This is a genomic window from Serratia sp. CY38905 (genome assembly GCF_052168875.1).
Classification (GTDB): domain Bacteria; phylum Pseudomonadota; class Gammaproteobacteria; order Enterobacterales; family Enterobacteriaceae; genus Serratia; species Serratia sarumanii.
Window position 1 is genome coordinate 111,239 of the sequence record NZ_JBJNLV010000006.1, and the last position, 56,359, is coordinate 167,597.

General features: G+C 60.3%; 54 protein-coding genes (2 of these 54 cut by a window edge). 42 read left to right on the top strand and 12 right to left on the bottom strand.

The genetic code is table 11. From position 1 onward, the window contains the following. The 4 genes from ACJ8MK_RS14980 to ACJ8MK_RS14995 all read left to right on the top strand — a co-directional run. Positions 1-33 carry the 3' end of an ABC transporter permease gene (locus ACJ8MK_RS14980; protein WP_442517857.1) on the top strand. 774 nt of this gene lie to the left of the window's left edge, so only the last 33 of its 807 coding nucleotides appear in the window; the start codon falls outside the window, past its left edge; its stop codon occupies positions 31-33. 35 nt (positions 34-68) lie between these two features. Further along, positions 69-1,493, top strand: coding sequence for an aminobutyraldehyde dehydrogenase (gene patD / locus ACJ8MK_RS14985; protein WP_103830222.1), 1,425 nt, complete (start codon positions 69-71; stop codon positions 1,491-1,493). 80 nt (positions 1,494-1,573) lie between these two features. Continuing rightward, entirely contained in the window at positions 1,574-3,484 is a 1,911-nt protein-coding gene (locus tag ACJ8MK_RS14990; RefSeq protein ID WP_103830221.1) for an NAD(P)-binding protein, read from the top strand. Next, positions 3,481-4,665 carry a c-type cytochrome gene (locus tag ACJ8MK_RS14995; protein WP_103830220.1) on the top strand — a complete coding sequence of 395 codons (1,185 nt, stop codon included), beginning with the start codon at positions 3,481-3,483 and terminating at the stop codon, positions 4,663-4,665. Before ACJ8MK_RS14990 ends, ACJ8MK_RS14995 begins: the two co-directional genes overlap by 4 nt. 37 nt (positions 4,666-4,702) lie before the next feature. Here the strand turns inward: ACJ8MK_RS14995 and hmpA are convergent, their stop codons facing one another. Next, a complete protein-coding gene (hmpA, locus tag ACJ8MK_RS15000; RefSeq protein WP_033648924.1) occupies positions 4,703-5,893 on the bottom strand; it encodes an NO-inducible flavohemoprotein in 1,191 nt (396 codons plus the stop codon). A 357-nt stretch (positions 5,894-6,250) separates the two neighbouring features. Here hmpA and glyA point away from each other — a divergent pair, with 357 nt between their 5' ends. Together glyA and ACJ8MK_RS15010 are read left to right on the top strand one after the other, a co-directional pair. Next, positions 6,251-7,504 carry a serine hydroxymethyltransferase gene (glyA, locus tag ACJ8MK_RS15005; RefSeq protein ID WP_004941389.1) on the top strand — a complete coding sequence of 418 codons (1,254 nt, stop codon included), beginning with the start codon at positions 6,251-6,253 and terminating at the stop codon, positions 7,502-7,504. A gap of 156 nt (positions 7,505-7,660) precedes the next feature. Then, a complete protein-coding gene (locus tag ACJ8MK_RS15010) occupies positions 7,661-8,806 on the top strand; it encodes a 3-phenylpropionate MFS transporter (protein ID WP_033648923.1) in 1,146 nt (381 codons plus the stop codon). Here ACJ8MK_RS15010 and csiE read toward each other — a convergent pair whose 3' ends face one another. Continuing rightward, the gene (csiE, locus tag ACJ8MK_RS15015) at positions 8,807-10,072 is read right to left on the bottom strand and encodes a stationary phase inducible protein CsiE (protein ID WP_103830219.1); all 1,266 of its coding nucleotides are present in this window, start codon (positions 10,070-10,072) and stop codon (positions 8,807-8,809) included. It abuts the gene before it with no gap. A gap of 182 nt (positions 10,073-10,254) precedes the next feature. On the opposite strand from csiE, the gene ACJ8MK_RS15020 reads away from it, so the two are divergent. Continuing rightward, a complete protein-coding gene (locus ACJ8MK_RS15020; RefSeq protein ID WP_033651572.1) occupies positions 10,255-10,890 on the top strand; it encodes a DUF1007 family protein in 636 nt (211 codons plus the stop codon). After that, positions 10,881-11,903, top strand: a complete 1,023-nt coding sequence (locus ACJ8MK_RS15025) for a nickel/cobalt transporter (protein ID WP_074027036.1) — start codon at positions 10,881-10,883, stop codon at positions 11,901-11,903. The genes ACJ8MK_RS15020 and ACJ8MK_RS15025 overlap by 10 nt, the downstream gene beginning before the upstream one ends. A 55-nt stretch (positions 11,904-11,958) precedes the next feature. Here the strand turns inward: ACJ8MK_RS15025 and suhB are convergent, their stop codons facing one another. Next, on the bottom strand, positions 11,959-12,762 hold the full coding sequence (suhB, locus tag ACJ8MK_RS15030) for an inositol-1-monophosphatase (protein ID WP_004941400.1): 804 nt from the start codon (positions 12,760-12,762) through the stop codon (positions 11,959-11,961). 119 nt (positions 12,763-12,881) lie between these two features. Between suhB and trmJ the strand changes: the two genes are divergently transcribed. The 22 genes from trmJ (at position 12,882) to ACJ8MK_RS15140 (ending at position 33,072) form a co-directional block, all read left to right on the top strand. Next, positions 12,882-13,616 (top strand): tRNA (cytosine(32)/uridine(32)-2'-O)-methyltransferase TrmJ, encoded by a 735-nt coding sequence (trmJ, locus tag ACJ8MK_RS15035; protein ID WP_025303916.1) that lies wholly within the window; start codon positions 12,882-12,884, stop codon positions 13,614-13,616. Positions 13,617-13,809: 193 nt separating this feature from the next. After that, entirely contained in the window at positions 13,810-14,304 is a 495-nt protein-coding gene (iscR, locus tag ACJ8MK_RS15040; RefSeq protein ID WP_004941404.1) for a Fe-S cluster assembly transcriptional regulator IscR, read from the top strand. 54 nt (positions 14,305-14,358) lie between these two features. Then, positions 14,359-15,573, top strand: coding sequence for a cysteine desulfurase (gene iscS, locus ACJ8MK_RS15045; protein ID WP_033654284.1), 1,215 nt, complete (start codon positions 14,359-14,361; stop codon positions 15,571-15,573). A 24-nt stretch (positions 15,574-15,597) separates the two neighbouring features. Further along, positions 15,598-15,984, top strand: coding sequence for a Fe-S cluster assembly scaffold IscU (iscU, locus tag ACJ8MK_RS15050; RefSeq protein WP_033635600.1), 387 nt, complete (start codon positions 15,598-15,600; stop codon positions 15,982-15,984). A gap of 54 nt (positions 15,985-16,038) precedes the next feature. Continuing rightward, positions 16,039-16,362 carry an iron-sulfur cluster assembly protein IscA gene (gene iscA / locus ACJ8MK_RS15055; RefSeq protein ID WP_004941410.1) on the top strand — a complete coding sequence of 108 codons (324 nt, stop codon included), beginning with the start codon at positions 16,039-16,041 and terminating at the stop codon, positions 16,360-16,362. A 62-nt stretch (positions 16,363-16,424) separates the two neighbouring features. Continuing rightward, on the top strand, positions 16,425-16,946 hold the full coding sequence (gene hscB, locus ACJ8MK_RS15060; RefSeq protein WP_086580322.1) for a co-chaperone HscB: 522 nt from the start codon (positions 16,425-16,427) through the stop codon (positions 16,944-16,946). A 32-nt stretch (positions 16,947-16,978) separates the two neighbouring features. Further along, positions 16,979-18,829: a Fe-S protein assembly chaperone HscA gene (gene hscA, locus ACJ8MK_RS15065; RefSeq protein ID WP_033654281.1), complete on the top strand. Its 1,851-nt coding sequence runs from the start codon at positions 16,979-16,981 to the stop codon at positions 18,827-18,829. A 2-nt stretch (positions 18,830-18,831) separates the two neighbouring features. Continuing rightward, the gene (fdx, locus tag ACJ8MK_RS15070; RefSeq protein ID WP_004941417.1) at positions 18,832-19,167 is read left to right on the top strand and encodes an ISC system 2Fe-2S type ferredoxin; all 336 of its coding nucleotides are present in this window, start codon (positions 18,832-18,834) and stop codon (positions 19,165-19,167) included. Between the two features lie 32 nt (positions 19,168-19,199). Continuing rightward, on the top strand, positions 19,200-19,400 hold the full coding sequence (gene iscX, locus ACJ8MK_RS15075; protein WP_006327336.1) for a Fe-S cluster assembly protein IscX: 201 nt from the start codon (positions 19,200-19,202) through the stop codon (positions 19,398-19,400). A gap of 300 nt (positions 19,401-19,700) precedes the next feature. Then, entirely contained in the window at positions 19,701-20,996 is a 1,296-nt protein-coding gene (gene pepB / locus ACJ8MK_RS15080; RefSeq protein WP_060431308.1) for an aminopeptidase PepB, read from the top strand. Positions 20,997-21,085: 89 nt separating this feature from the next. After that, positions 21,086-21,916 carry an enhanced serine sensitivity protein SseB gene (gene sseB / locus ACJ8MK_RS15085; protein ID WP_033635596.1) on the top strand — a complete coding sequence of 277 codons (831 nt, stop codon included), beginning with the start codon at positions 21,086-21,088 and terminating at the stop codon, positions 21,914-21,916. Between the two features lie 162 nt (positions 21,917-22,078). After that, positions 22,079-22,504 carry a nucleoside-diphosphate kinase gene (gene ndk, locus ACJ8MK_RS15090; RefSeq protein WP_004941424.1) on the top strand — a complete coding sequence of 142 codons (426 nt, stop codon included), beginning with the start codon at positions 22,079-22,081 and terminating at the stop codon, positions 22,502-22,504. Positions 22,505-22,741: 237 nt separating this feature from the next. Continuing rightward, positions 22,742-23,938, top strand: coding sequence for a bifunctional tRNA (adenosine(37)-C2)-methyltransferase TrmG/ribosomal RNA large subunit methyltransferase RlmN (locus ACJ8MK_RS15095; RefSeq protein WP_004941426.1), 1,197 nt, complete (start codon positions 22,742-22,744; stop codon positions 23,936-23,938). A gap of 98 nt (positions 23,939-24,036) precedes the next feature. After that, on the top strand, positions 24,037-24,786 hold the full coding sequence (pilW, locus tag ACJ8MK_RS15100; RefSeq protein ID WP_039568691.1) for a type IV pilus biogenesis/stability protein PilW: 750 nt from the start codon (positions 24,037-24,039) through the stop codon (positions 24,784-24,786). Continuing rightward, positions 24,776-25,750, top strand: coding sequence for a cytoskeleton protein RodZ (gene rodZ / locus ACJ8MK_RS15105; RefSeq protein ID WP_060428974.1), 975 nt, complete (start codon positions 24,776-24,778; stop codon positions 25,748-25,750). The genes pilW and rodZ overlap by 11 nt, the downstream gene beginning before the upstream one ends. Before the next feature lie 47 nt (positions 25,751-25,797). Next, positions 25,798-26,919: a flavodoxin-dependent (E)-4-hydroxy-3-methylbut-2-enyl-diphosphate synthase gene (gene ispG / locus ACJ8MK_RS15110; RefSeq protein WP_103799201.1), complete on the top strand. Its 1,122-nt coding sequence runs from the start codon at positions 25,798-25,800 to the stop codon at positions 26,917-26,919. A gap of 139 nt (positions 26,920-27,058) precedes the next feature. After that, the gene (gene hisS, locus ACJ8MK_RS15115) at positions 27,059-28,333 is read left to right on the top strand and encodes a histidine--tRNA ligase (RefSeq protein WP_033635593.1); all 1,275 of its coding nucleotides are present in this window, start codon (positions 27,059-27,061) and stop codon (positions 28,331-28,333) included. Positions 28,334-28,346: 13 nt separating this feature from the next. Further along, positions 28,347-28,967 (top strand): YfgM family protein, encoded by a 621-nt coding sequence (locus ACJ8MK_RS15120; protein ID WP_033635592.1) that lies wholly within the window; start codon positions 28,347-28,349, stop codon positions 28,965-28,967. Between the two features lie 11 nt (positions 28,968-28,978). Then, positions 28,979-30,160, top strand: coding sequence for an outer membrane protein assembly factor BamB (bamB, locus tag ACJ8MK_RS15125; RefSeq protein WP_033648914.1), 1,182 nt, complete (start codon positions 28,979-28,981; stop codon positions 30,158-30,160). Between the two features lie 131 nt (positions 30,161-30,291). Continuing rightward, the gene (gene der, locus ACJ8MK_RS15130) at positions 30,292-31,782 is read left to right on the top strand and encodes a ribosome biogenesis GTPase Der (protein WP_004941442.1); all 1,491 of its coding nucleotides are present in this window, start codon (positions 30,292-30,294) and stop codon (positions 31,780-31,782) included. A 99-nt stretch (positions 31,783-31,881) separates the two neighbouring features. Continuing rightward, positions 31,882-32,838, top strand: coding sequence for an AEC family transporter (locus ACJ8MK_RS15135; protein ID WP_047730075.1), 957 nt, complete (start codon positions 31,882-31,884; stop codon positions 32,836-32,838). 12 nt (positions 32,839-32,850) lie between these two features. Next, complete coding sequence (locus ACJ8MK_RS15140; protein ID WP_442517858.1) at positions 32,851-33,072, top strand: zinc ribbon domain-containing protein; 222 nt, start codon at positions 32,851-32,853, stop codon at positions 33,070-33,072. Between the two features lie 4 nt (positions 33,073-33,076). On the opposite strand, the gene ACJ8MK_RS15145 is transcribed toward ACJ8MK_RS15140, so the two are convergent. From ACJ8MK_RS15145 to ACJ8MK_RS15155, 3 genes are all read right to left on the bottom strand, one after another. Continuing rightward, complete coding sequence (locus ACJ8MK_RS15145) at positions 33,077-33,418, bottom strand: protealysin inhibitor emfourin (protein WP_033635587.1); 342 nt, start codon at positions 33,416-33,418, stop codon at positions 33,077-33,079. Next, positions 33,418-34,443 carry a M4 family metallopeptidase gene (locus tag ACJ8MK_RS15150; RefSeq protein WP_442517859.1) on the bottom strand — a complete coding sequence of 342 codons (1,026 nt, stop codon included), beginning with the start codon at positions 34,441-34,443 and terminating at the stop codon, positions 33,418-33,420. Before ACJ8MK_RS15150 ends, ACJ8MK_RS15145 begins: the two co-directional genes overlap by 1 nt. A 62-nt stretch (positions 34,444-34,505) precedes the next feature. Beyond that, positions 34,506-35,588 (bottom strand): LacI family DNA-binding transcriptional regulator, encoded by a 1,083-nt coding sequence (locus ACJ8MK_RS15155; RefSeq protein ID WP_442517860.1) that lies wholly within the window; start codon positions 35,586-35,588, stop codon positions 34,506-34,508. A gap of 358 nt (positions 35,589-35,946) precedes the next feature. On the opposite strand from ACJ8MK_RS15155, the gene ACJ8MK_RS15160 reads away from it, so the two are divergent. After that, positions 35,947-37,257, top strand: a complete 1,311-nt coding sequence (locus tag ACJ8MK_RS15160; protein WP_442517861.1) for an MFS transporter — start codon at positions 35,947-35,949, stop codon at positions 37,255-37,257. A gap of 11 nt (positions 37,258-37,268) precedes the next feature. Continuing rightward, on the top strand, positions 37,269-39,635 hold the full coding sequence (locus tag ACJ8MK_RS15165) for a glycoside hydrolase family 31 protein (protein WP_442517862.1): 2,367 nt from the start codon (positions 37,269-37,271) through the stop codon (positions 39,633-39,635). 3 nt (positions 39,636-39,638) lie between these two features. Here the strand turns inward: ACJ8MK_RS15165 and xseA are convergent, their stop codons facing one another. Further along, the gene (xseA, locus tag ACJ8MK_RS15170; RefSeq protein ID WP_031299944.1) at positions 39,639-41,015 is read right to left on the bottom strand and encodes an exodeoxyribonuclease VII large subunit; all 1,377 of its coding nucleotides are present in this window, start codon (positions 41,013-41,015) and stop codon (positions 39,639-39,641) included. Between the two features lie 170 nt (positions 41,016-41,185). Between xseA and guaB the strand changes: the two genes are divergently transcribed. Further along, on the top strand, positions 41,186-42,649 hold the full coding sequence (gene guaB, locus ACJ8MK_RS15175; RefSeq protein ID WP_033635581.1) for an IMP dehydrogenase: 1,464 nt from the start codon (positions 41,186-41,188) through the stop codon (positions 42,647-42,649). 102 nt (positions 42,650-42,751) lie between these two features. After that, the gene (gene guaA / locus ACJ8MK_RS15180) at positions 42,752-44,329 is read left to right on the top strand and encodes a glutamine-hydrolyzing GMP synthase (protein WP_016929743.1); all 1,578 of its coding nucleotides are present in this window, start codon (positions 42,752-42,754) and stop codon (positions 44,327-44,329) included. A 271-nt stretch (positions 44,330-44,600) separates the two neighbouring features. Here the strand turns inward: guaA and ACJ8MK_RS15185 are convergent, their stop codons facing one another. Then, on the bottom strand, positions 44,601-44,963 hold the full coding sequence (locus tag ACJ8MK_RS15185) for a winged helix-turn-helix transcriptional regulator (RefSeq protein WP_442517863.1): 363 nt from the start codon (positions 44,961-44,963) through the stop codon (positions 44,601-44,603). A gap of 122 nt (positions 44,964-45,085) precedes the next feature. Here ACJ8MK_RS15185 and ACJ8MK_RS15190 point away from each other — a divergent pair, with 122 nt between their 5' ends. Next, complete coding sequence (locus tag ACJ8MK_RS15190; protein ID WP_442517864.1) at positions 45,086-45,919, top strand: enoyl-CoA hydratase/isomerase family protein; 834 nt, start codon at positions 45,086-45,088, stop codon at positions 45,917-45,919. A gap of 14 nt (positions 45,920-45,933) precedes the next feature. Here the strand turns inward: ACJ8MK_RS15190 and ACJ8MK_RS15195 are convergent, their stop codons facing one another. After that, complete coding sequence (locus tag ACJ8MK_RS15195) at positions 45,934-47,715, bottom strand: hybrid sensor histidine kinase/response regulator (RefSeq protein WP_060423167.1); 1,782 nt, start codon at positions 47,713-47,715, stop codon at positions 45,934-45,936. Beyond that, the gene (locus ACJ8MK_RS15200; protein WP_442517865.1) at positions 47,712-48,344 is read right to left on the bottom strand and encodes a LuxR C-terminal-related transcriptional regulator; all 633 of its coding nucleotides are present in this window, start codon (positions 48,342-48,344) and stop codon (positions 47,712-47,714) included. The genes ACJ8MK_RS15195 and ACJ8MK_RS15200 overlap by 4 nt, the downstream gene beginning before the upstream one ends. A 175-nt stretch (positions 48,345-48,519) precedes the next feature. On the opposite strand from ACJ8MK_RS15200, the gene ACJ8MK_RS15205 reads away from it, so the two are divergent. The 4 genes from ACJ8MK_RS15205 to ACJ8MK_RS15220 all read left to right on the top strand — a co-directional run bounded on the left by ACJ8MK_RS15205 (position 48,520) and on the right by ACJ8MK_RS15220 (position 53,522). Next, positions 48,520-48,834 (top strand): hypothetical protein, encoded by a 315-nt coding sequence (locus tag ACJ8MK_RS15205; protein ID WP_041036313.1) that lies wholly within the window; start codon positions 48,520-48,522, stop codon positions 48,832-48,834. A 195-nt stretch (positions 48,835-49,029) separates the two neighbouring features. Continuing rightward, complete coding sequence (locus tag ACJ8MK_RS15210; RefSeq protein WP_103825856.1) at positions 49,030-52,092, top strand: autotransporter outer membrane beta-barrel domain-containing protein; 3,063 nt, start codon at positions 49,030-49,032, stop codon at positions 52,090-52,092. A 181-nt stretch (positions 52,093-52,273) separates the two neighbouring features. Continuing rightward, the gene (locus ACJ8MK_RS15215; protein ID WP_101427229.1) at positions 52,274-53,077 is read left to right on the top strand and encodes a DUF3289 family protein; all 804 of its coding nucleotides are present in this window, start codon (positions 52,274-52,276) and stop codon (positions 53,075-53,077) included. Beyond that, positions 53,070-53,522 carry a DUF943 family protein gene (locus ACJ8MK_RS15220; protein ID WP_442517866.1) on the top strand — a complete coding sequence of 151 codons (453 nt, stop codon included), beginning with the start codon at positions 53,070-53,072 and terminating at the stop codon, positions 53,520-53,522. Before ACJ8MK_RS15215 ends, ACJ8MK_RS15220 begins: the two co-directional genes overlap by 8 nt. A gap of 116 nt (positions 53,523-53,638) precedes the next feature. Here the strand turns inward: ACJ8MK_RS15220 and rluF are convergent, their stop codons facing one another. Then, positions 53,639-54,508, bottom strand: a complete 870-nt coding sequence (gene rluF, locus ACJ8MK_RS15225; protein ID WP_039568501.1) for a 23S rRNA pseudouridine(2604) synthase RluF — start codon at positions 54,506-54,508, stop codon at positions 53,639-53,641. Positions 54,509-54,691: 183 nt separating this feature from the next. Between rluF and ACJ8MK_RS15230 the strand changes: the two genes are divergently transcribed. After that, the gene (locus ACJ8MK_RS15230; RefSeq protein WP_442517867.1) at positions 54,692-55,246 is read left to right on the top strand and encodes a DUF2778 domain-containing protein; all 555 of its coding nucleotides are present in this window, start codon (positions 54,692-54,694) and stop codon (positions 55,244-55,246) included. After that, positions 55,218-55,478 (top strand): DUF1158 family protein, encoded by a 261-nt coding sequence (locus ACJ8MK_RS15235; RefSeq protein ID WP_033655345.1) that lies wholly within the window; start codon positions 55,218-55,220, stop codon positions 55,476-55,478. Before ACJ8MK_RS15230 ends, ACJ8MK_RS15235 begins: the two co-directional genes overlap by 29 nt. A 6-nt stretch (positions 55,479-55,484) precedes the next feature. On the opposite strand, the gene ACJ8MK_RS15240 is transcribed toward ACJ8MK_RS15235, so the two are convergent. Continuing rightward, positions 55,485-55,934, bottom strand: coding sequence for a winged helix-turn-helix transcriptional regulator (locus tag ACJ8MK_RS15240; RefSeq protein ID WP_033648951.1), 450 nt, complete (start codon positions 55,932-55,934; stop codon positions 55,485-55,487). 95 nt (positions 55,935-56,029) lie between these two features. On the opposite strand from ACJ8MK_RS15240, the gene ACJ8MK_RS15245 reads away from it, so the two are divergent. Continuing rightward, positions 56,030-56,359 carry the 5' portion of an MFS transporter gene (locus ACJ8MK_RS15245; RefSeq protein ID WP_442517868.1) on the top strand. 900 nt of this gene lie beyond the right edge of the window, so only the first 330 of its 1,230 coding nucleotides appear in the window; its start codon is at positions 56,030-56,032; its stop codon lies off the right edge, out of view.

The following is a 56,359-nucleotide window of genomic DNA, read 5'->3' on the forward strand; positions in this document are numbered from 1 at the left end:
GGTGGGGAAAGCGTCGCCGGCAGCGGCAAATAATTTCCTTACCTGACCTCTGATAAAAGGATAACCCTATGCAAAGCCAACTGTTGATTGACGGCCAACTGGTGAACGGCCAGGGCGCGACCCAGCCGGTGTATAACCCGGCGACCGGCGAAGTGATCGCGCAGGTGGCGGAGGCCAGCCCGGAGCAGGTCGATCGCGCGGTGCTGGCGGCGGACGCCGCGTTCGCCGCCTGGGGGCAAACCACGCCGAAAGAGCGCGCCGAGCATCTGCTCAAGCTGGCGGATCTGATCGATGCGCATGCCGAGACCTTCGCCAGGCTGGAGTCGCTCAACTGCGGCAAGCCTTATCACTGCGTGTTGAACGACGAACTGCCGGCGGTGGCCGACGTGTTTCGCTTCTTCGCCGGGGCCAGCCGCTGCCTGACCGGCATGGCGGCCGGCGAGTATCTGGCCGGGCATACCTCGATGATCCGCCGCGATCCGCTCGGCGTGGTGGCTTCGATCGCGCCGTGGAACTACCCGCTGATGATGGCGGCCTGGAAACTGGCGCCGGCGTTGGCGGCGGGCAACTGCGTGGTGATCAAGCCGTCGGAGCAGACGCCGCTGACCACCTTTAAACTGGCCGAACTGGCCGCCGGGCTGTTCCCGCCGGGCGTGCTCAACGTGCTGTTCGGCCGCGGCGCCAGCGTCGGCGATCGGGTGACCGGGCATGACAAGGTGCGCATGGTGTCGCTGACCGGCTCGATCGCCACCGGCGAACACATCATCGCCCACACCGCCGCCGGCATTAAGCGCACCCATATGGAACTGGGCGGCAAGGCGCCGGTGCTGGTGTTCGACGACGCCGATCTGCAGCAGGTGGTGGACGGCATTCGCGGCTTCGGTTTCTACAACGCCGGGCAGGATTGCACCGCCGCCTGCCGCATCTACGCGCAGAAAAGCATTTATCCCGAGCTGGTGAAGCGGCTGGGCGAGGCGGTGGCCAGCCTGAAGATCGGCGCGCCGGACGACGAGAGCACCGAGCTGGGGCCATTGATTACCGCCCAGCATCTGGAGCGGGTCGCCGGTTTTGTCGAGCGAGCCAAAGCGTTGCCACACGTGCAGGTGGTGACCGGCGGCGAGAAGGTGAAGGGGCCGGGTTACTACTTCCAGCCGACGCTGCTGGCCGGCGCGCGCCAGGAGGATGAGATCGTGCAGCGCGAGGTGTTCGGCCCGGTAGTGACGGTGACGCCGTTCGACGACGAAGAACAGGTGCTGGCCTGGGCGAACGAATCCAACTACGGGCTGGCGTCTTCCGTGTGGACTCGCGACGTGGGCCGCGCGCATCGCTTAAGCGCCCGCCTGCAATACGGCTGCACCTGGGTGAACACCCACTTCATGCTGGTGAGCGAAATGCCGCACGGCGGCCAGAAACTGTCCGGCTACGGCAAGGATATGTCGATGTACGGGCTGGAGGATTACACCGCCATTCGTCATGTGATGTTCAAACATTGATTTTACAATAATTATCCGCACAATAGCGCGGCCTTCGGGCCGGCCCCGGCCGGCCGATGATAATAAAAAAGGAAGCCTATATGGGTATCACCCGACGCGATTTTCTCAACGGGGTGGCGATCACCATCGCCGCCGGGTTGACGCCGCTGCAAATCTTGCGCGCGTCGCCGCAAACCGCCAATCAAACCCTGTACTACCCGCCGGCGCTGACCGGGCTGCGGGGTAACCATCCGGGCTCGTTCGAGCATGCGCACCAGTTGGGGCGCGACGGCAAAACCTTTGATTTCGGCAGCGTGCCCGCCGTTGAAGAGTTCGATCTGGTGGTGGTCGGCGCCGGCATCAGCGGGTTGGCGGCCGCCTGTTTCTGGCAGCAGCTGAAAGGTGAGCAGCAGCGCATTTTGCTGATCGACAACCATGACGACTTCGGCGGCCACGCCAAGCGCAACGAATTCAACACCGACGATGGCATGCTGCTCGGCTACGGCGGCAGCGAATCGCTGCAGTCGCCGCGCTCCAACTTCAGCCCGGTGGCGATGGGGCTGCTGCGCAATCTCGGCGTCGATATCGATCGGCTGGAGCAGGCGTTTGACACCACCTTCTACCCGGATCTGAACCTGAGCCGCGGGGTTTACTTCGATCGCAAGAACTTCGGCGTCGACAAGGTGGTGAGCGGCGATCCGGGCCGCACGGTGGCGGACGACATTCCGCGCGATCGTCTCAACGGCCGCTCTTATGAAGCGTTCATCGGCGATTTCCCGCTGCCGGAAAGCGATCGCCAGGCGTTGATCGCGCTGCATACGGTGAAGAAAGATTATCTGCCGGAGATGACGCTGGAGCAGAAGGTCGAGTGGCTCGATACCCACAGCTACACCCAGTTCCTGCGCGAGAAGGTGGGCCTGAGTGAGCTGGCGATCCGTTATTTCCAGCAGACCACCAACGATTTCCAGGCGGTGGGCATCGACGGCACGTCGTGCAGCGATGCGCGCATCTGCGATCTGCCGGGCCTTGACGGCATGAATCTGCCGCCGCTGGACGAAGAGTCGCAGGCGGATCTCGACGATCCTTACGTGTTCCACTTCCCGGATGGCAACGCCACGCTGGCGCGCCTGATGGTGCGCAAATTGATCCCGGCGGTGGCGCCGGCCGGCAAAGACATGAACGACGTGGTGCTGGCCAAATTCGACTACGGCCAGCTCGATCGGCCGGAATCGCCGGTGAAGCTGCGTTTGAACAGCACCGGGCTGCACGTGGCCAACGTTGGCGACAAGGTGGAAGTCACCTACATGACCGGCGAGAAGATGACCAAGGTGCGCGCCGGGCAGGTGGTGATGGCCGGCTACAACATGATGATCCCGTACCTGGTGCCGGAGATGTCGCACGAGCAGCAGGAGGCGCTGAAACAGAACGTCAAGTCGCCGCTGGTGTACAGCAAGGTGGTGATCCGCAACTGGCAACCGTTCATCAAGCTGGGCGTGCACGAGATCTATTCGCCGGCCGCGCCGTACAGCCGCGTGAAGCTGGATTACCCGGTGAGCATGGGCGGGTATCAGCACCCGCGCGATCCGGATCGGCCGATCGGCCTGCATATGGTGTACGTGCCGACGCTGCCGGGCAGCGGCCTCAGCCCGCGTGAGCAGTCGCGCAAAGGGCGCGCGCTGCTGCTGGGCACGCCGTTCGAGGTGCACGAGCAGATGATCCGCGAACAGCTGCAGGGCATGCTGGGCGAGGCCGGTTTCGACCATCAGCGCGACATTCAGGCGATCACCGTCAACCGCTGGTCGCACGGTTACTCCTACTTCCTCAACGGGCTGTTTGACGACGAAGACGAGGCCACGAAAATCATCGAAACGGCGCGGCAGCCGATCGGCAAGATCGTTATCGCCAACTCCGATGCCGACTGGAGCCCGTACGCCAACTCGGCGATCGATCAGGCGTGGCGCGCGGTGAATGAACTGGCCTACGGCAAGGTTGCCGCCAAGGAGGGAGCATGAGTCTGCGTTCGCTGTACCTGTTGAGCCTGCTGGCGGCAGGCGGCTCGGCCCAGGCGATGTCGGCCGGGGAATACGTCGCCAAAGCCGGTGACTGCACCGCCTGCCACACCGCGCCGGGCGGCGCCGAATTGGCGGGTGGCATGAAGTTCCCGACGCCGCTCGGGGCTATCTACGCCACCAACATCACGCCGGACAAGCTGCACGGCATCGGCGCCTATTCGTTCGAAGAGTTCGATCGCGCCATGCGCCAGGGGGTAGCCAAAGACGGCCACCGGCTCTACCCGGCGATGCCGTACACCTCGTACGCCAAAATGAGCGCGGAAGACATGCGCGCGCTGTATGACTATTTGATGAAAGAGGTGCCGGCGCAGAACGTGGCCAACCGCGCCAGCGACATCAGCTGGCCGCTGTCGATGCGCTGGCCGCTGGCGGTGTGGAACCAGCTGTTCCACGACGACCAGCCGTATCAGGCGGATCCGCAACAAAGCGCCGAGTGGAACCGCGGCGCCTACCTGGTGCAGGGCGCGGGCCATTGCGGCAGCTGCCACACGCCGCGCGGCTGGGCGATGCAGGAGAAGGGGCTGGACGGCAAGGAGCCGGTGTTCCTGAGCGGCGCCGAGCTGGACGGCTGGTACGCCTCCAATCTGCGCGGCCTGCCGCCGGAAGAGGTGACGGCACTGCTGAAAACCGGCCGCAGCCGCCATGCGGCGGTCGCCGGGCCGATGAGCGAGGTGGTGACCCACAGCACGCAGTACCTCAGCGACGGCGATCTGAACGCCATCGCGGTGTATCTGCGCAGCCTGGCGCCGGAAGCCGCCGCCAAAGCCGCTGCGCCTGCCGTACAGGCGAATAATCCGGGCGGCAAGGCGACCTACGCGATGTACTGCTCGACCTGCCACGGCAACAAGGGGGAGGGCACCGACTTCGCCATTCCGGCGCTGGCGGGCAATGCCACGGTAACGGCGGACAATCCGCTGACCGCGCTGCGGGTGGTGCTGGAGGGGGCGCATACGCCGATCACGCAGCAGGCGATGGCGTTCGACATGCCGGCTTACGGCTGGGCGTTGAACGATCGGCAGGCGGCGGATCTGATGAGCTATCTGCGGGGCAGCTGGGGCAACCAGGCGGCGCCGGTGACGGTGCAGCAGGTGCAGGACGCGCGCCAACTGCAGGCGAAATGAAGAGGGAGCGCGGTCTGACGGCCGCGCTCCGCAAGCATTACAGCACCTTATGCGGGCCGAAGCATTCGTAGTGGATGCGTTCGGCCTCTACGCCCATTTCCAGCAGCTGTTTGCCCACGAACTGCATGAAGGCCACCGGGCCGCAGAAGTAATAGTGCATCTGCGGATCGGCCAGGCTGCCTTGCAGGGCGCTCAAATCCATCAATCCGCGGCTGTGGTAGTCGCGGCCTTCCACGTCATCGGCGCCCGGCTCGCGGTACCACACATGGCGGCTCAGATTCGGCATGCGCCCGGCAATATCCGCCACTTCATCGGCAAAGGCGTGCACGCCGCCGTTTTCCGCCGCGTGCAGCCAGTGGACCTGCGCCTGATGCTGGCTGTCGTGCAGGGTGTTGAGCATGCCGAGCATCGGGGTTTGGCCGACGCCGGCGGAGATCAGCGCCACCGGCGTGGTCGGCGCCACGTCGAGGAAGAAGTCGCCGTGCGGTGGGGCGATGTAGATCACGTCGCCTTCCTGCGCCTGCTGGTGCAGGTAGTTGGACACTTTCCCCTGATCTTCGCGCTTCACCGCGATGCGGTAGAACTCGCCGTTCGGCGAGGTGGTCAGCGAGTACTGGCGAATTTCCTGATGTTCCAGGCTGTCGTGCTTGATGTAGACCGCCAGATACTGCCCCGGTTTGAAGTCCGCCACCCGGCCGCCGTCCACCGGCGCCAGCACGAAACTGCAGATCACGTCGCTCTGCGGCTGTTTCTTCAGGATGCGGAACGCGCGCAGATCGCGCCAGCCGCCGTTGTCGGTTTCACTCTGCTGATAAATCTGTTCTTCACGCTGGATAAATACGTTGGCCAGCACGCCGTAGGCCTTGCCCCAGGCGTCCAGGACTTCCTGACCCGGGCTGAACATTTCGTCCAGGGTCGCCAGCAGGTGACCGCCGACGATGTTGTACTGCTCCGGCTGGATATTGAAGCTGGTGTGCTTCTGCGCGATGCGCTCCACCGCCGGCAGCAGCGCCGCCAGGTTCTCGATGTTGGCGGCATAGGCGCAGATGGCGTCGAACAGCGCCTGACGCTGATCGCCGTTGCGCTGGTTGCTCATGTTGAAAATGTCTTTCAATTCCGGGTTGTGCGCGAACATGCGATCGTAAAAGTGGGCGGTCAGCTTCGGCCCGGTCGCAGCCAGCAGGGGAATGGTGGATTTCACGGTGGCGATGGTTTGGCTATCCAGCATGGAAGCGCTCCTTGGGTTGGGATCTTGACGATAATTGTAATGATGTATTTTAAATGCATCTTATTGGGTTCCGCGTCGCTTGTAAATACCCTTGTTTTCGTTGCGGTGTTCTTCGGGCGTCGATCGCGCTCACAGAACATGAAAAAAGCGCATCGTTCGCATGAGGAAATGTCCGTTGATAAACGGCGGCGTTTAGCGGATCAAAGCCTTGCGCCACCTTATGCCAATCGTTTGCGTAAAAACCTCTGTCAAGACCTATCTTCGGTGGGGCGAAACGGTTTACACTGTGGCCCAGAACCCAAACGGGTAGTTATTTGGTGATTTTTTAGTTAGCTGATTTAAGTCAGGAGATGCCGGATGTTAAAGCGTGAAATGAACATTGCCGATTACGATGCGGAACTGTGGCGTGCCATGGAGCAGGAAGTGGTGCGTCAGGAAGAGCACATCGAGCTGATCGCGTCTGAGAACTACACCAGCCCGCGCGTGATGCAGGCTCAGGGTTCCCAGCTGACCAACAAATACGCTGAAGGCTATCCGGGCAAGCGTTACTACGGCGGCTGCGAATACGTGGATATCGTTGAGCAGCTGGCTATCGATCGCGCCAAAGAATTGTTCGGCGCCGATTATGCCAACGTGCAGCCGCACTCCGGCTCCCAGGCTAACTTCGCCGTGTACACCGCGCTGCTGCAGCCGGGCGACACCATTCTGGGCATGAACCTGGCGCACGGCGGCCACCTGACCCACGGTTCCCCGGTCAACCTGTCCGGCAAACTGTATAACGTGGTGCCTTACGGCATCGACGACAAAGGCCAAATCGACTATGACGATCTGGCCAAGCAGGCGCAAACCCACAAGCCGAAAATGATCATCGGCGGCTTCTCCGCTTACTCCGGCGTGGTTGACTGGGCCAAAATGCGCGAAATCGCCGACAGCATCGGCGCTTACCTGTTCGTCGACATGGCGCACGTGGCGGGCCTGATCGCCGCCGGCGTCTACCCGAACCCGGTACCGCACGCGCACATCGTCACCACCACCACCCACAAAACCCTGGCGGGCCCGCGCGGCGGCCTGATCCTGGCGAAGGGCGGCGACGAAGAGCTGTACAAAAAGCTGAACTCCGCCGTGTTCCCTGGCGGCCAGGGCGGCCCGCTGATGCACGTGATCGCCGGCAAGGCGGTGGCGCTGAAAGAAGCGATGGAGCCTGAGTTCAAGGTTTACCAGCAGCAAGTGGCGGTCAACGCCAAGGCGATGGTGGAAGTGTTCCTGCAGCGCGGCTACAAAGTGGTCTCCGGCGGCACCCATAACCACCTGTTCCTGCTGGATCTGGTCGACAAAAACCTGACCGGTAAAGAAGCGGACGCCGCCCTGGGCCGCGCCAACATCACCGTCAACAAAAACAGCGTGCCGAACGATCCGAAAAGCCCGTTCGTCACCTCCGGCGTGCGTATCGGCACCCCGGCCGTCACCCGTCGCGGCTTCAAAGAAGCCGACGTGCGCGAACTGGCCGGTTGGATCTGTGATGTGCTGGACAACATCAACGATGAAGCCACCATCGAACGCACCAAGAAGAAAGTGCTGGATATCTGCGCCCGCCTGCCGGTTTACGCGTAATCCCGCTTTCGCCCGACAAAACCCGCTGCGGCGGGTTTTTTTGTGGCCGCTCGCGGCAAACTGTGAGCTGTCTGGCACTCTAACGCATTGAAGTGGAATGAAGATTGCGGGGCGGTGTGAGCTCTGTCAAAGTATTGCCCTCACTCCGGAGGGATCATGGTTCTGCAATCCACGCGTTGGCTCGCGCTCAGTTATTTCACCTACTTCTTTTCCTATGGCATCTTCTTACCGTTCTGGGGCGTGTGGCTGAAAGGCGAGGGCATCGCGCCCGAAACCATCGGCATGCTGCTCGGCGCCGGCTTGGTGGCCCGCTTCCTCGGCAGCTTACTGATTGCGCCCCGCGTTAAAGATCCCTCTCATTTAGTCTCCGCCCTGCGCCTGCTGGCGCTGCTGACCTTGGCCTTTGCGGTCGGTTTCTGTTTCGGCAACGGCTGGGGTTGGCTGATGCTGGTGATAGCGGGTTTCAACCTGTTCTTCTCGCCGCTGGTGCCGCTGACCGACGCGTTGGCCGCCACCTGGCAAAAGCAGATCCGTATGGACTACGGCCGGGTGCGGCTGTGGGGTTCGCTGGCGTTCGTCATCGGCTCGGCGCTGACCGGGCAGCTGGTAGCGGTATGGGGCCATAACGCCATTCTCTACAGCCTGATCTTCAGCGTGCTGGCGATGCTGCTGGGCATGCTGTTGAAGCCGAGCGTCATGCCGCAGGGCGAAGCGCGCGCGCGCAGCGGAACCGAACGTTCGCTGTGGGCGCTGCTGAAAGAAGGGCCGGTCTGGCGCTTCCTGCTGTGCGTCACGCTGCTGCAAGGGGCGCACGCCGGCTACTACAGCTTCGGCTCCATTTACTGGCAGGAGGCCGGCTATTCGGCCTCGACCATCGGCTATCTGTGGTCGCTGGGCGTGGTGGCGGAGGTGATTATTTTCGCCAGCAGCAACGTGCTGTTCCGCCGCTGGAATGCGCGCAACCTGCTGTTGCTCTCCGCCTGCTGCGGCGTGTTGCGCTGGAGCCTGATGGCCTACAGCACCGAGCTGGGCTGGCTGCTGCTGATCCAGATCCTGCACTGCGGCACTTTCACCGTCTGCCATTTGGCGGCGATGCGCTTTATCGCCGCGCGTCAGGGGCAAGAGGTGATCCAACTGCAGGCGGTGTATTCGGCGCTGGCGATGGGCGGCGGCATCGCCGTCATGACGGTCATTGCCGGGTTCCTGTTCGAACATTGGCAGGGCGGGGTATTCTGGGTGATGGCGGCGGTCGCGGTGCCGGCCTTGTTCATCCGGCCGCCGGCGGTCAGCGTCAGCCGCTGATTAAGGGGCTTCCAGCAGCGCGCGGATCGCCTGGCGCTGCCGGGTTTCCAGCGGTAGTTCGGTATAGACCAGCGGCGGGTGCGGATCGCTGTGCACCGCCGCATAAGGGGTGATCACCAGCGTGATGCCCTGCGGCGCTCCGCCGCGCAGATAGTCGCTCAGCGGCAGGTACTTGATGTTCAGCGGCAGCAGCGTGAGCTCTCGGATCTGATATTCCACTTCCTCTTCCAGCTGCGGGTTGTCCAGCGTCAGCAGCAGCACCTGCTTTTCCTGCAGCGCGTTGTCCTGCATCAGCCAGGCGCCGAAGCTGATGGCCACCAGACCCGCCTCCTCGTTGGAAAAATGCACGCCGTACTCCTGCTCCAGCGGTTTCAGCGCTTCCTGCGTGGTGCGCATCAGCCGCGGGTATTTGCGCACCACTTCTTCCAGCAGCATATTGTCGATGCCGATGGCGAAACGGCAGCGCTCCAGCGCCGGCGCCAGATGGGCGAACAGCTGGCTGACCAGCTCCGCCTTGCTGCTGAAGGCCATGCCGGAAAGTTGCTGGAAGCGCTCGACCATGCTGTCGATCGCCACCATCAATCTCCGCTCTTGCGCTGAGTCGTTGCTGTGGTAGCTGTGATTTTTCAACATGGTAAACGTCAGCGCCAAAAAATCGCGCTCGTCTGCCTGCGGCGGCTGGTTAAACAGCCGGTTGCAGGCCTGATGCAGCCAGGCGGCGGCTTGCTGTTCCGGCTTTTTCCGCAGCCAGTCGCGTTGAACCGCGTCGAAACGCGGATGCTGCTGCAGGCGATTTTGCCAGGCGCAGTAGAGCAGGTAATGCTGCAGGAATTGGCGGTCGCGCGCATCGAAGTGGCGGCTGAGCAGCGGCTCGCAGGCGTCGATCGCCTCTGTCAGCGCAGACGCCGGGGCGGCATCGGTCGCCAGCGCTTGCCACAGGCGCGGGGCGAAATCGCCTTCGACAAACCGCGGGCTGCAGCGCAGAGCCCGCCGCAGCCAGTGGATCAGGCACAGGCGTTGGTCGAGCGCGCTGCCCCGCAGTTGGTAACCACGATCGGGATCGACGGCGATCTCCAGGTGATGGAAACGCTGGATTTCACTGGCCACCTCGGCTATATCTTGCCGGGTTATCGGGGGGGCGACGCCGTTGATTCGGCTTAGGGTCTCCAGCTGTAACTCGGGCTCCGGCGTGTACAGCATCAGCAGCAGATGGCAGCGCCGTTGTTGTCCGGAGAGCTCGGGCACGGGAGAGGTGTCCAGGCTCATTATCACCTTCCGGCATAAAAGGTTGCGATTATGCCTAAGCATAGCAAAAGGCTTTGTGACGGCAGGATTACCGCGCGGCTTTTACTTCGGCTTACAACTTTCGTCACAAATATCGCCGGGAGAGGCGGGCCGTTAGGCATCTATTTGTGTTACGTTATAACAAACGCAGGTAAGACAGGATAATGATGAAGTTACGTCGTCTTTTGGCTGCCTTCGGCGCCGTGTTCAGCGCCGGTGCGATCGCTCATCCGCACAGCTTTATCGACATGAATACCACCTTCGTCGCCAAAGACCAGCGGCTGGTCGGCCTGAAAATGGTGTGGGTGATGGATGAAATCACCTCGGCGGATCTGCTCTACGATGCGAAAAACGCCAAGAGCGATTCGGAAGTGTGGAAAAAACTGGCGGCGGAAGTGATGGCCAACGTGCTGGGGCAGCACTATTTCACCGATCTTTACCGCGACGGCAAACCGGTGAAATACCTGAACTTGCCCAGCGAATATCACCTGTCGCGCCAGGGCAACCAGGCGGTGCTGGAATTCGTGCTGCCGTTGGCCGAGCCGCAGCCGCTGGCGGGCAAGCCGTTCGAACTTTCTACTTACGATCCGACTTATTTCGTGGATATGACCTATAAAGACCAAAATGCGCTGCATCTGCCGCCGGAGATGGCGCAGCTGTGCAGCTACAAGCTGATGACGCCGAAGCCGAATGCGTCGCTGCAGGCCTATGCGCTGTCGCTCGACAAGAACGACTCGCCCGGTGAAGACCTGGCGCTGGGGCAGCAGTTCGCCCAGCGGGTGACGCTGCAATGTCGTTAAATCTCTCGCAACCGACGACGAGCCGGCGCCACTGGGCCTTCGGCCTGTGGCCGCTGCTGCCGTTCACGCTGGCGCTGGCGGCCGCCGCGCTGCTGGCGTGGCACTATTGGCCGCAGCTGCTGATGCAGAGCGTGGTGTGGCAAAAAGCGCTGCACCAGCAGATGGCGGGGCTGTTGCAGCAGGTGAAGGCCGCGCCGCAGCAGGCCGGGCTGGCGCTGATGCTGTTCAGCCTCGGCTATGGCGTCTTGCATGCGCTCGGCCCCGGCCACGGCAAAGTGGTGATCGCCACCTACCTGGCTACCCATCCGGCGCGGCTGAAAAGCAGCCTGAAGCTGACCTTCGCCGCCTCGCTGGTGCAGGGCGGGGTAGCGATCGCGCTGGTCACGCTGATGCTGGTGGTATTGCAGCTCTCTTCGCGCCAGCTGCACCAAAGCAGTTTCTGGCTGGAGAAGGGCAGCTTTATTCTGGTGATGCTGCTTGGCGTGCTGCTGAGTTGGCGCGCGCTGAAACGCCTGTTTGCGGCGATCAAGGCGATGCGCCCGGCGCCGGCGCTGCGCATCAAGAGCCTGACGCCGCTGGCGGCGGATCATGTGCACAGCGCCAATTGCGGCTGCGGCCACCGGCATCTGCCGAGCGACAGCGAGCTGCAGGCGGGAAGCGACTGGCGCACTCAGGCCGCCATCGTGCTGGCGATGGGCATGCGCCCCTGTTCGGGGGCGATTTTGGTGCTGCTGTTCTCCAAAGTGATCGGCGTGTTCGGCTGGGGAGTGATCTCCGCGCTGGCGATGGCGTTCGGCACCTCGTTGACCATCTCGATGCTGGCGCTGCTGGTACATTACAGCCGCCGGCTGGCTGTGCGCCTCAGCCGTTCGCGCCCGCCCGCCGCCTGGAGCGCGGTGGCCTGGGGGGCGTTGGCGCTGGCCGGCGGCCTGATCCTGCTGGCCGCCGGGCTGTTGCTGTACGTCAGCGCGCAGCCGGAATTCGGCGGCGGCATCCGTCCCTTCTCCCGCTAACGGGCATAAAAAAAGCGCTGCATCGGCAGCGCTTTTTTCGATTCGCTTCTGGCGATTAACGCTTCAGCGCTTCGCTCAGTTCTTCACGCATGGTGGCCAGCATGGCTTTCACTACGCGCGGGTTGCCTGCCACCACGTTGCCGGAGCTGAAGTGGTTGTGGCCGCCGACGAAGTCGGTCACCAGGCCGCCGGCTTCACGCACCAGCAGTTCGCCCGCGGCGAAATCCCACGGCTTCAGGCCGATTTCGAAGAAACCGTCTACGCGGCCGGCGGCCACATAGGCCAGATCCAGCGCAGCGGAACCGGTGCGGCGGAAGTCTGCGCACTGGGTGAACAGCTTGCCGACGATGTTGATGTAAGGCGTTGCGTGCTGTTTGACCTTGAACGGGAAGCCGGTCGCCAGGATGGTGCCATCCAGATCTTTGGCGTTGGTGCCGCGCAGGCGGTAGCCGTTGAGCTGTGCGCCCTGGCCGCGAGTGGCGGTGAACAGTTCGTTGCGCATCGGATCGTAAACCACGGCCACTTCAGTACGGCCTTTGATGCGTACGGCGATGGAAACGGAGAAATGAGGGAAACGTTTGATGAAGTTTGCAGTGCCATCCAGTGGATCGATCACCCATTGCACATCGCGATCTTCGCCGATCAGCTCACCGCGTTCTTCGCTCACGATACTGTGTTGCGGATAAGACTTGCGGATGACGTCGATGATCAGATGCTCTGCATCGCGATCGACGTTGGTGACGAAGTCATTGGTCCCTTTCTGGCTCGCTTCTACAGCGTCCGGGGTTTCGTAGTTTTTGGCAATCAGGTTACCGGCCTTGCGCGCAGCGCGCACGGCGATAGTCAGCATCGGATGCATGGGTATCTTCCAACTAGGATGTTAAAGAACAGGAAACGGCGCGAAGTATAGCAGCTGTTCGGCAAATTGCCTATGGCTGTGTTAAGATGCTGCGATTTTCCGCCACGCTCAGAGTTTGTATGCTGCACAATATCCGCATTGTTCTGGTAGAGACTTCACATACCGGCAACATGGGCTCGACCGCCAGAGCCATGAAAACCATGGGTTTAACCAACCTTTATCTGGTTAATCCGCTGATCAAACCCGATTCTCAGGCCATCGCCCTGGCCGCCGGCGCCAGCGACGTGATCGGCAACGCCACTATCGTCGACACCCTCGATGACGCCATCGCCGGCTGTAGCCTGGTGGTGGGCACCAGCGCCCGTTCTCGCACCTTGCCGTGGCCGATGTTGGAGCCGCGTGAATGCGGCGTGCGCGCGGTGCACGAGGGCGAGCACGCGCCGGTGGCGCTGGTGTTCGGCCGCGAACGCGTCGGGCTGACCAACGATGAATTGCAGAAGTGCCACTACCACGTCGCCATTCCGGCCAACCCGGACTACAGCTCGCTGAACCTGGCGATGGCGGTGCAGATCCTGGCGTACGAAGTGCGCGTGGCTTACCTCGATCGCCAACAGGCGGGTGCGCCGCAGCTGGAAGAGACGCCGTACCCGCTGGTGGATGACCTCGAGCGTTTCTATCAGCACCTGGAGCAGACGCTGCAGCGCACCGGCTTTATTCGCCCGTCCCATCCGGGCCAGGTGATGAGCCGCCTGCGTCGGCTGTTCACCCGCGCGCGCCCGGAAGGGCAGGAGCTGAATATCCTGCGCGGTATGCTGACGTCGATCGAGAAACAGGATAAACATCAAGGTAATTAATTGATGTGGCATAGCGGCGGGTGACAATAGTATTAGTTATCCAAAGGTTATAACATGTATTTTATATACCTTTGTTCTTGCTAAGTTCAAAACGTGCTAATACTTGAGTCAATTACTAGGTTAAATAGTTGACTGTTTTACTCAGGAATGTCAGACTTTCGGCCATATTTGACCAACAGGTAACCATTGAGCTATGAGACTGACATCCAAAGGCCGTTATGCCGTAACCGCTATGCTTGACGTAGCGCTGCATTCCCAGGAAGGGCCGGTGCCACTGGCGGACATTTCCGAACGCCAGGGTATTTCGCTCTCTTATCTGGAACAATTATTCTCCCGTCTGCGCAAGAATGGCCTGGTGGCCAGCGTGCGCGGCCCGGGCGGTGGTTATCTGCTGGGTAAAGACGCGGGTGAGATCGCCGTTGGCGCTGTCATCACTGCCGTCGATGAATCGGTAGATGCAACCCGGTGCCAGGGCAAAGAAGGCTGTCAGGGTGGCGATCGCTGCTTGACCCACGCCCTGTGGCGCGATCTGAGCGAGCGCATCAGCGGGTTCCTGAACAACATTACGCTGGCAGAACTGGTCAACAACCAGGAAGTGCTGGTGGTGGCGGATCGTCAAAACAACGATACGCGCCGCACGGCCAACGGTCGTCCGCAAGAAACTATCAACGTTAATCTGCGCGCATAAGCAGCTGGCGAAATTATTTTAGTTTTTGGAAGTGATGTACGGAGCACAAGAGCAATGAAATTACCGATTTATCTGGATTACTCAGCAACGACGCCGGTTGACCCGCGCGTTGCTGAGAAGATGATGCAGTTTTTGACCCTGGACGGCACTTTCGGCAACCCGGCTTCCCGTTCCCACCGTTTCGGTTGGCAGGCGGAAGAGGCGGTAGACATCGCCCGTAACCAAATCGCCGAACTGGTGGGTGCCGACCCGCGCGAAATCGTCTTCACCTCCGGGGCGACCGAATCTGACAACCTGGCGATCAAAGGCGCTGCCAATTTCTACCAGAAAAAAGGCAAGCACATCATCACCAGCAAAACCGAACACAAAGCCGTGCTGGACACCTGCCGTCAGCTGGAGCGCGAAGGGTTCGAAGTGACCTATCTGGCGCCGCAGAGCAACGGCATCATCAGCCTGCAGGATCTCGAAGCGGCGCTGCGCGATGACACCATTCTGGTCTCCATCATGCACGTCAACAACGAAATCGGCGTGGTGCAGGACATCGAAGCGATCGGCGAAATGTGCCGCGCGCGCGGTATCATCTACCACGTTGACGCCACCCAGAGCGTGGGCAAACTGCCTATCGATCTGAGCAAGCTGAAAGTCGACCTGATGTCGTTCTCCGGCCACAAAATCTATGGCCCGAAAGGCATCGGCGCGCTGTACGTGCGCCGCAAGCCGCGCATCCGCATCGAAGCGCAGATACACGGCGGCGGTCACGAGCGCGGCATGCGCTCCGGCACCCTGCCTGTCCACCAGATCGTCGGCATGGGCGAAGCTTATCGCATCGCCAAAGAAGAGATGACCGAAGAGATGGCGCGTCTGCGCACCCTGCGCGATCGTCTGTGGAACGGCGTGAAAGATATGGAAGAAGTGTATCTGAACGGCGATCTGGAGCACGGCGCACCGAACATCCTGAACGTCAGCTTCAACTACGTTGAAGGCGAATCGCTGATCATGGCGCTGAAAGACCTGGCCGTTTCTTCCGGTTCAGCCTGTACCTCCGCCAGCCTCGAGCCGTCCTACGTGCTGCGCGCGCTGGGCATGAGCGATGAATTGGCGCACAGCTCGATCCGTTTCTCCCTGGGGCGTTTCACCACGGAAGAAGAGATCGACTACACCATTCAACTGGTGCGTAAATCCATCGGCCGTCTGCGCGATCTGTCTCCGCTGTGGGAGATGTTCAAGCAGGGCGTGGACATCAACAGCATCGAATGGGCGCATCATTAATTCTCAGGTTTCAGGAGCAAGGTCATGGCTTACAGCGAAAAAGTAATCGATCATTATGAAAACCCGCGCAACGTGGGTTCCTTTGACAACGAAGATCCTACCGTCGGTAGCGGCATGGTAGGTGCGCCGGCTTGCGGCGACGTCATGAAGCTGCAAATCAAGGTTAACGATGAAGGCATCATCGAAGACGCGCGCTTTAAAACTTACGGCTGCGGTTCCGCCATCGCCTCCAGCTCGCTGGTGACCGAATGGATGAAGGGCAAGTCGCTCGATCAGGCTGAAGCGATCAAAAACACCCAGATCGCCGAAGAGCTGGAATTGCCGCCGGTCAAAATTCACTGCTCGATCCTGGCTGAAGACGCCATCAAAGCAGCGATTGCCGACTATAAGAGCAAGCATAGCGCCGAGTAATTTGTCTGAGTCGGCCCGGCCACGCCGGGCTTTGATTTGAAGTGTGAGGTTGTGATGTCTATTACCATGAGCGACAGCGCTGCGCAGCGTGTTCAGGCGTTTTTGACGAACCGCGGCAAGGGTCTCGGCCTGCGTCTGGGAGTGCGAACTTCCGGCTGCTCCGGAATGGCCTACGTGCTGGAATTTGTTGACGAAGCCAACGATGACGACATCGTGTTTGAAGACAAAGGCATCAAGGTGATCATCGACGGCAAGAGCCTGGTTTACCTTGACGGCACCGAGCTTGATTTCGTTAAGGAAGGCCTGAACGAAGGCTTCAAGTTCAACAACCCGAACGTCTCAAGCGAATGCGGCTGCGGCGAGAGTTTCAACGTCTGACAGTCCATCGTGCTCCCCCGTTTCGGCGGGGGAACTTCATCCGCTAACGCCCAGAGCACGCTATGGATTACTTTACTTTATTCGGGCTGCCAGTTCGCTACACCGTGGACGGCAGCCTGCTTGCGTCCCGCTTCCAGGATCTGCAGCGCCAATTTCACCCCGATCGTTTCGCCAACCAGCCGGAGCGCGAACGCCTGATGGCGTTGCAGCAGGCGGCGACCATCAACGAAGCCTACCAGACGCTGAAGCACCCGTTAAAACGCGCGGAGTATATGCTATCTTTGCACGGCTTCGATCTGGGTAACGAACAGCATACGATGCGCGACACCGCGTTCCTGATGGAACAGCTGGAACTGCGCGAAGAGCTCGACGCCATTGAGCGCAAGCCGGAGGCGGAAAGCCTGCTGGCCGATTTCGGCGCGCGGCTGGCCGCCTCCATCAAACAGCGCAGCGCGCTGATGCTGCAGCAGCTGGACGGCGAGCAGTGGGCGGACGCCGCCGACACCGTGCGCAAGCTGCGCTTTTTGGACAAACTCCAGCAACAGGTTGAACAACTCGAAGAAAAACTGCTGGGTTTTGAGTAACACCTTCTGATTCTGATTGTGGAAGCTTCAACATGGCCTTATTACAAATTAGTGAGCCTGGCCTCAGCGCCGCGCCGCACCAGCGACGCTTGGCCGCCGGCATCGACTTAGGCACCACCAACTCGCTGGTCGCCACGGTGCGCAGCGGGCAAGCGGAAACGCTGGCCGACGAACAGGGCCGCCATTTGCTGCCTTCGGTGGTGCATTATCAGGCGGACGCGCAGCGCGTCGGCTGGGAGGCGCGCCAACAGGCGGCGCAGGATCCGGCCAATACCGTCAGCTCCATCAAGCGCATGATGGGCCGCTCGTTGGCGGACGTGCAGCAGCGTTACCCGAACCTGCCGTATCAATTCCAGGCCAGCGACAACGGCCTGCCGCTGATCGTCACCGCCGCCGGTCCGGTTAACCCGGTCGGCGTCTCCGCCGATATCCTGCGGGCCCTGTCCGCGCGCGCGCAAGCGGCGCTGGAAGGGGAGCTGGATGGCGTGGTGATCACCGTTCCCGCCTACTTCGACGACGCGCAGCGCCAGGGCACCAAAGACGCGGCGCGTCTGGCCGGCCTGCACGTCCTGCGCCTGCTGAACGAACCGACCGCGGCGGCGATCGCCTATGGGCTGGACTCCGGCCAGGAAGGGGTGATCGCGGTTTACGATCTGGGCGGCGGCACCTTTGATATCTCCATTCTGCGTCTCAGCCGCGGCGTGTTCGAAGTGCTGGCCACCGGCGGCGATTCCGCGCTGGGCGGCGACGACTTCGATCACCTGCTGGCCGACTGGCTGCGCGAGCAGGCCGGCGTGGCCGATCGCAGCGACCACGGCGTGCAGCGCCAGCTGCTGGACGCCGCCATCGCCGCTAAAATCGCGTTGAGCGATGCCGACAGCGTGCGCGTCGAGGTGGCCGGCTGGCAGGGCGAGGTGACCCGCGCCCAGTTCGAAGCGCTGATCGCCCCGCTGGTGAAACGCACGCTGATGGCCTGCCGCCGCGCGCTGAAAGACGCCGGCGTCGCCGCCGACGAGGTGCTGGAAGCGGTGATGGTCGGCGGTTCCACCCGCGTGCCGCTGGTGCGTGAGCAGGTGGGCGCCTTCTTCGGCCGCACGCCGCTGACGTCGATCGATCCGGATAAAGTGGTCGCCATTGGCGCCGCGATCCAGGCCGACATTCTGGTGGGCAACAAGCCGGACAGCGACATGCTGCTGCTGGACGTGATCCCGCTGTCGCTGGGCCTCGAAACCATGGGCGGTCTGGTGGAGAAAGTGATCCCGCGCAACACCACCATTCCGGTGGCGCGCGCGCAGGAATTCACCACCTTTAAAGACGGCCAGAGCGCGATGATGATCCACGTGCTGCAGGGCGAGCGCGAGCTGGTGCAGGACTGCCGTTCGCTGGCGCGTTTCACGCTGCGCGGCCTGCCGCCGCTGCCTGCCGGGGGCGCGCACATTCGCGTCACCTTCCAGGTGGATGCCGACGGTCTGCTGAGCGTCACCGCGATGGAGAAATCCACCGGCGTCGAAGCTTCGATCCAGGTGAAGCCGTCGTACGGCCTGTCGGACAGCGAAATCGCCGGCATGATCAAAGATTCGATGGCCAACGCGCAAAGCGACGTGGGCGCGCGCAAGCTGGCGGAGCAACGCGTGGAAGCCGCGCGGGTGCTGGAAAGCCTGCAGGGCGCGCTGGCCAGCGACGCCGCGCTGCTGAGCGAGGCGGAAAGCCAGGCGATCGCCGCCGCGACCCAGGCGTTGCAGCAGGCGGTGCAGGGTGAAGATCCCGCCGCTATCGAAGACGCCATCAAAACATTAGATGCACAAACGCAAGATTTTGCCGCGCGCCGCATGGACGCTTCCATTCGCCGCGCGCTGGCTGGCCATTCTGTGGATGAGGTTTAACCATGCCTAAAATTGTTTTCCTGCCCCATCAAGATCTTTGCCCGGAAGGGGCGGTTCTGGAAGCTGAAAAAGGGGAGTCGATCCTCAACGTTGCGCTGCGCAACGGCATTGAAATCGAGCACGCCTGCGAGAAATCCTGCGCCTGCACCACCTGCCACTGCATCGTGCGTGAAGGCTTCGATTCGCTGGAAGAGAGCAGCGAGCTGGAAGACGACATGCTGGACAAGGCCTGGGGGCTGGAGCCGGAAAGCCGCCTGAGCTGCCAGGCGCTGGTCGCCGACGAAGATCTGGTGGTCGAAATGCCGCGCTACACCGTCAACCACGCGCGTGAGCATTAATTGTTAGCCGCAGCGCCAACCCGGAGATCATAATGGGACTGAAGTGGACCGACAGCCGAGAAATCGGCGAAGCCCTGTACGACCAATACCCGGACACCGATCCGAAAACCGTGCGTTTTACCGACATGCATCAGTGGATCTGCGATCTGGAAGAGTTCGACGACGATCCGCAGGCTTCCAACGAAAAAATACTGGAAGCGATCCTGCTGGTCTGGTTAGATGAAGCGGAGTAAATAGCGTAACGGGCTGCCATGGGCGGCCCGTTTATTTTGTATCCGACATACCCGTCGTCTTTCAAACCGCAGCGTTGTTACCTGCACGTAGTTACGTGGCCCATCCGTGGGCCACGCCCCAAGGGGCCGCTGCGAGCAGCGTTCAAATCTGCTCCCGGCAGATTTGTCTTACCCCAGTCACTTACCTGAGTAAGCTCCTGGGGATGAGATCGCTGGGCGCCTAGCTGCAATTTGAAATCCATAGGGTATGCAATAAAGCCCTAATGAAATAATAAAGGGAACATCCGGAGTAAGAAGGCTATGACAACAGAATTTATGCAGGTCACGCTGTCGCAACAACCTGCCGACGCCCGTTGGGGCGAAAAAGCGCTGCTCAGCACCAACGGCGAAGGGATGACCATCCACCTGACCGGCGCCGACAAGCTGGGCGCGATCCAGCGCGCGGGCCGCAAAATTGACGGTCAGGGCATCAAAAACGTCAAGCTGGCCGGCGACGGTTGGGACTTGGAAAACAGCTGGGCGTTTTGGCAGGGGTACCGCGGGCCGAAAGGGCAGCGCAACGTCGAATGGGCCGAGCTGCCGGAAGCCGCACGTCAGGAGCTGGATAAGCGCCTGAAGATCGTTGACTGGGTGCGTGACACCATCAACATGCCGGCGGAAGAGCTGGGGCCGGAGCAACTGGCGACCCGCGCCGTCGATCTGATGTGCGACGTCGGCTGCGATGCCGTCAGCTACCGCATCACCAAGGGCGAAGATCTGCGCGAGCAGAACTATGCCGGCATCCACACCGTCGGCCGCGGCTCCGAGCGCCCACCGGTGCTGCTGGCGCTCGACTTCAACCCGACCGGTAACCCGGATGCGCCGGTGTTCGCCTGCCTGGTCGGCAAGGGCATCACCTTCGATACCGGCGGTTATAGCCTGAAACAGAGCGCCTTTATGGACTCGATGAAGGCTGACATGGGCGGTGCGGCCACCATCACCGGCGCCCTGGCGCTGGCGGCGGCGCGCGGCCTGAAGCAGCGCGTGAAGCTGTACCTGTGCTGCGCCGACAACATGGTCAGCGGCAACGCTTTCAAACTGGGCGATATCATTCGCTACCGCAACGGCAAAACCGTTGAGGTGATGAACACCGATGCGGAAGGGCGCCTGGTGCTGGCCGACGGCCTGATCGACGCTTCTGAGCAGAACCCGCAGCTGATTATCGACTGCGCCACCCTGACCGGCGCCGCGAAAACCGCGGTCGGCAACGACTACCATGCGCTGTTCAGCTTCGACGACGCGCTGGCGCAGGAGCTGCTGAACAGCGCCACCGCCGAGCAAGAGCCGTTCTGGCGTCTGCCGCTGGCCGAGTTCCACCGCAGCCAACTGCCGTCCAACTTTGCCGAGCTGAACAACGTGGCCGGCCCGGCCTACACCGCCGGCGCCAGCACCGCGGCGGCCTTCCTGTCGCACTTCGTCAAGAACTACCAACAAGGCTGGCTGCACATCGACTGTTCCGCCACCTACCGCAAAGGCGCGGTGGAGCAGTGGTCGGCCGGCGCGACCGGTCTGGGCGTGCGTACCCTGGCCAACCTGCTGCTGAGCAAAACCAAATAATTGAACGCCCGCTGCGTCGGGCGCTAGAATGCGCATTATCTTCGGGGCCCAGCATGCTGGGCCTCGCTATTTGATCCCTGGAGTTTGCCATGAGTGCCCATCATCACGATGCCGCCCCGAGCGAGAACGAACTTGAACGCCTGCTGAAGCTGGCGGTGACGGAGCCGGCCCACCGCCCGGCGTTCTTCCGTGAACTGCTCGACGCCACGGTGCTGATCCTCGGCGACAGCGAGCAGGTGCAGCAGGACGGCGACATCGCGCTGAACGCGGATACGCCGGTCAATATCCAGCATTGGGAGAAGCAGGACGGCGGCAGCATCATTCCGTTCTTCACCTCGCTGGAAGCGCTGCAGAAAGCCGTTGAGGACGAACAGCCGTTCATCGCCATGCCGGCGCGGGTGCTGTTCGAAATCACCCAGGGCGCGGATCTGTTCCTCAACCCGAAGGCGGAGTACGGCAAGGAGTTCTACCCGGAAGAGGTGGCGATGCTGCTGGCGACCGGCGGCGTCGTCAAACCGGTGGAGCATTACGTCGATAAAGAGACCCAAATCCTGCTGGGGCAGCCCGAAGAGTACCCGTCGGCGATGGTGGATGCGTTGACCACGCTGTTCAGCCAGCGCAAGCCGGTGCGCCGCGCGTTTCTGGCGCTGATGCACGATCAGGCGGCGGACGAGAAGCCGAATCTGCTGATCGGGCTGGAAGTGGACGCCGAGCCGGCGGAGATCGAGGCGTTGATCAACGAGGCCGGCAGCGTCGCCAGCGAAACGGCGCCGAACGACGAACCGGTGGATTTCTGCCTGGTGTCGGAGAACGAGCGCGGCATCAGCCACTATCTTATCTCCCATACGCAGCCGTTTTATCAGCGCCGCTGGGGCAGCTGGCTGCGCAATTTGATCCCGTCTACCGACAAGACCCAGTAGCGCCGCCGCGTGGTCAAATATGAATCATGAAGATCATATTTTTTTAATGAAATGTTGATTTTCCCGTAGGCAAGCGTTAACGGCGCACATATAATCTGCGCCACTTGAGAAGGCCGGCAACATTGCAGACCGGCCTGTTTTGGAAGTCATACAGAGGCCATCATGACCGTAGAACGTACCTTTTCCATCGTTAAACCAAACGCTGTAGCCAACAACGACATCGGCGCTATCTACGCTCGTTTCGAGCGCGCCGGTTTCAAAATCATCGCCGCTAAAATGCTGCGTCTGACTCGCGAGCAAGCTGAAGGCTTCTACGCTGAGCACAAAGGCCGCCCATTCTTCGACGGTCTGGTTGAGTTCATGACCTCCGGCCCAATCATGGTGCAGGTTCTGGAATCTGAAAACGCCGTGCAGCGCAACCGCGACATCATGGGCGCAACCAACCCGGACAATGCGCTGGCTGGTACCCTGCGTGCCGACTACGCGGACAGCTTCACCGCTAACGCCGTTCACGGTTCCGATTCCGTTGAATCCGCACAGCGCGAAATCGCTTACTTCTTCAACGAAAGCGAAATCTGCGCACGTTAATCGTGCCGTTTCTTGGCTGATAACCAGGCATTCACCGGCTGATACAATAAAAATGCCCTGAATGCCTTTCAGCCGTAGCCACCCGCTACTAAAATTTGTACAATGCCGCGCCCCTGATAAGACGACTTGTCAGGGGCGTGTTTTTAGTGCCGCCACCCGAATCATGCGGGCTGAAATGCACAACTTACTGTCCATTCTTTAGCGCCATAACGTGTAATAACGAGGCCAGAGATCATTATGTTAGAACCCATCACGTCCGAGCACACCGTGTCTGAAAATAATTCGCTGACTACCCCCTCCGTTAACGTGGAGCAACCGGCTGCGGCCAAAATCAACCTGCTGGACCTGAACCGCCAGCAAATGCGCGAGTTCTTCGCCGAAATGGGCGAGAAACCGTTCCGCGCCGATCAGGTGATGAAGTGGATTTACCACTACTGCTGCGACGATTTCGAGCAGATGACCGACATCAACAAAGTCCTGCGCGGCAAGCTGCAACGCGTGGCGGAAATCCGCGCGCCGGAAGTGGCGGAAGAACAGCGTTCGGCCGACGGCACCATCAAGTGGGCGATTAAAGTCGGCGATCAGCAGGTCGAAACCGTGTATATCCCGGAAGCCGACCGCGCGACGCTGTGCGTCTCCTCGCAGGTAGGCTGCGCGCTGGAGTGCAAATTCTGTTCGACGGCGCAGCAGGGCTTCAACCGCAACCTGCGCGTGTCGGAAATCATCGGCCAGGTGTGGCGCGCGGCGAAAATCATCGGCGCGCTGAAGGTGACCGGCCAACGCCCGATCACCAACGTGGTAATGATGGGGATGGGCGAGCCGCTGCTCAACCTGAACAACGTGGTGCCAGCGATGGAAATCATGCTGGACGACTTCGGCTTTGGCCTGTCCAAACGCCGCGTGACCCTGTCTACCTCCGGCGTGGTGCCGGCGCTGGACAAGCTGGGCGACATGATCGACGTGGCGCTGGCGATCTCGCTGCACGCGCCGAACGACACCATCCGCGATGAGATCGTGCCGATCAACCGCAAGTACAACATCGAGACCTTCCTGTCCGCGGTGCGTCGCTATTTGGAGAAATCCAACGCCAACCAGGGCCGCGTGACCGTCGAGTACGTGATGCTGGATCATATCAACGACAGCACCGACGATGCGCATCAGCTGGCGGAAGTGCTGAAAGACACGCCGTGCAAGATCAACCTGATCCCATGGAACCCGTTCCCGGGTGCCCCTTACGGCCGCAGCTCCAACAGCCGGGTGGATCGTTTCTCCAAGGTGTTGATGGAATACGGCTTTACGACTATTGTTCGTAAAACCCGTGGTGACGATATCGACGCCGCCTGCGGGCAACTGGCGGGTGAAGTGATCGACCGTACCAAGCGTACCCTGAAGAAGAAAATGGCCGGGGAACCTATCAACGTACGGGCGGTCTGAATCCTATAGCACCATTTTTTGTTATCTAACAGCCTGTTATGCGAAAGCGTGTCGCTGGCGGGCGTTAGCTGACGGCCGATAAGGAAATGAATGCGGGCATGAAGCTGAAACTGTGGGGTGTGTGGCTGGCGGCCGGGTTGTTGGCCGGGTGTTCCGGTTCAGCGCCGGAAAAGGAAGCACAAGTCTCTGAGGCGGGCCAAACGCGGTTGCAGCTGGGCCTGGAGTACCTGCAGCAAGGCGACATGGACGCCGCGCGCCAGAACCTGGAAAAGGCGCTGGACGCGGCCCCGCAGGATTACCGCACGCAGTTGGGCATGGCGCTCTATGAGCAGCGGATCGGTGAAAATGCCGCGGCCGAACAGCGTTATCGGCAAGCGCTCAAACTTGCGCCGGGCAATGGCACCGTATTGAATAATTACGGTGCGTTTCTTTGCAGTTTAGGGCAGTATGTACCGGCGCAACAGCAGTTTAGCGCTGCGGCGCTGGCGCCCGATTATGGCCAGGTCGCCGACAGCCTGGAAAACGCAGGTTACTGTTTTCTCAAGGCCGGACAAAACGATGAGGCGCGCACGCTGTTGAGCCGCGCGCTGAAAGTCGATCCGGACAAAGGCACTCCGCTGTTGGCGGAGGCCGAAAAGCAATTTGGAGAAGGGAAGCGCGCCCAGTCGCAACTTTTATTGGATGTTTATCAGCATGTTCTGCCGGCCAGCGCCAGCAGCTTATGGTTACAGATTCGTTTCGCCGCGTTAGCCGGCCGTCAGGATAGCGTTCAACGCTATGGCAAGCAGCTAGCGCGAAGTTTTCCACAATCCAAACAGTACCAGCAGTTCTTAGCTAATGAATACTGAAGCCTCCCAAGATAAAACCGTATCCATGACGACGGGCCAGCGCCTGCGTCAGGCCCGTGAGCAACTCGGGCTGAGCCAACAGACCGTTGCAGAACGCCTGTGTCTCAAAATGTCCACCGTGCGCGATATCGAGGAAGACAGCGTGTCCGCTGACCTCGCTTCCACCTTCGTGCGCGGCTACATCCGTTCCTACGCCAAGCTGGTGCATTTGCCGGAAGACGAACTGCTGCCGATGCTGGCCAAGCAGGCGCCGTTGAAGATGGCGAAAGTGGCGCCGATGCAAAGCTTCTCGCTGGGCAAGCGCCGCAAGAAACGCGACGGCTGGCTGATGAGCTTCACCTGGCTTATCGTGTTCGTGGTGATCGGCCTGACCGGCGCCTGGTGGTGGCAAAACCACAAGGCCCAGCAGGAAGAGATCGCCACCATGGCCGATCAGTCCTCCGCGCAACTTTCGCAGAATAACGAAGGGCAGTCCGTGCCGCTGACCGACGGCAATGCCGATACCGGCACCAACGTGCCGTTGACCGACAACAGCGCCGCGCCGGCCGATACTGGCGCAGCGGCTCAGGCGCCGGCGGCGACCGCCCAGGCGCCGAGCGCGGCTCAGCAGCAGCCTGCCGTGGTGTCGCCAAGCCAGACCACCCTGCCGGAAACCGCGCCGGCGGCACAGGCGCCGTTGCCGACCGCCGATGCGGGCGTGGCTGCGCCGGCGGCCGATCCGAATGCGCTGGTGATGGATTTCTCCGCCGACTGCTGGCTGCAGGTGACCGACGCGAGCGGTAAGACGCTGTTCAGCGGCACCCAGAAGCAGGGTGGCAAGCTGAACCTGACCGGCACTGCGCCGTATAAACTGACCATCGGCGCGCCGGCGGCAGTTCAGATCCAGTATCAGGGTAAACCGGTTGATTTAAGCCGGTTCGTTAAGTCAAACCGTGTTGCTCGCCTGACCGTCGCCGCGCAGTAATCGCGCGGCACCGGTCGTGATGTCAGAGCAGCAATGGAGAGTAAGTAATGCATAACCAAGCGCCCATCAACCGTCGAAAATCTACACGCATTTACGTCGGCAAGGTGCCTATTGGTGATGGCGCGCCGATTGCCGTGCAGTCGATGACCAACACCCGTACCACCGATGTTGAAGCAACGGTTAATCAGATCAAAGCGCTGGAGCGCGTGGGCGTCGACATCGTCCGCGTTTCGGTTCCTACCATGGACGCCGCCGAGGCGTTCAAGCTGATCAAGCAGCAGGTCAACGTGCCGCTGGTCGCCGATATCCACTTCGATTATCGCATCGCGCTGCAGGTTGCCGAATACGGCGTAGACTGCCTGCGCATCAACCCGGGCAACATCGGCAACGAATCGCGCATTCGCTCGGTGGTGGACTGCGCCCGCGACAAGAACATCCCGATTCGCATCGGCGTCAACGGCGGCTCGCTGGAGAAAGACCTGCAGGAAAAGTACGGCGAACCTACGCCGGAAGCGCTGCTGGAATCCGCCATGCGCCACGTGGACATCCTCGAACGCCTCAACTTCGACCAGTTTAAGGTCAGCGTCAAGGCGTCGGACGTGTTCCTGGCGGTGCAATCCTACCGCCTGCTGGCGTCGCGCATCGATCAGCCGCTGCATCTGGGCATCACCGAAGCCGGCGGCGCGCGCAGTGGGTCGGTCAAATCGGCCATCGGCCTGGGCATGCTGCTGTCTGAAGGCATCGGCGACACCCTGCGCATCTCGCTGGCGGCGGATCCGGTCGAAGAAGTGAAGGTCGGTTTCGATATCCTGAAGTCGCTGCGCATCCGCGCGCGCGGTATCAACTTTATCGCCTGCCCGACCTGTTCGCGTCAGGAGTTCGACGTGATCGGCACGGTGAACGCGCTGGAGCAGCGCCTGGAAGATATCATCACGCCGATGGACGTTTCGATCATCGGCTGCGTGGTGAACGGCCCGGGCGAAGCGCTGGTGTCCACCATGGGCGTGACCGGCGGCCACAAGAAGAGCGGCTTCTATGAAGACGGCGTGCGCCAGAAAGAGCGTTTCGACAACGAACAGATGATCGACCAGTTGGAAGCGAAAATTCGCGCCAAGGCCGCGATGATGGACGAAAGCAACCGCATCACGGTCAACCTGCTGGAAAAATAAGCGTTATCGCTACACGGCGGGCCTGTTGGCCCGCTTGTTTATGAACCTGAAGGGCAGAAAACCGCATCCGCGTTGAATACCGGGCGGCAAAGTCCCTATAATCAGGTTCATTTTTACAGACAACGGACAGAGAACTCACGTGGCAAAGAACATTCAAGCCATTCGCGGCATGAACGACTACCTGCCGGAAGAAACGGCATTATGGCAGCGTATTGAAGGCACCCTCAAGCAGGTGCTGGGCAGCTACGGTTACAGCGAAATCCGGTTGCCGATTGTAGAGCAGACCCCGTTATTCAAACGCGCGATCGGTGAAGTGACCGACGTCGTGGAAAAAGAGATGTATACCTTCGAAGACCGCAACGGCGAAAGCCTGACGCTGCGTCCGGAAGGGACGGCCGGCTGCGTGCGCGCCGGCATCGAACATGGTCTGCTGTACAATCAGGAACAGCGTCTGTGGTACATCGGCCCGATGTTCCGCTACGAGCGCCCGCAGAAGGGTCGTTACCGTCAGTTCCATCAGCTGGGCGCGGAAGTGTTCGGCCTGCAAGGCCCGGACGTCGACGCCGAGCTGATCCTGCTGACCGCCCGCTGGTGGAAAGCGCTGGGCATCGCCGAGCACGTCAAGCTGGAGTTGAACTCCATCGGTTCGCTGGAGGCGCGCGCCAACTACCGCGACGCGTTGGTGGCGTTCCTGGAGCAGCACGTCGAGGTGCTGGACGAAGACTGCAAACGCCGCATGTACAGCAATCCGCTGCGCGTGCTGGACTCCAAGAATCCTGAGGTGCAGGCGCTGCTGAACGACGCGCCGCGCCTGTCCGAGTACCTGGATGAAGAATCCCGTGCTCACTTCGCCGGTCTGTGTGAACTTTTGGCGCAGGCAGGTATCCCATATACCGTTAACGAGCGCCTGGTGCGCGGTCTGGATTACTACAACCGCACCGTGTTTGAGTGGGTAACCACCAGCCTGGGCGCGCAGGGCACCGTCTGCGCGGGCGGCCGTTACGACGGCCTGGTCGAGCAACTGGGCGGCCGCGCCACCCCGGCGGTCGGTTTCGCCATGGGCCTCGAACGCCTGGTGTTGCTGGTGCAGGCGGTTAACCCGGAATTCAAGGCGCCGTCGGCTATCGACGTGTACGTCATCTCTTCCGGCGCGGGCACCCAGAGCGCGGCGATGCAGCTGGCTGAACAGGTGCGCGACGCGGCGCCGCAGCTGAAGCTGATGACCAATTACGGCGGCGGCAACTTCAAGAAGCAGATCACCCGTGCGGACAAATGGGGCGCGCGCATCGCGCTGATCCTGGGTGAGAGCGAAGTGGCGGCGCAGCAGGTGGTGGTGAAAGACCTGCGCAGTGGTGAACAAGAAACGCTGGCGCAAAGCGAAGTCGCTGCGCGTCTGGCTTTGATGTTAGGTTAAGGAGAAGGACACCGTGGAAGTCTATACCACTGAAAACGAACAAGTCGACGCACTGCGTCGGTTCTTTGCCGAGAACGGCAAAGCGCTGGCGGTGGGCGTGGTGCTCGGAATTGGTGCCCTGGTTGGCTGGCGTTACTGGCAGAGCCATGAAAACTCCAACATGATGGCTGCGTCGCAATCCTATCAGGAAGCCAGCGATCGTCTGGCGGCCGGCAAGCCGGATGACGTGGCTGCCGCGGAGAAATTTGTCCAGGCTAACGGCAACAGCTACGGCGTATTGGCCGCGCTGCAGTTGGCCAAGCACTTTGTCGAACAGAATGATTTCGCCAAGGCGGAACAGCAATTGGCGCTGGCGCAGGGCCAGACCAAAGATGACAACCTGTTGGCGATGATCGACCTGCGTCTGGCGCGCGTCCAGCTGCAGGAGAAAAAGCTGGATGAAGCGCTGAAAACGCTGGATGGCGTGAAAGGCGAAGGCTGGGCGGCGATGATGCAGGATGTGCGCGGCGATGTGCTGCTGGCCAAGGGCGACGCCAAGGGCGCGCGCGAAGCTTACAGCAAGGGCATTGAGTCCAACGCTTCTCAGGCGCTGCAGGTTCTGCTGCGCATGAAATTGAATAACTTGTCCAGCTAAGGGGAATTCCCATGCAATTGCGTAAAACACTCTTGGTCGGACTGGTTTCCGCTGCCTTGCTGAGTGGTTGCTCGCTGTTTAACAGCGAAGAAGACGTGGTTACCATGTCGCCGTTGCCGAAAGTTGAAAATCAGTTTACGCCGAGCAAGGCGTGGAGCACCTCGGTGGGCGACGGCATCGGTGAGTATTACTCCCACCTGCGTCCGGCCTATCAGGACAGCACCATTTACGCCGCCGATCGCTTCGGCATCGTGAAAGCGATGGACGCCGACAGCGGCAACGAGAAGTGGAAGGTCAATCTCTCCGAGAAGACCGGCTTCTTCTCCAGCAACCTGTCTGCGCTGCTGTCGGGCGGCCTGACGGTCGCGGGTGACAAGGTTTACGTCGGCAGCGAAAAAGCGGTGGTTTACGCATTGAACACCGCCGACGGCGCCATCGCCTGGCAGACCAAAGTGGCCGGCGAAGCGATCTCCCGTCCGGTTGTCAGCGACGGCATGGTGTTGGTGCACACCTCCAACGGCATGCTGCAGGCGCTGAACGAAGCCGACGGCGCGGTGAAATGGACGGTTAACCTGGACATGCCTTCGCTGTCGCTGCGCGGTGAATCCGCGCCGGCCGTCGCTTTTGGCGCCGCCATCGTCGGCGGTGACAACGGCCGCGTCAGCGCCGTGCTGATGCAGCAGGGTCAACTGATCTGGCAACAGCGTATTTCTCAGCCGAGCGGCGCGACCGAAATCGATCGCCTGAACGACGTGGACACCACGCCGGTGATCGTTGATGGCGTGGTCTACGCGCTGGGCTACAACGGCAACCTGACGGCGCTGGATCTGCGTTCCGGCCAGATCATCTGGAAACGCGAGCTGGGTTCGGTGAATGATTTCATCGTCGACGCGGGCCGCATCTACCTGATCGACCAAAACGATCGCGTCGTCGCGCTCAGCACCGAAGGCGGCGTGACCGTGTGGACGCAGAGCGATCTGCTGCACCGCAACCTGACGCCGCCGGTGATGTATAATGGTTATCTGGTGACCGGTGACGCCGAAGGCTATCTGCACTGGATCAACACCACCGATGGCCGTTTTGTCGCCCAGCAGGAAGTGGACAGCTCCGGCTTCCTGTCTGCGCCGATGGTGGCCGGCGACAAGCTGGTCATCCAGGCTCGCGGCGGGAAAGTTTACGCTTTCACCCGCTAACGCCGCTCGTCGCAAGGCTTGAAAACGGCTCCTGAATGTTCAGGGGCCGTTTCGTATTTTTATAAGCTGCACCGCTGGTGTCTATCCACAGTGCAGTAACGCATTGATTATTAAGTAATGAGGCTTCAAAAATGATACCTGTCGTCGCGCTGGTCGGGCGCCCGAATGTGGGTAAATCCACCTTGTTCAACCGTTTAACCCATACGCGCGATGCGCTGGTGGCGGATTTCCCGGGGCTGACGCGTGACCGCAAGTATGGTCGTGCTGAAATCGAAGGCAATGAATTCATCATCGTCGATACCGGCGGTATCGACGGCACCGAAGACGGCGTCGAAACGCGCATGGCCGGTCAGTCGCTACTGGCGATCGAAGAGGCGGACATCGTGCTGTTCATGGTCGACGCCCGCGCCGGCCTGATGCCGGCGGATCAGGGCATCGCTCAGCACCTGCGCAGCCGCCAGAAGGCGACCTTCCTGGTGGCCAACAAGACCGACGGCCTGGATCCGGATACCGCCACCGCCGATTTCTACTCGCTCGGCCTGGGTGAAGTGTTCGCTATCGCCGCTTCCCACGGCCGTGGCGTGACCCAGCTGATCGAACACGTGCTGGTGCCGTTCGTGCCGGAAAAACCGGAAGACGTCGAGCTGACCGAGGAAGAGGCCAACGCCGCTTACTGGGCCGAGCAAAACGGCGAAACGCTGGAAGGCGAAGAAGACGAAGAGCCGGAAGAAGCGTTCAACCCGCAGGATCTGCCGATCAAACTGGCGATCGTCGGTCGTCCGAACGTTGGTAAGTCTACGCTCACTAACCGCATCCTCGGCGAGGAGCGCGTGGTGGTGTATGACATGCCGGGCACCACCCGCGACAGCATCTACATTCCGATGGTGCGCGACGAACGCGAATATGTGCTGATCGACACCGCCGGGGTGCGTAAACGCGGCAAGGTGACCGAAACCGTCGAGAAGTTCTCGGTGATCAAAACCCTGCAGGCGATTGAAGACGCCAACGTCGTGCTGCTGGTGATCGACGCGCGTGAAGGCATCTCCGATCAAGATCTCTCGCTGCTCGGCTTTATCCTCAATAGTGGGCGCTCACTGGTGATTGCGGTCAACAAGTGGGACGGCATGAGCGAAGAAGATCGCGAGCACGTGAAAGAGATGCTCGACCTGCGTCTGGGCTTCGTTGACTTCGCGCGCGTGCACTTCATTTCCGCTCTGCACGGCAGCGGCGTCGGCAACCTGTTCGAATCGGTGCAGGAAGCCTACGAGTGCGCAACCCGCCGCGTAAATACCTCGATGCTGACCAAAATCATGCAGATGGCGGTTGACGATCACCAGCCGCCGTTGGTGCGCGGCCGCCGCGTGAAGCTGAAATATGCCCACGCCGGCGGTTACAACCCGCCGATCGTGGTGATCCACGGCAACCAGGTCAGCGATCTGGCCGATTCGTACAAACGCTATCTGATGAACTACTTCCGCCGCTCGCTGAACGTGATGGGGACGCCGATCCGCATCCAGTTCAAAGAGGGGGACAACCCGTTCGCCGGCAAACGCAACCTGCTGACGCCGACCCAGATGCGTAAGCGCAAGCGCCTGATGAGCCACCTGAAAAAGAGCAAGTAATCGCTCATGTGGGGCGCGGCAGTGATGCCGCGCCCCTTTTTTATTGGCCCGAAATCGTTTTATTATCTGAAGATTACCTCGCCTGCCTGAAGGAACACCATGTCCTGGGAAACCTGGAGTTTTGCGTTCAACGTCACCGTGCCGAATCTGTTGATGATGCTGCTGGGGATCCTGCTGCGCCATTGGCGCCTGATGGATGACCGCTTTGTCGACGGCGCGACCCGCCTGGTGTTCAATCTGGCGCTGCCGTGCCTGCTGTTTTTCAGCATCGCCACCAACCACCCGCAGCTGCTCGGCAACCTGCCGCTGGTGCTGTTTGGCGCGGTCGGCACGCTGGCGACCTTCCTGCTCCTGGAGCTGGCCGCCAAGTGGCTGGTGAAAGAGCCGCGTGAGCGAGGGGTGTTCGTACAGGGCGGTTTCCGCGCCAATACCGCCATCGTCGGCCTGGCCTACGCCATGACCGCCTACGGCAGCGAAGGGATTGCGCTCGCCTCGCTGTACCTGACGGTGACGGTGATCCTGTTCAACGTGCTGTCGGTCATCACCCTCACACGCAGCCTGCAGGGCGGGCAGGGCAAGAAAATCAGCCACCTGTCTTTGCTGCGCAGCATCGTTACCAATCCGCTGATCATTGGTCTGGTGTGCGGGCTGCTGTATGCGCAAACCGGGCTGGGCATCCCGACGGTGATCCGCCAGACCGGCAGCTATATCTCCGCGCTGTCGCTGCCGCTGGCGCTGCTGTGCACCGGCGCCAGCCTGGATTTTCGCGCCATGTTCCGCTCGTCCAACGTGGCGGCGCTGTCGTCGGCGGCCAAGCTGTTTCTGGTGCCGTGCCTGATGACGCTGGCCGGCTGGCTGTGCGGGTTTCAGGGGGCGGCGCTGGGCATTATCTTCCTGTTTTCCGCCACGCCGACCGCTTCGGGCAGCTATGTGATGACGCGCGCCATGGGCGGCAACGCCACGCTGGCGGCCAACATTATCGCCATCACCACCGTCGGTTCGTTCTTCACCACCGCGTTGGGGATCTATTTCTTGCGCTCATGGGGCGCGATTTAACCAGGAGTCGTTATGGAAGCGCACTGTCCGCACTGCCGTCAGACCATGAAGTGGGTAGCGGGTCACTACCATTGTGAAGCCTGTCAGCACGATTATCGGCAGCTGGCGAGCTGCCCGGCGTGCGGGCAGCCGCTGCAAGAATTGAAAGCCTGCGGGGCGGTGGATTACCTGTGCCAGAACGGGCACGGGCTGATCTCCAAAAAACGGGTGAATTTCAGCTATCAGCCGCTGTAAGTCCTCACTCATCCACCTGGCCGGTTTTCCACAGATCCACCAGCGCCTGCGGCGCGCTGCTTTCCGGGATTAACAGCACGATCTCAGTGCTCAGGGTGGGGCTGGTGTAGTTGATTTGCACGCGGTAGTAGCGCTGGTCGCCGCAGCCGGGGGAGGTGGGCTGGCCTTCTTCCTGCGCATAGGGTAGCGTCTGGTTCAGCAACTGATTCAGGCGCTGCCGCTGCTCCGGCGTGATATCGGCCAGCGCGATGCGGCGCTGGCCCGCCAGTTTGGGAATGTAGGCGAAGCCTCCCTCGCGCGCCAGCTCAATGACCGTATCCTGATTGAGCGTCGGCAGCGGTTTCATTATTCCACCCCCACCTGATGCCAGGCTTGCTGCACCTTGTCCGCCACGCTCTGGTCGAAACGCGCTAGCGCATGTTTCACCGTGGTGCGGGCGAAGGTGGCGAAGTCGGCGTTTTGCGGCAGCGCTTTGTCGCACACCGTGTCATACCAGACGTAACCGGCTTTCTCCCAGGCGAAGCCGCCCAGCGCCGTCGCCGCCAGGTAGAAGGCGCGGTTGGGGATGCCGGAGTTGAGGTGCACGCCGCCGTTGTCTTCCTTGGTCTGGATATAATCCTTCATGCTGGCGGGCTGCGGGTCTTTGCCCAGCAGCGGATCGTCGTAGGCGGTGCCGGGTGCCGACATCGAGCGCAGCCCTTGGCCTTTGATGCCCTCGGCGAGCAGCCCGGCGCCGATCAGCCAGTCGGCTTTATCGGCGGTTTGCTGCAGGTGGAACTGCTTGACCAACGAGCCGAATACGTCGGACAGCGTTTCATTGAGCGCCCCGGACTGCTGATAGTAGATCAACCCGGCTTCGCTCTCGGTCACGCCGTGCGCCAGCTCGTGGCCGACCACGTCGATGGCGATGGTGAAACGGTTGAAGATTTCGCCGTCACCGTCGCCGAACACCATCTGCTGGCCGTTCCAGAAGGCGTTCTGGTACTCCTTGCCGTAGTGTACGCTGCCGACCAGCGGCAGCCCCTGGTTATCCAGTGAATTGCGGCGATAGGCCTGCCAGAAGAAATCGTAGGTGACACCGAGGTAGTCGTAGGCTTCGTCCACCGCCACATCGTGGTTGCTGGGCTGGCCCTCTTTGCGCACCTGTTTGCCGGGCAGCTGGGTGCCGTTCTGGGCGTCGTAGATATCGCGGAGCGCTTCGCCGGCTCGGGCGTTTTTCTCGGTCGGCGAACGCAGCGGCTTGTTGCCGAGCAGGCTTTGCACGTGGTTCAGCGTGTGCAGCGCGCAGTCGCGCTGCGGGGCGTTGCCGTGTTCAATGATGCGGCGCAGCATGTAGGGAGGAATGACGGAACGCATGCGCTGGGCTGGCATAGTGGCTCTCCTTAGGCAAAAATTTTACCTCATCGAATGAATGCACTGTGCCTAAGTGTAGCCTACTCGTCATAAAGCCTGTGGTCATGCGTGCTCACCGCCGGCGCGGTCTTGTGCGGGCTGATGCGTCGCACCGAGGTGCGCACCGCCAGCCGGCCGTGCAGCAGCAGATTGCACGGCGGCGCGTCGGCGCGCAGCATGCGCCGCTGCAGCAGCTGGATCGCCTCGTAGCCCAGCTCGTCGCGCGGCACCTGCACCGAGGTCAGCGGCACATCGTGGATTTCCGCCAGATTGAAGCCGTCGGTGCTCATCACCGAGACGTCGCCCGGCACGCTCAGCCCCCGCTTGTTGAGCGCTTTGACCGCCCCGACCGCCATGTAGTCACCGCCGGCCAGGATCGCCGTCGGCAGCGGGGAGTGGCCGTGGATGCCATCGAGATAGGTGGTCAGCGCCTGCTCGGCCTCTTCGCCGCCGAAGCCGGAGGTGGTGATCAGATGGCGGCCGTCGTCGAACGGCAGATGATGCCGGGCGTAGGCCTGCCGGATGCCCGCCAGCCGCAGCTCCATGGTGTGGCGGCGCAGACACTGCAGATTGAGGATATGGCTGTGCCCCTGCTGGAACAGGTAGCTGGCGGAATAGTCGCCGATCAGCTGATGATCCGGCGAGACGCTGTCCAGCCGCATCTGCCGATCGCTGCAGTTGATCAGCACGCAGGGCTTGTGCAGATCGGCGGCCAGGGTGTGGATATGCTCGTCGTCGATGCCGATGATCAGCGCCGCTTCGGTGTGCGGGTCGCTCATCTTTTCCAGAAACAGCGCGCTGTCGCTGTGTTGCTCTTCCAGCCCGCAGTAGCGGATGCGCACCTCGTGCTCCATCAGCGCGGCGGCGATACCCTGAATGACCTTGTAGTAGAAGATGTCGGTGCGTACGTCGAACGCGCGCTGCGGCGCGAACACCATCACATTGTTCAGCATCAGTCGGCCGCTGGAAATGCCCTGCAGAATGCCGTTTTGCTGCGCACAGTCCAGCACCTTGCGGCGCGCCTCGGCGCTGGTGTTGGCCTTGCCTGCCAGCACGCGGGAAACGGTGCTGATCGACAGCCCGGTTTGGCGGGCGATCTCCTGAATTTTCAGCTTTCCGTTCATTCTGTGATCTCCTTCAAATTCGTCCGTGAGAATATTTTCATTGCAGATTTTCAGCGTCTTGACCGGATTTCTTGGTCATTATGACTATTTTTTCACCCGCCTGTGAAAATCTTTGCAAAAAACAGCGTTTCGCTGCGCGCTCTCGCTGAGTAGTCTGCATTGGTACACCAATTTTAGCGACCTGTCAGTCCAATTTTAACGGTGTGCGAAAATGAAAACAAAAATAAATCATGGGGTTGTGATTGTCTGTCGGCCAATGATATGGCGCCGACCCGTTTTCACCGTCCCGTGTTTGATAGCACAACGTACCCTACCAAAACGCGCGTCGCCGTAGTCGGCGGCCGCGGGGAGAGAACCGATGAGTGTGGAGATCAATCAGGCGGTCGCGCAGAGCGGCCGGCGCAAGTTCAAATCGCTGCGCTGGTGGATGCTGGCGCTGTTCTTGCTGGGCGTGACGGTCAACTACATCACCCGCAACTCGCTGGGCATTCTGGCGCCGGAGCTGAAAACCAGCCTGAACATGAGCACCGAGCAATATGCCTGGGTGGTGGCGTCGTTCCAGCTGGCCTACACGGTGTTTCAGCCGATCTGCGGCTGGCTGATCGACGTTATCGGCCTGAAGATGGGCTTTCTGATCTGTGCCGGCATCTGGGCGGTGGTGTGCATGCTGCACGCCGGCGCCGGCAGCTGGCTGCAACTGGCCATTCTGCGTTTCTTCATGGGGGGCGCGGAGGCGGCGGCCACCCCGGCCAACGCCAAGGCGATCTCCGACTGGTTTCCGAAGAAGGAGCGGCCGATCGCTGCCGGCTGGGCGGGCGTCGGTTTCTCCATCGGCGCCATGCTGGCGCCCCCGATCATCGTCATCGCTCACGTCTCCTTCGGCTGGCAGGGCGCCTTCCTGTTCTCCGGCGGGCTGGCGCTGATCTGGGTGGTGCTGTGGTGGCTGTTCTACCACTCGCCGCAGCAGCACCCGAACCTCAGCCAGCAAGAGCTGGATCTGATCCGCGAAGATAACGAACCGGTGCTGCCGAAGCTGCCGTTCCTCACCTCGCTGGCCAGCCTGTGCAAGAACAAGAAGTTTTACGGCATCGCCATCCCGGCCTTCCTCGCCGAGCCGGCCTGGGCGGTATTCAGCTTCTGGGTGCCGCTGTACCTGGCCACCGAACGCGGCATGGATCTGAAACAGATCGCGATGTTCGCCTGGCTGCCGTTCCTGGCGGCGGATATCGGCAGCGTCGCCAGCGGCTATCTCACCACCCTGTACCGCAAATGGTTCGGCTGCAGCCGCGTCAACTCGGTGGTCGCCAGCTCGGTGACCGGCGCTTTCCTGATGGTGTCGCTGGCGTTCGTCGCGATCACCCAAAATCCCTATGTGGCGATCGCGCTGATCTCGATCGGCGGCTTCGGCCACCAGGTGATCTCCTGCATGCTCAGCGCGCTGGTGGTGGAGTCGTTCGATAAAAACCAGATGGCGACGGTCAACGGCATGCGCGGCTCCAGCGCCTGGATCGCCAGCTTCCTGTTCACGCTGCTGATCGGCGCGGTGTCCGACACCATCGGCTTCAACCCGCTGTTTATCGCCATGGGCTTCTTCGATCTGATCGGCGCTGTGTTCCTGATTGCCCTGATCGCCGAGCGCGGCGGTAAGAAAACCCCTTCACACAGCTAAGTGGGATATTTATGAAAACCTTGAAAAATTGGACGCTGGCGGCGCAGCATGCCGACCATGTCGAGCTGCTGGTCGATGAACGTCACCGTTTCTGTCTGTACGTGTTGGAAGACGGTTTGTTCCGCGTGTTGATCAAGCGCAACGGTGAGCTGGCGCTGGATCGCACCTGGAGCATCGCGCCGCAGGAGGATGTGCCTTGGGAAGGGCGCGAACGGCTCAGCGTCGCCGGCTTCAGCCTGCCGGGCTATCAGCTGCGCCAGGAGAGCGGTCGGCTGGTGGTCAGCACGCCGCTGCTGCGCGTGACGGTGCATCAGCCGCTGTGGTTGGAATGGGAGCATTGCAATGCCGCCGGCGAGTGGCGGCCGCTGGCGGCGGATCGGCCAACCAGCGCCTACCTGCTCAATGCGCACGGCGACGGCGTGGCGCACTACCAACGCCGCTTCGCCGATGAGCGCTATTACGGCCTGGGGGAGAAAACCGGCGATCTGGAGCGCACCGGCCGCCGCTTCGAGATGCGCAACCTGGACGCCATGGGCTACAACGCCGCCAGCACCGATCCGCTGTACAAGCACATTCCGTTCACCATCACCCGCGGGCCGGAGGCGAGCTTCGGTCTGTTCTACGACAACCTGAGCAGCTGCTGGTTGGATCTGGGCAACGAGATCGACAACTACCACGCGGCCTATCGCCGCTATCAGGCCGAAGCGGGCGATCTGGATTACTACCTGTTCCTCGGGCCGAAGGTATTGGACGTCACCAAGGCGTTCGTGCGCCTGACCGGCCGCACCCACTTCGGGCCGAAGTGGAGCTTGGGCTACAGCGGCTCGACCATGCACTACACCGACGCGCCGGACGCCCAGCAGCAGTTGCAGCAGTTCATCGCGCTGTGCCGCCAGCACGCCATTCCCTGCGACTCTTTCCAGCTGTCGTCGGGCTACACCTCGATCAACAACAAGCGCTACGTGTTCAACTGGAACTACGACAAGGTGCCGCAGCCCAAGCTGCTCAGCCAGGCGTTTCACGACGCTGGCCTCAGGCTGGCGGCCAACATCAAGCCGTGCCTGCTGCAGGATCACCCGCAGTATCAGGCGGTGGCGGCGCAGGGGCTGTTTATCCGCGATTCGCAAAGCGACGCGCCGGAGCGCTCCAGCTTCTGGGACGACGAGGGATCGCACCTCGACTTCACCAATCCGGCGACGGTGCGCTGGTGGCAGCAGGGTGTCACGCAGCAACTGCTGGAGATGGGCATCGATTCCACCTGGAATGACAACAACGAGTACGAAGTGTGGGATGGCGAAGCGCGCTGCCACGGCTTTGGACGGCCGATCGCCATCAAGCATATCCGACCGGTGATGCCATTGCTGATGATGCGCGCCTCGATGGAGGCCCAGCAGCGCTTCGCGCCGCAGCGGCGGCCGTACTTGATCTCGCGCTCCGGCTGCGCCGGCATGCAGCGCTATGTGCAGACCTGGAGCGGCGACAACCGCACCAGTTGGCAGACGCTGCGCTACAACATCCGCATGGGGCTGGGCATGAGCCTGTCCGGGCTGTATAACCTCGGCCACGACGTCGGCGGCTTCTCCGGCGACAAACCGGACGCGGAGCTGCTGGTGCGCTGGGTGCAAAACGGCGTGATGCACCCGCGTTTCACCATCCACTCCTGGAACGACGATGCTACGGTCAACGAGCCCTGGATGTACCCGGCCGCCACCCCGGCGGTGCGTGAGGCGATCAACCTGCGTTACCGGCTGCTGCCGTATTTCTACACTCTGCTGTGGCAGGCCTGCGCCGACGACGAGCCGATGCTGCGCCCGACTTTCCTCGATCACGAACAGGATGCGCGCACCTTCGGCGAGAACGACGATTTTCTGATCGGCCGCGATCTGCTGGTGGCCAGCGTGGTGGAGCCGGGGCAGCGCCGGCGTTCGGTATATCTGCCGGACAACGGCGAAGGCTGGTACTGCTTCTACAGCGGCCAATGGTTCGGCGGCGGCCAGACGGTGACGCTGGAGGCGCCGCTGGAGCGTTTGCCGCTGCTGGTGCGCGCCGGGGCGGCGCTGCCGCTGTCGCAGTGGCTGGCGCATGTGGATGTGGCCGCCGACGATCGGCGCGAGCTGCGGCTGTTTCCGCTCAAGGGCTGCGGCGCAAGCAGCGGGCTGCTGTTTGAGGACGACGGTGAAAGCGAAGGCTGGCGACAGGGCGATGCGCTGTGGCTGCGTTGGGAAATGCGCTGCGACCATCAGCGCATCATGCTGGATATCACGACGGAAGGGCGTTTCCGCCTGGCCTGGCGCACGTTGGCGCTCAGCCTGCCGGAAGGCGAAATGCGCGCGCTGTGGGTGAACGGCGAACCGGGCGAGCGTTTTACGCTGGAGTAGGGGTTACTCGGCCGCGCGTTTCTTGCGCGGCTTCTTGGCGACGGTGATGGTTTTCACCTCGCTTTCCACCCAGCCGTCCTGCAGGCGGGTTTTCAGCAGTTCGCCGACCTGCGCCTGCTTGGTGGTTTTCAGCAGCTCGCCGCGCGGGGTTTGCGTCACGCTGTAGCCGCGCGCCAGCGTCGCCAGCGGGCTGACGGTTTCCAGTTGGCTGCAGGCCACGCCGAAGCGCTGGCGGTAGGCGTTAAGCTGCCGCTCCATCGCCTGCTGCAGGCGGTATTCCTGCTGCTGTACGCGCTGTTGGTAGCGGTGAATGCGGCCCTGCGGCTGCACCTGCGCCAGCCGCTGCTGGGCGCGTTCGCTGCGGCGGGCGGCCAGGCGCAGCTGTTGCTGCATGCCGTCTTCCATCCGGCGCTGCAGCTTGAACAGCAGCGTCTGCTGGCGCGCCAGGCGCAGATGCGGATGCTGCTGCTGTAAACGGTGGTGAATGCGGGTGAACTGCTGCTGGCGCTGCGCCAGATAGTAATCCATCGCCATCTCCAGCCGCTGCTGCTGCGACTGCAGCTGGCGTAATAGCTCAAGCTGATTGCGGCTGACCAGTTCGGCGGCGGCGGAAGGGGTCGGCGCGCGCAGATCGGCGACGAAGTCGGCGATGGTGACGTCGGTTTCATGGCCGACGGCGCTGACGATCGGAATGCGGCTGGCGAAGATCGCCCGCGCCACGCGTTCGTCGTTGAAGCTCCACAAATCCTCCAGTGAACCGCCGCCGCGGCCGACGATCAATACGTCGCATTCGTCGCGGCGGTTGGCGGCCTCGATGGCGCGCACGATCTGCATCGGCGCTTCCGCGCCCTGCACCGAGGTGGGGTAGATGACGATCGGCAACGACGGATCGCGCCGCTGCAATACCTGCAGAATATCGTGCAGCGCCGCGCCGCTGGCGGAGGTGATCACCCCGACGCGTTTGGCCGGGGCGGGCAGCGGCTGCTTGAACTGCTGATCGAACAGCCCTTCGGCGCTCAGGCGCTGTTTCAGCTGCTCGAACTGTTGCTGCAGCAGGCCGTCGCCGGCGGGCTGCATGCTCTCGGCGATCAGCTGGTAGTCGCCGCGCGGTTCATACAGCGTGATGCTGGCGCGCACCAGGACCTGCTGGCCGTTTTGCGGCCGGAAGGTGACGCGGCGGTTGCTGTTGCGGAACATCGCGCAGCGCACCTGGGCGCGATCGTCTTTCAGCGTGAAATACCAGTGGCCGGAGGCGGGCTGGGAAAGGTTGGAGATCTCGGCGGAGAGCCAAATCTGTCCCATTTCCATTTCCAGCAGTTGGCGAACCGTCTGATTGAGGCGGCTTACGGTAAAAATGGAAGGCGAAACAGGTAGCGACATGTGACCCAGATCAAATTTCAAAACAATCACTTAATTGGTTGATACTACATGGCTGAAAAAGGTAATCAAGACTTTTTGTAAGAAAGTGCTGGAGGCAACCGATTCCGCTCTGTATAATGCCGCGGCAATATTTTATCTTTTTCACAGCCCACCCTGGTGAGATATTGCCCATGCTACGTATCGCTAAAGAAGCTCTGACGTTTGACGACGTCCTCCTGGTTCCAGCCCACTCCACGGTTCTGCCTAACACCGCAGAGCTCGGCACCCAACTGACCAAAACCATCCGCCTGAACATCCCTATGCTGTCCGCAGCCATGGATACCGTTACCGAATCCGGCCTGGCCATCGCGCTGGCGCAGGAAGGCGGCCTGGGCTTCATCCACAAAAACATGTCCATCGAGCGCCAGGCTGAAGAAGTCAGCCGCGTGAAGAAGCATGAAAGCGGCGTAGTTACCGACCCGCAGACCGTTACCCCATCCACCACGCTGCAGGAAGTGAAAGAGCTGACCGCGCGCAACGGCTTCGCCGGTTACCCGGTCGTCACCGAAGACAACGAGCTGGTCGGCATCATCACCGGCCGCGACGTGCGTTTCGTGACCGATCTGACCCAGCCGGTCACCGCGGTCATGACGCCGAAAGATCGCCTGGTCACCGTGAAAGAAGGTGAAGCGCGCGACGTGGTGCTGCAGAAGATGCACGAAAAGCGCGTAGAAAAAGCGCTGGTGGTGGACGACAGCTTCCACCTGCTGGGCATGATCACCGTTAAAGACTTCCAGAAAGCGGAACGCAAACCGAACGCCTGTAAAGACGAGCACGGCCGTTTGCGCGTGGGCGCGGCGGTCGGCGCCGGCGCCGGCAACGAAGAGCGCGTTGACGCGCTGGTGGCGGCAGGCGTTGACGTTCTGCTGATCGACTCCTCGCACGGCCACTCCGAAGGCGTGTTGCAGCGCATCCGCGAAACCCGCGCCAAATACCCGGATCTGCAGATCGTCGGCGGCAACGTCGCGACCGCAGCGGGCGCCAAAGCGCTGGCTGAAGCCGGCGTGAGCGCGGTGAAAGTCGGTATCGGCCCTGGCTCCATCTGTACTACCCGCATCGTGACCGGCGTGGGCGTACCGCAGATCACCGCCATCGCCGACGCGGTGGAAGCGCTGGAAGGCACCGGCATCCCGGTTATCGCCGACGGCGGCATCCGCTTCTCCGGCGACATCGCCAAAGCGATCGCCGCGGGCGCATCCTGCGTGATGGTCGGCTCCATGCTGGCGGGCACCGAAGAATCCCCGGGCGAAATCGAGCTGTATCAGGGCCGTTCGTTCAAATCTTACCGCGGCATGGGCTCGCTGGGCGCGATGTCCAAAGGCTCTTCCGACCGTTACTTCCAGACCGATAACGCCGCCGACAAACTGGTGCCGGAAGGTATCGAAGGCCGCGTGGCCTATAAAGGCATGCTGAAAGCCATCGTGCACCAGCAGATGGGCGGCCTGCGCTCCTGCATGGGCCTGACCGGCTGCGCCACCATCGACGATCTGCGCACCAAGGCGGAGTTCGTGCGCATCAGCGGCGCCGGCATTCAGGAAAGCCACGTGCACGACGTGACCATCACCAAAGAGTCGCCGAACTACCGCATGGGCTAATGCCTTAACCTCTCCTGAGTGAGAGGCCGGGGTGGGGCGTTAAGCCCCATCCCGAAACACACATTTTCGCTCTTTTTCTCTTGTTGCTGGAATTCGCCTCACATGACACAAAATATCCATAAGCATCGCATCCTGATACTGGACTTCGGTTCGCAATACACCCAACTGGTCGCCCGCCGCGTGCGCGAAATCGGCGTTTACTGCGAACTGTGGGCCTGGGACGTTAGCGAAGAGCAGATCCGCGAATTCAACCCAAGCGGCATCATCCTCTCCGGTGGCCCGGAAAGCACCACCGAAGCCGGCAGCCCGCGCGCCCCGGACTACGTGTTCAACGCCGGCGTGCCGGTGCTGGGCGTGTGCTACGGCATGCAGACCATGGCGATGCAGCTGGGTGGCCATGTGCAGGGTTCCAACGAACGCGAGTTTGGCTACGCGCAGGTGGAAATCGTCAAAGAGAGCGCGCTGCTACGCGACATCGAAGACGCCATCAGCCCGGCCGGCAAACCGCTGCTGGACGTGTGGATGAGCCACGGCGACAAAGTGACCGCGATCCCGTCCGACTTCGTGACCGTCGCCAGCACCGACACCTGCCCGTTCGCCATTATGGCCAACGAAGAAAAACGCTTCTACGGCGTGCAGTTCCACCCGGAAGTGACCCACACCCGTCAGGGCCAGCGCATGCTGGAGCGCTTCGTACTGGACATCTGCCAGTGTGAAGCCCTGTGGACCCCGGCCACCATCATCGAAGATGCGGTCGAGCGCATCCGCGAGCAGGTGGGTGAAGACCACGTGATCCTCGGCCTGTCCGGCGGCGTTGACTCCTCCGTGACCGCGATGCTACTGCACCGCGCCATCGGCAAACGCCTGACCTGCGTATTCGTCGATAACGGCCTGCTGCGCCTGAACGAAGCCAAGCAGGTAATGGAAATGTTCGGCGACCACTTCGGTCTGAACATCGTGCACGTCGAAGCGGAAAACCGCTTCCTGACCGCGCTGGCGGGCGTGGACGAGCCGGAAGCCAAGCGTAAAATCATCGGCCGCGTGTTCGTTGAAGTGTTCGACGAAGAAGCCTGCAAGCAAGAGCAGGTGAAATGGCTGGCGCAGGGCACCATCTACCCGGACGTAATCGAATCCGCCGCTTCCGCCACCGGCAAAGCGCACGTGATCAAGTCGCACCACAACGTGGGCGGCCTGCCGAAAGAGATGAAGCTGGGCCTGGTCGAGCCGCTGAAAGAGCTGTTCAAAGACGAAGTGCGCAAGATCGGCTTGGAGCTGGGCCTGCCGTACGACATGCTGTTCCGTCACCCGTTCCCGGGCCCGGGTCTGGGCGTGCGCGTGCTGGGCGAAGTGAAGAAAGAGTACTGCGATCTGCTGCGCCGCGCTGACGCTATCTTCATCGAAGAGCTGCACAAAGCCGACCTGTACAACAAAGTCAGCCAGGCGTTCACCGTGTTCCTGCCGGTGCGTTCGGTCGGCGTGATGGGCGACGGCCGCAAATACGACTGGGTGGTCTCCCTGCGTGCGGTAGAAACCATCGACTTCATGACCGCGCACTGGGCGCACCTGCCGTATGACTTCCTCGGCCGCGTCTCCAACCGCATCATCAACGAAGTGGACGGCATCTCCCGCGTGGTGTACGACATTAGCGGCAAGCCGCCGGCGACGATCGAGTGGGAGTGATTTGACACTTCCCTCAGCCTGTTTGTAACTAGGCCGAAGTGACTGAAACCCTCTGTTTTTACAGAGGGTTTTCTTTATATGGCCATATCTTTTCTGCCTGGTTCCAGCCATGAGTAAAGCCGAACATTGTTTGTGGCCTAAATCTGGCCTATGTTCGGACCTTGGCATGATTGATAGCGCCTGGGGGCATGAAGAAAGTAGAGACCATCGGCTACGTTAAAAAGAGCGCGGCCACGCTCGATCTCTCTGAACCTATCTATAGAGGATCGCATCACTCGTCCTGCTCATCATACTTGCGTTGGCACTCCTGAATCGCCTCAATATTCCCTAACGTCCAATCGAACAGTATCGAGAACGGCCCCTGCAGGGATTTGCCGAGCGGCGTCAGCGAATACTCGACGCCAAGCACCCGCCCGTCCAACACTTTACGATACACCATGCCGTTGCGTTCCAGTTTGCGCAGGGTCTGGGTCAGCACGCGTTGCGTGACGCCATTCAGACGGCGCTTGATGGCGTTGAAGCGCTGCGGCTCGCGCAGCACTTCCAGCACCATCATGGACCATTTATCTGCAATCTGATCGAGCACGATGCGGCTCGGGCAGTCGGCGCGGTAAACAACATCGGTCTTATCCATCGGTATCCTCCCGCATCCCTGGGATGCTTAAGGTGCGTAATTGACGCCAGGTATGCAAAGTATACCATTCGAAACACGGCGCGAATAACCCGCACTTGTACCCCAGGTAAAAGGACATTGAGATGACAGATACAGATTTCAGCAAACTCAGGCTGTCTCATGCGCACGGCGTGATGACGATCGCTATCGATAACCCACCGGTAAACGTACTTGATGTGGCGCTGATGTCGGAAATCAGCTGTTTATTGCTCGCGGTGCGTGACGATCCGGATACGCGGGTGTTGGTGTTCCAGAGCGCGAACCCAGCGTTCTTTATTGCTCACGTCGACATGACCTTGATCGATGAGCCGCACGCTTTTGACGAACTGGCGAGCAACGCGCCGGAGGGGCTTAATCCGTTCCAGGCGTTTGGCGAACTGCTGCGCAGCCAGCCGCAGGTCACTCTCGTTAAGCTGGCCGGGCTGGCGCGCGGCGGCGGCGCCGAGTTTGTGGCGGCGGCCGATATGGCTTTCGCTGCACGGGAAACGGCGGGACTGGCCCAGTGCGAGGCCTTGATGGGCATTACGCCCGGCGGCGGCGCGACGCAGTATCTGACGAGCCGAATGACGCGCGGCCGCGCTCTGGAAGTGATCCTGGGCGCCGAGCTTTTCGATGCCGCTACTGCAGAGCGTTATGGCTGGATTAACCGTGCCTTGCCAGCCGCCGAGCTCGATGATTTCGTCGATCGGTTAGCGCGCAATATCGCGGCATTGCCAGAGGGCGTGATTGCAGCGGCCAAACAGGCGATGCCTGTACCGGATCTGCAGGCCGGTTTTTATCGCGAGCACGACGCCTGGGCGGGATTGTTCGCACGCCCGGCCGCGGAACAGTTGATTCGCGGCGGGCTGAAGGCCGGTGCGCAAACCCCGGAGGGGGAGCGCAACCTTGAAGGCCTGCTGCGGCATCTTGTCCGCTAAGGCACCGCCTCGCGCTAGCCCGCCCCCCACTGCGTCAGCAGCGCATGCAGCCTGGCCGGCTCCAGCGGCTTGCGCAGCACCAGATAGCCTTCCTGCTCGGCCTCTTGCAATATCTGCGAGTTGAACTCGCCGCTGACCATGGCGCCGCTCACGTCCGGCAGGCGTTCGAACAGCGCTTTCAGGATGTCGAAACCGCTCTCGCCGGAACGCAGGCGCTGGTCGCACAGCACGGCGAACGGCGTAAAACCGTCGTCGACGATGGCGAAGGCTTCCTCGGCGGAGGCCGCGCAGCGCACGGTGATGCCCCAGGTGCTCATCAGGCTCTCCCAGGCTGAAGTCACCAAGGGATCGTCGTCCACCACCAGGCAGGCGCCGCGCAGCGGCGCATAGCGGATGGGCGTGGCGGTGTTGTCGTAGGCGGCCGCGGTTTCCGGCGCTTTGTCTTCGCCGATGTATTGCGTGAAGCGCATCCAGAAGCGTGAGCCTTTGCCTTCGACGGAGTGCATGCCGTACTTCACCTTCATTAGCTTGGCGCAGCGCGCCACTACCGCCAGCCCCAGCCCGTGGCCGGCGCTGTCGATTTTCCACGCCAGTTCGGGGCGGTAGTAAGGGGAGAAGATTTTGCTTTTCTCTTCGTCGGCGATGCCCACGCCGGTGTCCCATACTTCCACCAGGCACTCGGCGCCGCGCGGGCGGATGGCGATCAGCACGCCGCCCCGTTGCGTGTAGCGCAGGGCGTTTTGGATCAGGTTGATCAACGATTGCCGCACCAGCAGCGGATCGCCCATCACGCTGATGCGCCGTTTAGGCCGCCAGGTGCGCAGCGCCAGGGCGCGGCTGTTGGCCTCTTCGCGGAACAGGGTGATCACCGAGTCGAGCAGGGCGCCGATATCCACATGGGTGGCGGCGGTGCGCACGTTGCCGGACTCGATCTTGCTGAGATCGAGCAATGAATTGAACATCAAATGCACCGAACGCACGCTCTGCTGCAGATCCAGCAGCTGTGGCGTCAGGCTGTCGTCGCGGTTCTTGTGGATGATGGCTTCGATCAGAAAGCCCATGGCGTGCACCGGCTGGCGCAGATCGTGGCTGGCGGTGGTCAGGAACTGGTTCTTGTCCAGCAGCGCCTGTTCCGCCTCCTCTTTAGCTTGCCGGAACTGTTCCGCCAGGCGCGAGCTTTGTTCTTCGAGCAACGCCTGCTGGATAAAGAACGCATGCGAGGTTAACGCGTGGCGGTAAATGGCGAAGCCGTACAGCAAGTTCAGCATCAGCACGATGAACATCACGTCTTCCAGCCGCCAGATGATGCCGAGGTTCAGCAGCCCCCAGGAAGCGAAGAAAAAGCGGGTAAAGGTGCTGATAACCGGCGTCAGATGCGTTGCGTTGGCGGCGACGATCGCGGCGATGCTGATATTGAGCAGCAGAAAAAAGTCAAAGTTATGGGTCTGCGGGGTAATTAAATAGAGTGAGGAGATCCCCACCCCGTGAATAAACGCCACCTTATTAATGCGCGGCAGCCAGCGGCGCAGCACGGCGTCTTCATCATTTTCTTTGGCCTCGCGTTGGTAGCGCCGATGCCATATTCTGATCGCCACGGCGCATAGCAGGTAAACCATGATCCAGGCAATGGTTGGGCCGAGTTCATCCCCCAGCAAATAAATCCAGATGGCGAACGGGATGCCGACGAAAGGCACGGCGGTGAAGCTGAACACCAACCGCATGAAGGTGTTGTCCAGCAGGCGGATCTGCGCGCGTGAGGAGATGCCATCATTTTGTAAATTCTGGAAAAACTTCATGGCGACGGATCCCGTTTGCCGTGCAACAGCGTGATGGCTTCCACCCGGCTGTTGACGCCGATCTTTTTCAAGATATTACTGATATGCTCTTTCACGGTGGGTTCGGAAATAGACAGCTGCGTCGCGATCCTTTTATTCGGCAGGCCGCGCAGCATCATAGTTAATACGTCGATTTGTCTCGGCGTTAAATTGAATTTATTTAAATGTTCATGATGGTTTTTAATGGCGGGTTCATTTCCTTCCGGGAACCACTCCTGATTATTATTCAACGCAAAAACCGCTCTGGCGAATAATTCCGGGGGTTCGTTTTTTAATACGAACCCATGCCCGCCGGCATTGTTCACTTTCTGCCAGATATCGTTATTTTCGTCGCCGCTGACCACCAAAATACGCACCTGAGAATAACGTTGTTTTACTTCTTTGAGTAATTTCAACGCCGTACCGGAAGAGAGCCAAAAATCGATCACCAGTAAACGCGGTGGGCCATTTTCCCTAATATGACGGTAGCAATTTTCTTCATTGGTCACCACATGTGCCTGTTTGAATCGGCAATGCGTGCTGAGAAAGTTAGCGATACCGCTTGCTACCAATGGATGGTCATCAACGACCAACGCATAATCCTGCCCCAAAGGATTCTCCTTTCGCCTTCACAGTTCAGATAGGTCTGATGAATTATTATCAACCCTCCCTACTTTAGGAGGGTTTTTTCGTTTAGGAAAGGGAAATATATTATTCGAGGATTTGGATAAGAGAAAACATAAAGCCAATCGATAATTTTAACTGATTGGTTATAAAGGATAATTTATGAAAAAACCACTTATCGCTTTAACCGTTACGATGATGATAGCCGGTTGTTCCACCCTGAAAACCGATCAGGCCATTCCATTACTGCAGGCGGAAACCGCCAAAATGCTGGGCCTGGGCTCATCGGACGAAATTACCGTGACCAATGTCAATGGCGCACCACCGGATGCGCTGGGCGGGCAAAAACTTTCTTATCGCGCCACCACGGAAAAAGGCCGCATTTTCGATTGCTCGTCGCTGATGATGCCGGGAATTTTAGGTTCGTCGCCGTCGCTGAGCGCGCCGACCTGTACGCCGGTGGTCACGCATAAATAATTCGCTTTGGGGGCGGTATTGCCGCTTCCTGGTTTTCCATCGTCGGAGCGTCAGCGCCGGGGGGCAATAAGCTTTTGCTTCGACGATCACTAAACCGGCGTGCGCGAAATAAAGCCTTACACCTCCTCTAGTGCATTGAGTTTCCCTATAACAATAAATTTCGCGCCATCACGCCAACGAGTACGGAGATAGCCCGTGAATGACAAGACATCGCATCCTTTAGCGGTTAAAACACCGCTTTCCAAACTTTACCTCGCTCTATTTTCTGCGCCGCTGTTGATGCTGGCGCCCGCCGATATCGCTCGCGCAGACGATGCCATTTTTGATGGCGACGCAAAAATTACCGAATCATTGGCCTACACCGGGGACGTTTACGTCGGCCGTAATCAAAGCGGCAACTTGCTGATCGATAATGGCAAGATCAGCGCCTATAACATCAATATCGGCCGGATGTTCAACGGCCAAATTCATGAAAGCCTGGTCACGGTCCGCGGGCCGAACGCCGAGCTGAACGCGGTGAACGATCAGTTCGTGCTGCGCGGCGGCCTGAATCTGGGGCGGGGCACCCTGCGGGTTGAAGACGGCGCGCTGGCCAGCGCGAAAGAGATCGTGGTCGGCACCACGCGTGGCTACGACAGCCACCTGATCGCCACCGGCGCCGGTTCTCGAGTCACCAGCAATTTTCTCAGCGTCGGCACCGATTTAGGAGCACGATCCACGCTGGCGATTGAAGACGGCGCGGTGCTGAACACCGCCTTTGACGCGCGCATCGGCAATGGTAGCGGGCCGGGCGAGACTGATACGCTGAGCCCGAAAGCCACGGTCACCGGGGCCAATTCCCAATGGAACGTCGGCCGCGCGCTCACGCTTTACGGCGATCTGGACGTGCTGAACGGCGGTGCGGTCAGCGTTGGCAGCATCGAAGTGGCGGGCGTCTCCGGCGCGCGTAAAACTGCCGAGCTGACGATCGCCGGCAACGGCTCACGGTTTACCAGCGGCAGCAGCGTCAACGTCGGCGATTACGGCAACGGCGTGCTGGCGGTCATGGACGGCGGGACATTCTCCGCCGGCGGCAACGAAGTGGTGCTGGGCAAGACCGGCTCCGGCTCGAACCGCGGCGCGCTGATTATCGGCAGCCGCGGCAACATGGACACCGGCACCGGGTTGACCGAGCCGACGCTCGGCGCGGCGGGCGCCGCAGGCACCATCGATGCCCAGACGGCGATCGCCCTGCGGGGCGGATTGTTCCGCAGCTATGTGTACTTTAACCATACCGACGGCAATTACGTTTTCAGCAACAAGATGAGCGGCGAAGGCGAGGTGATCAACAGCGCCGGGCACACGACGCTGAACGGCGATCTCTCTGAGCTGCAGGCGAACGTCACCGCGCGCGGCGGCAAGCTCATCATCGCCAGCGACATCAATACCCAGAAAGAAGACGACATCTTCGAGATCCAAACCCTCAGCGCAGAGAACGGCGGCACGCTGATCCTCAACGCGACGGCGGGTTCCGACGTCAATAACGGGCAGGGCTACAGCAGCGCCGCGTCGATCAAGGCCGGCGGCACATTGGGCGGCAACGGCACGCTGGGCCAGACCGAGATCCAGTCCGGCGGCCATATCTCGCCCGGCGACGGCAATATCGGCACGCTGACGCTGAAACGCTACCTGAACTTTATCGGCGAATCCTTCTATGACGTCGATATCGCCGGCGACGGCCGCAGCGACCAGCTGCTGGTGGCGGGCAAAACCACCATCAGCGATCGGGCCAAGGTGCAGGTTACGGCGCTGGATCCGCAAACCAGCTATAAAACCGGCCAAAGCTATCGCATTCTGACCTCGGACGGCGGCATTGACGGCCAGTTCGCGGCGGCGGTCTCCAAGTCTGCCTTCCTCGATGTAGCGCTGAATCACAGCGCCAACGCCGTGGATCTGACCATCGCGCAGAAAGACACGGGCGGTGAAAATCCAGGGGGCGAAAACCCGGGTGGAGAAAACCCAGGCGGTGAAAATCCAGGGGGCGAAAACCCGGGTGGAGAAAACCCAGGCGGTGAGAATCCAGGGGGCGAGAACCCGGGCGGGGAAAACCCAGGCGGTGAAAATCCGGGGGGCGAGAACCCAGGCAGCGGCAAGCCGGGCATTTTCCAAACGGTGGCCGAAAGCGGCAACCAGTGGAATACCGCCGGTGCGCTCTCGACGCTGACGCAGAGCGGCCCGTCATTGGCGCTGTACAACTCGCTGCTGCTGCTGAGTGCGCCGGAAGCGCGCGAGGCGTTCAATCAGCTGTCCGGCGAAGTCTATCCGTCGATGCAGTCTAACCTGATCGCCGGCAGCACCCAGCTGTTCAACGTGCTGAACCAGCGCATGCTGCGCCTGTTCGACAACGACAGCCTGCCGATACCGCCGTTGGCGATGTCGCTGGTGCAACCGGCGCAGGCGCAAAACAGCGGCGTCTGGGGGCAGACCTTCAGTTCCTGGGGCAAAAACAGCGGCAACGGCAACGTGGGCAAGCTGGATGGCAACACCACCGGCTTCTTGTTGGGCGCGGATCGCAAGCTGGCGGACCATAACGTGCGCATCGGCGGCTACTTCGGTTACAGCCGCGGCGACTACGACGTCGACAGCCGCCGTTCCAAGGCCGATACCGACAACTACCACCTCGGCCTGTATGCGGCGGGGCAGCAGGATGCGTTCTCGCTGCGCGGCGCGCTGGGTTACACCTGGCACAAGATTGAAGGCAAGCGCAACGTCGATTTCAGCGGTTTCTCGGATCGGCTGAAGTCGGACTACGACGCGAACTCGCTGCTAGCGTTCACCGAAGCGGGCTACCGTTTCGGCCAGCCGGAGATGAACGTCGAACCGTTCATCAACCTGAGCTACATCCGTCTGCATACCGACAGCTTCCAGGAGTCGGGTGGCGCGGCGGCGCTGAGCGTGCGCAATGAAACGATGAACACCTTCTACTCCACGCTCGGGGTGCGCGGCGTGACCGAACTGCCGAAGAACGTCAGCCTCTACGGCTCGCTCGGCTGGCAGCACGCCTACGGCGATAAGAACACCTCATCGCGCATGGCGTTTGCCGGCAGCGACGCGTTCGTCACTCAGGGCCAGGCCGTGGATGACAACGTGATGGTGGGCGATATCGGCGTGAGCGTGAAACTGTCGCGCGCCGCGACGCTGGATGTCGGCTATCAGGGGCAATTCGGCGCCGATACCCGCGTTAATTCGGTCAACGCCAACCTGCGCTGGTCGTTCTGATTCTTCCTCTAGACTTCTCTGGTACTGACTGGCCCGCTTGATGCGGGCCTTTTTTATGGTGAACATTAAGTTTCCCGTGAGCCTGCGTAAGGGGGCGCTAAGACATTTCCCGATATGAGCAGGGCGGGATTGCCTGTATGATTAATGTTCTTCTTAGCATGGGCAAGGGACTGATTTTCCAATGCGTGACTTGACAAGGCCGTTAACGATTTTCACCAGCAAGAAGCCTTTTAACGACCGTTTTGCTGATGATATGCGATATGGCGATATGGATGAACGTACACTTAAGCAACGATATCGTTTGGGGCAAGTATCAACGTTTATCGATTGGAGTACTTATAAATCGCCCTATGACCATCCGGCAACGCGAAATATTCCGGCAGCTGGAAAAGAAAAGGCGGTTGCAATGCTTTTTGATGAGCTGAGAGCTGCATCGAGATACTTTTCTTTTACTGGCGTTTATCAAGGGTTGATAGTTAAACTTTTCAATCATATGCAGTACAATAACGGAACTGACTTTCAAGATGTTCAAATGGACTTGGCCTATAAAAGGCTGATACTGAGCGATAAATCAGAAAATAGTACGCTAATTCGAATTAAAAGTGTTCTCGATACCTTTGATTTTAACTCATATCAGTTGAATAAAGATGCATTTACTCTTCAGTTATCACAGAGCCGTTTGCCAAAGTATGTTCGCTGGGAAGACTGCATAAATGGAATGGGAGTCAGTGTACATGAGGTCAATAGTACAGAGATCAGTATTGATTCTTTGTTTTTTCAAGATAATAAATATACTGCTGTGATTAGCTATAAAGCTCAGGATCATTTTGGGTTAGATAAAGAAGATATTAGTAAATTAAAGTTTAATTCTATTGGGTTTTTCAGGATTTGGTTTGTACTTCAAAGGTATAAAGAGTTTGCGTTTAGACCCTTTTTCACCAACTTTGGCGCGAAAATAATAGTGACAGGTGAAAACTATGCTTAACAAAAAAAAGGTTGCGTTCTTTTCTTTGGTCGCCGTAGCGGCTCTTTGGTTGGTTTGGGTGCTTGTCAGGCCGGCTAATGTTGTGCAGGTTGATGGTGCTGCTGTTTATGTTCAATACCTTCCGCTGACCACGGAAGGTAAAATATCTTGGTGGAATGATAATAAAGATAAACTTCAGGATAAGTATCATATTATCAAGGACGAGAATCATTTTACCGTTGCCGTAATGAATTTTGACGGCTATGTTGCCGCTCCGACTGGCAGCAATGATGGAAGTATTGATGACTATCATTGTCTTAGCGAGGGTGATACCAAGAATAAATGTATCTATAAGGATATAGCGATGATTATTAATGGTGATGTTAATAAAAGAGTTTTTATCAGTCTGGATGGGAAGACTTTCGCTCAAGAGCCTGACGGTAAGACCACGCTGTTAAAAAAATAGTGACTCTTACCCTCTGAGTTTTTCCTCGCTTTCAATCAGACTCGTCTAAGTGGTGCTCAGGCTTTCGCCCTCGCCAAGCCCACGCAAGTGCGGGCTGAGCGAGGGTAAAAGGGCGTTTAACGCCCTTTTTTCTTGCGCCCTGGCTGGGTAAAGCGCTTGCGGCCGGCCGGCGCAGCGGCTTTGTCGGCGCTTTTGGGGCCGCCGGCACTCGGTTTTTTCGCCGCGGCGGATTTGGCCGGGGCCTTCTTCGCCGGTTTGGCCTCGGATGAAGAGCCTTCAATCAGTTTGAACAGCTCGATCAGCTCGTCATCGCTCAGATCGCGCCATTCGCCCAGCGGCAAGCCTTTGAGGCTGACGTTCATGATGCGCGTGCGTTCCAGCTTGGTGACCTCGTAGCCGAAGTGTTCGCACATGCGGCGGATCTGGCGGTTCAGCCCCTGCACCAGCGTGATGCGGAACACGAACGGCGCCTCTTTCTTTACCTTGCACTTTTTGGTCACCGTGCCCAGCATCGGCACGCCGGCGCCCATGCCGCGAATAAACTCGTCGGTCACCGGCTTGTTGACCGTCACCAGATACTCTTTCTCGTGATTGTTGCCGGCGCGCAGGATCTTGTTGACCAGGTCACCGTGGTTGGTCAGAAAGATCAGCCCCTGCGAATCCTTGTCCAAACGGCCGATCGGGAAAATGCGTTTGCTGTGGTTGACGAAGTCGGCGATGTTGTCGCGCTCGCCGTCTTCGGTGGTGGTGACGATGCCGACCGGCTTGTTCAGCGCGATCAGCACCAGATCTTCTTCATTGCGCGGTTCGATCAACTGACCGTTAACCTTCACCACATCGCCGGCAAATACCTGAGCGCCAACGGTGGCGCGTTTACCGTTGATGAAAACGTTGCCCTGTTCGATGTATCGATCGGCGTCGCGGCGTGAGCAGATACCGCTCTCGCTAATGTATTTGTTCAGACGAATGGATGAGTTAGTCAGCATGGGATCTCCGTAAAACGCGGACTATACATTACCTGCAGGGGATTGCGGAAGCTGTTAGAGAATAGATGTAATAGCTCAAGGTGATGCATGCGCCATCAATGCTGATTGGGCCTTACTCATTGCTGATTCTATCATCACGAGTTAACAATATTCACAAAATCAATAAGATAGATAAAATCTTATTTGCTGGATATTATCGGTGCTCAGCCAAAGGATGGGGGAAATAAAATGCTTCGCTGCTTTTTAGTTCATAATGGAAACAAAATAAACACTCTGTTGTGTCAAGGGGTTGGGATGTTCTCTGTGTTTTCTGGCAATAAACAGTATACAAATCAACCAGGATGCACAGATGTTCCCAATAACAGGGCTATACCAGCCGGTACTTACTGGATTGTGGATCGGCCATCCGGTGGTTTAAAGTCGCAGACTATTACTTTCATAAAAGATATTGTGACCAATGTAGATCACAATAGTTGGTTTGCTTTATACAGAGATGATGGAACAGTTAACGATAGAACATGGATTAACGGCATTATGCGTGGGCAATTCAGGTTGCATCCAATCGGTCCACTTGGATTATCCGAAGGATGTGTAACCTTTTATTCCCAAAACGAATTCAATCGTCTGCGAGCTGCATTGCTGAAATCGAAAACAGCCAGAGTTCCGGGAACGACATTACAGGCATATGGGACTATCGAGGTGAAAGGCTATGAAAAAACTTGCCCTGTTGCTCGCTAACGCATTGGCTGTTGTTGGGCTGGCTGTGCTGACAATAAAGCTTTTTCCTGTACCCAGGCTAAACCAGAATCAAACCGCTTGGCTGATTGACGCCAGTGGGTTTTTCCATTTTAACGATACGGAATGGTTTGGTGCGCTCGTTTTTGGCGCGGTTTATCTGTTGGCCGGGTGTCTGGAATGGCTCTTTATCCGCCAGGTTTTTCAGCGGGTGAGCTGCGGGCACCGCCACTAACTCTCATCACCGTTCCTCCACCTTCACCACCCGGGTATTCAGCGGGGTGAGCGTCTGCCCGGCGCTGCCGATCGGCGTCAGGCGCGGGACGGGGCGGCCGCTGTCGCTTTCCACCAGCGTTGAGTGCGCTTCTCCCTCGGCGAACAGATGATCTTCGCCCCACTGGCGCAGGCCGACGATCACCGGAAACAGCGCGCGGCCTTTCTCGGTCAGCACATATTCCTGATAGGCGCTGCCGTCTGCGGCGGGCACGATTTCCAGCACGCCGTGCGTCACCAGCGCGCGCAGGCGGGTGGCAAGGATGTTCTTCGCCATCCCCAGCCCTTTTTGAAATTCGCTGAAGCGGGTGACGCCGTCGAAGGCGTCGCGCACGATCAGCAGCGACCACCAGTCGCCAATCACATCCAGCGTGCGCGCCACCGGGCACGGCGCGTCTTCCAGGCTTTTACGTTTCACGACGGTTATCTCCAGCTGCACATTCTGGTTGCATTATAAAACCTCTGCGCCTAAAGTTCATTGGGTTTAATAATGAAACCAGATTGAGGTATGCGATGAGCGACAAACTGCTGGATCCCCCCTGTGCGGCGCTGGGGCGCCTGCCGGCCCCTCTGGTGCTGCTGCTGGCCGCCGCCAGCGCCTTTAGCGTGGCCAACGTTTACTATGCGCAGCCGCTGCTGGACGCCATCGCCCATGATTTTTCCATCAGCCTGGCGGCGGTCGGCATGGTGATCAGCGTGACCCAACTGGGCTGCGCGCTGGCGCTGCTGTTGGTGGTGCCGCTCGGGGATCGGCTGAACCGGCATTGGTTGCTGGCGGGGCAACAGCTGGGGCTGATCGGCGCGCTGCTGCTGGTGGGCTGGGCGCACAGCGCGCCCTGGCTG

What these genes read in the sequence shown, in the direction of transcription:
- ACJ8MK_RS15140 (WP_442517858.1), top strand. Translation starts at nt 32,851, where the DNA reads ATGGAAGCGCACTGTCCGCACTGCCGTCAGACCATGAAGTGGGTAGCG.
- ACJ8MK_RS15205 (WP_041036313.1), top strand. Translation starts at nt 48,520, where the DNA reads ATGAAAAAACCACTTATCGCTTTAACCGTTACGATGATGATAGCCGGT.
- ACJ8MK_RS15220 (WP_442517866.1), top strand. Translation starts at nt 53,070, where the DNA reads ATGCTTAACAAAAAAAAGGTTGCGTTCTTTTCTTTGGTCGCCGTAGCG.
- pepB (WP_060431308.1), top strand. Translation starts at nt 19,701, where the DNA reads ATGACAACAGAATTTATGCAGGTCACGCTGTCGCAACAACCTGCCGAC.
- ACJ8MK_RS15020 (WP_033651572.1), top strand. Translation starts at nt 10,255, where the DNA reads ATGATGAAGTTACGTCGTCTTTTGGCTGCCTTCGGCGCCGTGTTCAGC.
- ACJ8MK_RS14990 (WP_103830221.1), top strand. Translation starts at nt 1,574, where the DNA reads ATGGGTATCACCCGACGCGATTTTCTCAACGGGGTGGCGATCACCATC.
- der (WP_004941442.1), top strand. Translation starts at nt 30,292, where the DNA reads ATGATACCTGTCGTCGCGCTGGTCGGGCGCCCGAATGTGGGTAAATCC.
- ACJ8MK_RS15215 (WP_101427229.1), top strand. Translation starts at nt 52,274, where the DNA reads ATGCGTGACTTGACAAGGCCGTTAACGATTTTCACCAGCAAGAAGCCT.
- iscR (WP_004941404.1), top strand. Translation starts at nt 13,810, where the DNA reads ATGAGACTGACATCCAAAGGCCGTTATGCCGTAACCGCTATGCTTGAC.
- ACJ8MK_RS15095 (WP_004941426.1), top strand. Translation starts at nt 22,742, where the DNA reads ATGTTAGAACCCATCACGTCCGAGCACACCGTGTCTGAAAATAATTCG.
- iscU (WP_033635600.1), top strand. Translation starts at nt 15,598, where the DNA reads ATGGCTTACAGCGAAAAAGTAATCGATCATTATGAAAACCCGCGCAAC.
- ACJ8MK_RS15195 (WP_060423167.1), bottom strand. Translation starts at nt 47,715, where the DNA reads ATGAAGTTTTTCCAGAATTTACAAAATGATGGCATCTCCTCACGCGCG.
- trmJ (WP_025303916.1), top strand. Translation starts at nt 12,882, where the DNA reads ATGCTGCACAATATCCGCATTGTTCTGGTAGAGACTTCACATACCGGC.
- ndk (WP_004941424.1), top strand. Translation starts at nt 22,079, where the DNA reads ATGACCGTAGAACGTACCTTTTCCATCGTTAAACCAAACGCTGTAGCC.
- ACJ8MK_RS15165 (WP_442517862.1), top strand. Translation starts at nt 37,269, where the DNA reads ATGAAAACCTTGAAAAATTGGACGCTGGCGGCGCAGCATGCCGACCAT.
- glyA (WP_004941389.1), top strand. Translation starts at nt 6,251, where the DNA reads ATGTTAAAGCGTGAAATGAACATTGCCGATTACGATGCGGAACTGTGG.
- ACJ8MK_RS15135 (WP_047730075.1), top strand. Translation starts at nt 31,882, where the DNA reads ATGTCCTGGGAAACCTGGAGTTTTGCGTTCAACGTCACCGTGCCGAAT.
- iscS (WP_033654284.1), top strand. Translation starts at nt 14,359, where the DNA reads ATGAAATTACCGATTTATCTGGATTACTCAGCAACGACGCCGGTTGAC.
- iscX (WP_006327336.1), top strand. Translation starts at nt 19,200, where the DNA reads ATGGGACTGAAGTGGACCGACAGCCGAGAAATCGGCGAAGCCCTGTAC.
- hmpA (WP_033648924.1), bottom strand. Translation starts at nt 5,893, where the DNA reads ATGCTGGATAGCCAAACCATCGCCACCGTGAAATCCACCATTCCCCTG.
- patD (WP_103830222.1), top strand. Translation starts at nt 69, where the DNA reads ATGCAAAGCCAACTGTTGATTGACGGCCAACTGGTGAACGGCCAGGGC.
- suhB (WP_004941400.1), bottom strand. Translation starts at nt 12,762, where the DNA reads ATGCATCCGATGCTGACTATCGCCGTGCGCGCTGCGCGCAAGGCCGGT.
- iscA (WP_004941410.1), top strand. Translation starts at nt 16,039, where the DNA reads ATGTCTATTACCATGAGCGACAGCGCTGCGCAGCGTGTTCAGGCGTTT.
- ispG (WP_103799201.1), top strand. Translation starts at nt 25,798, where the DNA reads ATGCATAACCAAGCGCCCATCAACCGTCGAAAATCTACACGCATTTAC.
- ACJ8MK_RS14995 (WP_103830220.1), top strand. Translation starts at nt 3,481, where the DNA reads ATGAGTCTGCGTTCGCTGTACCTGTTGAGCCTGCTGGCGGCAGGCGGC.
- pilW (WP_039568691.1), top strand. Translation starts at nt 24,037, where the DNA reads ATGAAGCTGAAACTGTGGGGTGTGTGGCTGGCGGCCGGGTTGTTGGCC.
- rluF (WP_039568501.1), bottom strand. Translation starts at nt 54,508, where the DNA reads ATGCTGACTAACTCATCCATTCGTCTGAACAAATACATTAGCGAGAGC.
- ACJ8MK_RS15025 (WP_074027036.1), top strand. Translation starts at nt 10,881, where the DNA reads ATGTCGTTAAATCTCTCGCAACCGACGACGAGCCGGCGCCACTGGGCC.
- fdx (WP_004941417.1), top strand. Translation starts at nt 18,832, where the DNA reads ATGCCTAAAATTGTTTTCCTGCCCCATCAAGATCTTTGCCCGGAAGGG.
- xseA (WP_031299944.1), bottom strand. Translation starts at nt 41,015, where the DNA reads ATGTCGCTACCTGTTTCGCCTTCCATTTTTACCGTAAGCCGCCTCAAT.
- ACJ8MK_RS15010 (WP_033648923.1), top strand. Translation starts at nt 7,661, where the DNA reads ATGGTTCTGCAATCCACGCGTTGGCTCGCGCTCAGTTATTTCACCTAC.
- ACJ8MK_RS15235 (WP_033655345.1), top strand. Translation starts at nt 55,218, where the DNA reads ATGAAAAAACTTGCCCTGTTGCTCGCTAACGCATTGGCTGTTGTTGGG.
- ACJ8MK_RS15185 (WP_442517863.1), bottom strand. Translation starts at nt 44,963, where the DNA reads ATGGATAAGACCGATGTTGTTTACCGCGCCGACTGCCCGAGCCGCATC.
- ACJ8MK_RS15160 (WP_442517861.1), top strand. Translation starts at nt 35,947, where the DNA reads ATGAGTGTGGAGATCAATCAGGCGGTCGCGCAGAGCGGCCGGCGCAAG.
- sseB (WP_033635596.1), top strand. Translation starts at nt 21,086, where the DNA reads ATGAGTGCCCATCATCACGATGCCGCCCCGAGCGAGAACGAACTTGAA.
- ACJ8MK_RS15190 (WP_442517864.1), top strand. Translation starts at nt 45,086, where the DNA reads ATGACAGATACAGATTTCAGCAAACTCAGGCTGTCTCATGCGCACGGC.
- csiE (WP_103830219.1), bottom strand. Translation starts at nt 10,072, where the DNA reads ATGAGCCTGGACACCTCTCCCGTGCCCGAGCTCTCCGGACAACAACGG.
- ACJ8MK_RS15150 (WP_442517859.1), bottom strand. Translation starts at nt 34,443, where the DNA reads ATGCCAGCCCAGCGCATGCGTTCCGTCATTCCTCCCTACATGCTGCGC.
- guaA (WP_016929743.1), top strand. Translation starts at nt 42,752, where the DNA reads ATGACACAAAATATCCATAAGCATCGCATCCTGATACTGGACTTCGGT.
- ACJ8MK_RS15145 (WP_033635587.1), bottom strand. Translation starts at nt 33,418, where the DNA reads ATGAAACCGCTGCCGACGCTCAATCAGGATACGGTCATTGAGCTGGCG.
- ACJ8MK_RS15155 (WP_442517860.1), bottom strand. Translation starts at nt 35,588, where the DNA reads ATGAACGGAAAGCTGAAAATTCAGGAGATCGCCCGCCAAACCGGGCTG.
- hscB (WP_086580322.1), top strand. Translation starts at nt 16,425, where the DNA reads ATGGATTACTTTACTTTATTCGGGCTGCCAGTTCGCTACACCGTGGAC.
- guaB (WP_033635581.1), top strand. Translation starts at nt 41,186, where the DNA reads ATGCTACGTATCGCTAAAGAAGCTCTGACGTTTGACGACGTCCTCCTG.
- hscA (WP_033654281.1), top strand. Translation starts at nt 16,979, where the DNA reads ATGGCCTTATTACAAATTAGTGAGCCTGGCCTCAGCGCCGCGCCGCAC.
- bamB (WP_033648914.1), top strand. Translation starts at nt 28,979, where the DNA reads ATGCAATTGCGTAAAACACTCTTGGTCGGACTGGTTTCCGCTGCCTTG.
- rodZ (WP_060428974.1), top strand. Translation starts at nt 24,776, where the DNA reads ATGAATACTGAAGCCTCCCAAGATAAAACCGTATCCATGACGACGGGC.